The sequence below is a fragment of the Algoriphagus antarcticus genome, from assembly GCF_002150685.1.
GTDB classification, from domain to species: Bacteria; Bacteroidota; Bacteroidia; order Cytophagales; family Cyclobacteriaceae; genus Algoriphagus; species Algoriphagus antarcticus.
Window position 1 is genome coordinate 173,015 of record NZ_MSSW01000002.1, and the last position, 57,671, is coordinate 230,685.

General features: G+C 40.8%; 60 protein-coding genes. 17 read left to right on the forward strand and 43 right to left on the reverse strand.

Going from position 1 to position 57,671, the window contains the following annotated elements:
• Positions 1-36 precede the first annotated feature (36 nt).
• The 5 genes from BVH04_RS01895 to BVH04_RS25020 form a co-directional block, all read right to left on the reverse strand.
• Entirely contained in the window at positions 37-306 is a 270-nt protein-coding gene (locus BVH04_RS01895) for a hypothetical protein (RefSeq protein WP_086539636.1), read from the reverse strand.
• Between the two features lie 227 nt (positions 307-533).
• Positions 534-1,835: an alpha/beta hydrolase family protein gene (locus BVH04_RS01900; RefSeq protein WP_086539637.1), complete on the reverse strand. Its 1,302-nt coding sequence runs from the start codon at positions 1,833-1,835 to the stop codon at positions 534-536.
• Positions 1,836-1,988: 153 nt separating this feature from the next.
• The gene (locus BVH04_RS26545; RefSeq protein WP_086539638.1) at positions 1,989-2,228 is read right to left on the reverse strand and encodes a type II toxin-antitoxin system RelE/ParE family toxin; all 240 of its coding nucleotides are present in this window, start codon (positions 2,226-2,228) and stop codon (positions 1,989-1,991) included.
• A 42-nt stretch (positions 2,229-2,270) separates the two neighbouring features.
• Positions 2,271-2,507, reverse strand: a complete 237-nt coding sequence (locus BVH04_RS01910) for a hypothetical protein (protein ID WP_086539639.1) — start codon at positions 2,505-2,507, stop codon at positions 2,271-2,273.
• 239 nt (positions 2,508-2,746) lie between these two features.
• Positions 2,747-2,947, reverse strand: a complete 201-nt coding sequence (locus tag BVH04_RS25020; RefSeq protein ID WP_140160502.1) for a hypothetical protein — start codon at positions 2,945-2,947, stop codon at positions 2,747-2,749.
• A 75-nt stretch (positions 2,948-3,022) separates the two neighbouring features.
• Here BVH04_RS25020 and BVH04_RS01915 point away from each other — a divergent pair, with 75 nt between their 5' ends.
• Positions 3,023-4,105: an alpha-amylase family protein gene (locus BVH04_RS01915; RefSeq protein ID WP_086539640.1), complete on the forward strand. Its 1,083-nt coding sequence runs from the start codon at positions 3,023-3,025 to the stop codon at positions 4,103-4,105.
• A 90-nt stretch (positions 4,106-4,195) separates the two neighbouring features.
• On the opposite strand, the gene BVH04_RS01920 is transcribed toward BVH04_RS01915, so the two are convergent.
• Positions 4,196-5,098, reverse strand: a complete 903-nt coding sequence (locus BVH04_RS01920) for an NAD-dependent epimerase/dehydratase family protein (protein ID WP_086539641.1) — start codon at positions 5,096-5,098, stop codon at positions 4,196-4,198.
• Positions 5,099-5,281: 183 nt separating this feature from the next.
• On the opposite strand from BVH04_RS01920, the gene BVH04_RS01925 reads away from it, so the two are divergent.
• The 5 genes from BVH04_RS01925 (at position 5,282) to BVH04_RS01945 (ending at position 9,776) form a co-directional block, all read left to right on the forward strand.
• Positions 5,282-5,734, forward strand: coding sequence for a GNAT family N-acetyltransferase (locus tag BVH04_RS01925; protein ID WP_086539642.1), 453 nt, complete (start codon positions 5,282-5,284; stop codon positions 5,732-5,734).
• Positions 5,735-6,160: 426 nt separating this feature from the next.
• Positions 6,161-7,597, forward strand: coding sequence for a sodium:solute symporter family protein (locus tag BVH04_RS01930; protein ID WP_086539643.1), 1,437 nt, complete (start codon positions 6,161-6,163; stop codon positions 7,595-7,597).
• A complete protein-coding gene (locus tag BVH04_RS01935; RefSeq protein ID WP_086539644.1) occupies positions 7,594-8,034 on the forward strand; it encodes a GNAT family N-acetyltransferase in 441 nt (146 codons plus the stop codon). Before BVH04_RS01930 ends, BVH04_RS01935 begins: the two co-directional genes overlap by 4 nt.
• A gap of 1 nt (position 8,035) precedes the next feature.
• Positions 8,036-9,109, forward strand: coding sequence for an alanine racemase (locus BVH04_RS01940; RefSeq protein WP_086539645.1), 1,074 nt, complete (start codon positions 8,036-8,038; stop codon positions 9,107-9,109).
• Between the two features lie 73 nt (positions 9,110-9,182).
• Entirely contained in the window at positions 9,183-9,776 is a 594-nt protein-coding gene (locus BVH04_RS01945; protein ID WP_086539646.1) for a porin family protein, read from the forward strand.
• Positions 9,777-9,946: 170 nt separating this feature from the next.
• Here the strand turns inward: BVH04_RS01945 and BVH04_RS25350 are convergent, their stop codons facing one another.
• The 3 genes from BVH04_RS25350 to BVH04_RS01955 are packed head-to-tail and all read right to left on the reverse strand — an operon-like array spanning position 9,947 to position 12,489.
• Positions 9,947-10,099, reverse strand: coding sequence for a hypothetical protein (locus BVH04_RS25350; protein WP_169714340.1), 153 nt, complete (start codon positions 10,097-10,099; stop codon positions 9,947-9,949).
• Positions 10,100-10,105: 6 nt separating this feature from the next.
• A complete protein-coding gene (locus BVH04_RS01950) occupies positions 10,106-11,191 on the reverse strand; it encodes an SO2930 family diheme c-type cytochrome (RefSeq protein ID WP_240510799.1) in 1,086 nt (361 codons plus the stop codon).
• A 5-nt stretch (positions 11,192-11,196) separates the two neighbouring features.
• A complete protein-coding gene (locus BVH04_RS01955; RefSeq protein ID WP_086539648.1) occupies positions 11,197-12,489 on the reverse strand; it encodes a parallel beta-helix domain-containing protein in 1,293 nt (430 codons plus the stop codon).
• 179 nt (positions 12,490-12,668) lie between these two features.
• Here BVH04_RS01955 and BVH04_RS01960 point away from each other — a divergent pair, with 179 nt between their 5' ends.
• Positions 12,669-13,781: an endo-1,4-beta-xylanase gene (locus tag BVH04_RS01960; RefSeq protein ID WP_086539649.1), complete on the forward strand. Its 1,113-nt coding sequence runs from the start codon at positions 12,669-12,671 to the stop codon at positions 13,779-13,781.
• 14 nt (positions 13,782-13,795) lie between these two features.
• Here BVH04_RS01960 and BVH04_RS01965 read toward each other — a convergent pair whose 3' ends face one another.
• Positions 13,796-14,518, reverse strand: coding sequence for a 3-ketoacyl-ACP reductase (locus BVH04_RS01965; RefSeq protein WP_086539650.1), 723 nt, complete (start codon positions 14,516-14,518; stop codon positions 13,796-13,798).
• Positions 14,519-14,710: 192 nt separating this feature from the next.
• Between BVH04_RS01965 and BVH04_RS01970 the strand changes: the two genes are divergently transcribed.
• The 5 genes from BVH04_RS01970 to BVH04_RS01990 all read left to right on the forward strand — a co-directional run bounded on the left by BVH04_RS01970 (position 14,711) and on the right by BVH04_RS01990 (position 23,128).
• Positions 14,711-15,238, forward strand: a complete 528-nt coding sequence (locus BVH04_RS01970; RefSeq protein WP_086539651.1) for a sigma-70 family RNA polymerase sigma factor — start codon at positions 14,711-14,713, stop codon at positions 15,236-15,238.
• A gap of 118 nt (positions 15,239-15,356) precedes the next feature.
• Positions 15,357-16,334 carry a FecR family protein gene (locus BVH04_RS01975; RefSeq protein WP_086539652.1) on the forward strand — a complete coding sequence of 326 codons (978 nt, stop codon included), beginning with the start codon at positions 15,357-15,359 and terminating at the stop codon, positions 16,332-16,334.
• Positions 16,335-16,503: 169 nt separating this feature from the next.
• On the forward strand, positions 16,504-19,989 hold the full coding sequence (locus BVH04_RS01980; protein ID WP_086539653.1) for a SusC/RagA family TonB-linked outer membrane protein: 3,486 nt from the start codon (positions 16,504-16,506) through the stop codon (positions 19,987-19,989).
• A 128-nt stretch (positions 19,990-20,117) separates the two neighbouring features.
• Entirely contained in the window at positions 20,118-21,554 is a 1,437-nt protein-coding gene (locus tag BVH04_RS01985) for a SusD/RagB family nutrient-binding outer membrane lipoprotein (protein ID WP_086539654.1), read from the forward strand.
• Positions 21,551-23,128, forward strand: a complete 1,578-nt coding sequence (locus tag BVH04_RS01990) for a calcineurin-like phosphoesterase C-terminal domain-containing protein (RefSeq protein WP_086539706.1) — start codon at positions 21,551-21,553, stop codon at positions 23,126-23,128. The genes BVH04_RS01985 and BVH04_RS01990 overlap by 4 nt, the downstream gene beginning before the upstream one ends.
• Before the next feature lie 212 nt (positions 23,129-23,340).
• On the opposite strand, the gene bla is transcribed toward BVH04_RS01990, so the two are convergent.
• From bla to BVH04_RS02010, 4 genes are all read right to left on the reverse strand, one after another.
• On the reverse strand, positions 23,341-24,096 hold the full coding sequence (bla, locus tag BVH04_RS01995) for a subclass B1 metallo-beta-lactamase (protein ID WP_086539655.1): 756 nt from the start codon (positions 24,094-24,096) through the stop codon (positions 23,341-23,343).
• An 18-nt stretch (positions 24,097-24,114) separates the two neighbouring features.
• Positions 24,115-24,453, reverse strand: a complete 339-nt coding sequence (locus tag BVH04_RS02000; RefSeq protein ID WP_086539656.1) for a HepT-like ribonuclease domain-containing protein — start codon at positions 24,451-24,453, stop codon at positions 24,115-24,117.
• Entirely contained in the window at positions 24,443-24,751 is a 309-nt protein-coding gene (locus BVH04_RS02005) for a nucleotidyltransferase family protein (RefSeq protein ID WP_086539657.1), read from the reverse strand. The genes BVH04_RS02000 and BVH04_RS02005 overlap by 11 nt, the downstream gene beginning before the upstream one ends.
• A gap of 289 nt (positions 24,752-25,040) precedes the next feature.
• Positions 25,041-28,049, reverse strand: a complete 3,009-nt coding sequence (locus BVH04_RS02010) for a PVC-type heme-binding CxxCH protein (protein ID WP_086539658.1) — start codon at positions 28,047-28,049, stop codon at positions 25,041-25,043.
• Positions 28,050-28,684: 635 nt separating this feature from the next.
• Here BVH04_RS02010 and BVH04_RS02015 point away from each other — a divergent pair.
• Positions 28,685-29,221 carry a pyridoxamine 5'-phosphate oxidase family protein gene (locus BVH04_RS02015; RefSeq protein ID WP_086539659.1) on the forward strand — a complete coding sequence of 179 codons (537 nt, stop codon included), beginning with the start codon at positions 28,685-28,687 and terminating at the stop codon, positions 29,219-29,221.
• 256 nt (positions 29,222-29,477) lie between these two features.
• Here the strand turns inward: BVH04_RS02015 and BVH04_RS02020 are convergent, their stop codons facing one another.
• Positions 29,478-30,524, reverse strand: coding sequence for a PorP/SprF family type IX secretion system membrane protein (locus BVH04_RS02020; protein WP_086539660.1), 1,047 nt, complete (start codon positions 30,522-30,524; stop codon positions 29,478-29,480).
• Positions 30,525-30,606: 82 nt separating this feature from the next.
• Here BVH04_RS02020 and BVH04_RS02025 point away from each other — a divergent pair, with 82 nt between their 5' ends.
• From BVH04_RS02025 to BVH04_RS02045, 4 genes are all read left to right on the forward strand, one after another.
• Entirely contained in the window at positions 30,607-36,165 is a 5,559-nt protein-coding gene (locus BVH04_RS02025) for a T9SS type B sorting domain-containing protein (protein WP_086539661.1), read from the forward strand.
• Between the two features lies 1 nt (position 36,166).
• Positions 36,167-36,919, forward strand: coding sequence for a peroxide stress protein YaaA (gene yaaA, locus BVH04_RS02030; RefSeq protein WP_086539662.1), 753 nt, complete (start codon positions 36,167-36,169; stop codon positions 36,917-36,919).
• 880 nt (positions 36,920-37,799) lie between these two features.
• The gene (locus BVH04_RS02040; RefSeq protein WP_086539664.1) at positions 37,800-40,511 is read left to right on the forward strand and encodes a hypothetical protein; all 2,712 of its coding nucleotides are present in this window, start codon (positions 37,800-37,802) and stop codon (positions 40,509-40,511) included.
• Between the two features lie 114 nt (positions 40,512-40,625).
• Complete coding sequence (locus tag BVH04_RS02045) at positions 40,626-41,867, forward strand: MFS transporter (RefSeq protein ID WP_086539665.1); 1,242 nt, start codon at positions 40,626-40,628, stop codon at positions 41,865-41,867.
• Positions 41,868-42,044: 177 nt separating this feature from the next.
• On the opposite strand, the gene cysM is transcribed toward BVH04_RS02045, so the two are convergent.
• The 28 genes from cysM to rplP all read right to left on the reverse strand — a co-directional run bounded on the left by cysM (position 42,045) and on the right by rplP (position 57,668).
• Complete coding sequence (gene cysM, locus BVH04_RS02050) at positions 42,045-42,920, reverse strand: cysteine synthase CysM (RefSeq protein ID WP_086539666.1); 876 nt, start codon at positions 42,918-42,920, stop codon at positions 42,045-42,047.
• Positions 42,907-43,752 (reverse strand): serine O-acetyltransferase, encoded by an 846-nt coding sequence (locus BVH04_RS02055; protein ID WP_086539667.1) that lies wholly within the window; start codon positions 43,750-43,752, stop codon positions 42,907-42,909. The genes cysM and BVH04_RS02055 overlap by 14 nt, the downstream gene beginning before the upstream one ends.
• Positions 43,753-43,771: 19 nt before the next feature.
• On the reverse strand, positions 43,772-44,320 hold the full coding sequence (locus BVH04_RS02060; protein ID WP_086539668.1) for a hypothetical protein: 549 nt from the start codon (positions 44,318-44,320) through the stop codon (positions 43,772-43,774).
• Positions 44,301-44,588, reverse strand: coding sequence for an FtsB family cell division protein (locus BVH04_RS02065; RefSeq protein WP_086539669.1), 288 nt, complete (start codon positions 44,586-44,588; stop codon positions 44,301-44,303). Before BVH04_RS02065 ends, BVH04_RS02060 begins: the two co-directional genes overlap by 20 nt.
• Positions 44,589-44,692: 104 nt before the next feature.
• Positions 44,693-45,973: a phosphopyruvate hydratase gene (gene eno, locus BVH04_RS02070; protein ID WP_086539670.1), complete on the reverse strand. Its 1,281-nt coding sequence runs from the start codon at positions 45,971-45,973 to the stop codon at positions 44,693-44,695.
• Positions 45,974-45,995: 22 nt separating this feature from the next.
• Complete coding sequence (gene carA / locus BVH04_RS02075) at positions 45,996-47,093, reverse strand: glutamine-hydrolyzing carbamoyl-phosphate synthase small subunit (RefSeq protein ID WP_086539671.1); 1,098 nt, start codon at positions 47,091-47,093, stop codon at positions 45,996-45,998.
• Between the two features lie 119 nt (positions 47,094-47,212).
• Positions 47,213-47,773, reverse strand: coding sequence for a 50S ribosomal protein L17 (rplQ, locus tag BVH04_RS02080; protein WP_086539672.1), 561 nt, complete (start codon positions 47,771-47,773; stop codon positions 47,213-47,215).
• A 6-nt stretch (positions 47,774-47,779) separates the two neighbouring features.
• Positions 47,780-48,769, reverse strand: a complete 990-nt coding sequence (locus BVH04_RS02085) for a DNA-directed RNA polymerase subunit alpha (protein ID WP_086539673.1) — start codon at positions 48,767-48,769, stop codon at positions 47,780-47,782.
• A gap of 39 nt (positions 48,770-48,808) precedes the next feature.
• A complete protein-coding gene (rpsD, locus tag BVH04_RS02090; RefSeq protein ID WP_086539674.1) occupies positions 48,809-49,414 on the reverse strand; it encodes a 30S ribosomal protein S4 in 606 nt (201 codons plus the stop codon).
• Between the two features lie 18 nt (positions 49,415-49,432).
• The gene (gene rpsK / locus BVH04_RS02095) at positions 49,433-49,831 is read right to left on the reverse strand and encodes a 30S ribosomal protein S11 (RefSeq protein WP_057939435.1); all 399 of its coding nucleotides are present in this window, start codon (positions 49,829-49,831) and stop codon (positions 49,433-49,435) included.
• A 15-nt stretch (positions 49,832-49,846) separates the two neighbouring features.
• On the reverse strand, positions 49,847-50,224 hold the full coding sequence (gene rpsM, locus BVH04_RS02100; protein ID WP_086539675.1) for a 30S ribosomal protein S13: 378 nt from the start codon (positions 50,222-50,224) through the stop codon (positions 49,847-49,849).
• 3 nt (positions 50,225-50,227) lie between these two features.
• Positions 50,228-50,344 carry a 50S ribosomal protein L36 gene (gene rpmJ, locus BVH04_RS02105; RefSeq protein WP_075349342.1) on the reverse strand — a complete coding sequence of 39 codons (117 nt, stop codon included), beginning with the start codon at positions 50,342-50,344 and terminating at the stop codon, positions 50,228-50,230.
• Positions 50,345-50,351: 7 nt separating this feature from the next.
• The gene (gene infA / locus BVH04_RS02110) at positions 50,352-50,570 is read right to left on the reverse strand and encodes a translation initiation factor IF-1 (protein WP_057939437.1); all 219 of its coding nucleotides are present in this window, start codon (positions 50,568-50,570) and stop codon (positions 50,352-50,354) included.
• Between the two features lies 1 nt (position 50,571).
• Positions 50,572-51,345: a type I methionyl aminopeptidase gene (map, locus tag BVH04_RS02115; protein ID WP_086539676.1), complete on the reverse strand. Its 774-nt coding sequence runs from the start codon at positions 51,343-51,345 to the stop codon at positions 50,572-50,574.
• A 2-nt stretch (positions 51,346-51,347) separates the two neighbouring features.
• A complete protein-coding gene (gene secY / locus BVH04_RS02120; RefSeq protein ID WP_086539677.1) occupies positions 51,348-52,667 on the reverse strand; it encodes a preprotein translocase subunit SecY in 1,320 nt (439 codons plus the stop codon).
• Between the two features lie 4 nt (positions 52,668-52,671).
• Positions 52,672-53,118 (reverse strand): 50S ribosomal protein L15, encoded by a 447-nt coding sequence (gene rplO / locus BVH04_RS02125; protein ID WP_086539678.1) that lies wholly within the window; start codon positions 53,116-53,118, stop codon positions 52,672-52,674.
• 2 nt (positions 53,119-53,120) lie between these two features.
• A complete protein-coding gene (rpmD, locus tag BVH04_RS02130) occupies positions 53,121-53,300 on the reverse strand; it encodes a 50S ribosomal protein L30 (protein ID WP_057939441.1) in 180 nt (59 codons plus the stop codon).
• A 5-nt stretch (positions 53,301-53,305) separates the two neighbouring features.
• Positions 53,306-53,824 (reverse strand): 30S ribosomal protein S5, encoded by a 519-nt coding sequence (gene rpsE, locus BVH04_RS02135; protein WP_086539679.1) that lies wholly within the window; start codon positions 53,822-53,824, stop codon positions 53,306-53,308.
• 6 nt (positions 53,825-53,830) lie between these two features.
• Positions 53,831-54,181 (reverse strand): 50S ribosomal protein L18, encoded by a 351-nt coding sequence (rplR, locus tag BVH04_RS02140; RefSeq protein WP_086539680.1) that lies wholly within the window; start codon positions 54,179-54,181, stop codon positions 53,831-53,833.
• Between the two features lie 6 nt (positions 54,182-54,187).
• The gene (gene rplF / locus BVH04_RS02145) at positions 54,188-54,745 is read right to left on the reverse strand and encodes a 50S ribosomal protein L6 (protein ID WP_086539681.1); all 558 of its coding nucleotides are present in this window, start codon (positions 54,743-54,745) and stop codon (positions 54,188-54,190) included.
• A gap of 9 nt (positions 54,746-54,754) precedes the next feature.
• The gene (rpsH, locus tag BVH04_RS02150) at positions 54,755-55,150 is read right to left on the reverse strand and encodes a 30S ribosomal protein S8 (RefSeq protein ID WP_086539682.1); all 396 of its coding nucleotides are present in this window, start codon (positions 55,148-55,150) and stop codon (positions 54,755-54,757) included.
• Between the two features lie 82 nt (positions 55,151-55,232).
• Entirely contained in the window at positions 55,233-55,502 is a 270-nt protein-coding gene (gene rpsN, locus BVH04_RS02155; protein ID WP_086539683.1) for a 30S ribosomal protein S14, read from the reverse strand.
• Positions 55,503-55,504: 2 nt separating this feature from the next.
• Positions 55,505-56,065, reverse strand: a complete 561-nt coding sequence (gene rplE, locus BVH04_RS02160; RefSeq protein WP_086539684.1) for a 50S ribosomal protein L5 — start codon at positions 56,063-56,065, stop codon at positions 55,505-55,507.
• Positions 56,058-56,402 (reverse strand): 50S ribosomal protein L24, encoded by a 345-nt coding sequence (rplX, locus tag BVH04_RS02165; RefSeq protein ID WP_086539685.1) that lies wholly within the window; start codon positions 56,400-56,402, stop codon positions 56,058-56,060. Before rplX ends, rplE begins: the two co-directional genes overlap by 8 nt.
• Positions 56,403-56,404: 2 nt before the next feature.
• Entirely contained in the window at positions 56,405-56,773 is a 369-nt protein-coding gene (rplN, locus tag BVH04_RS02170; protein ID WP_086539686.1) for a 50S ribosomal protein L14, read from the reverse strand.
• A gap of 2 nt (positions 56,774-56,775) precedes the next feature.
• Positions 56,776-57,039 (reverse strand): 30S ribosomal protein S17, encoded by a 264-nt coding sequence (rpsQ, locus tag BVH04_RS02175; RefSeq protein WP_086539687.1) that lies wholly within the window; start codon positions 57,037-57,039, stop codon positions 56,776-56,778.
• Positions 57,040-57,057: 18 nt separating this feature from the next.
• Positions 57,058-57,240, reverse strand: a complete 183-nt coding sequence (gene rpmC, locus BVH04_RS02180) for a 50S ribosomal protein L29 (protein WP_086500279.1) — start codon at positions 57,238-57,240, stop codon at positions 57,058-57,060.
• A gap of 5 nt (positions 57,241-57,245) precedes the next feature.
• Entirely contained in the window at positions 57,246-57,668 is a 423-nt protein-coding gene (gene rplP / locus BVH04_RS02185) for a 50S ribosomal protein L16 (RefSeq protein WP_086539688.1), read from the reverse strand.
• Positions 57,669-57,671: the final 3 nt, after the last annotated feature.

Here is a 57,671-nt window from a genome sequence, read left to right on the forward strand (position 1 = left end):
CTAGTCCTCGGTTGGGTGAAAGGGAGAAAGTATTTTTCATTTGTAGAATATACCTGAGTAGAGTAAAAGAGCATAACTATACCAGCTAAGACTTATTTCTTCGTTGTCATTTCCAAATAAATGAATTGCATCGAGAAACATGGAGATATTCCCATTTTCGCAACCATTTGCGCCAAATGAAAATTTTGAAGATCGATTGATATTCTCCTTTTCATCTTCGTCTATTTTATCTTTTTTGAGAGCAGCGACCAATTCAAAGAATGTCTCTTTTGAATTTACTTTATCTAAGAGGTCGCTTAAATTCATTAAAGTGACTTACAACAGGCTGTCAATATTTTCAAGAAAGTTCGGTGTCTATTTTAGTACTCTCTTAATCTGCTGAAGGATATTCAGCGAATTAAGCATTCATTTCAATATCTCCCATAATCGTCAATGAATTAGAGTTTAAAACTTCTCTACTCTAGCATACATTCCTTCTAATGTCAAAGGCAATATCGAAAATGTATTTATTTGGCGTCAAATACTGCCCTTGATTAATTAGCCGATTCATGATCCATCTCCAATCCAACGGTAGTCCGAGGCTTAAAACCAGGCCATTCCTTCTTATCTGAATTTGCATTGACATCCAAATAAGCTTTGTAAGCTCCATTATCCTTGAGGTAAAAGCCTAGAAAGGCAGTGACAAAATGTTGGTTGATATTATTGATTCTACGCATATCCCATACAGAATCTGCATATCTCAAATACTCGTCAATATGTCTAGCTGAGTCTAGAGATTCTGCTGGCGCAGGGTTTGGCGCTGTGTTATGTCTGGCATCGATATAGGTAAGCAGGTATCGATCAGAATTGACGGCCCCTTCATAGATTGCCTTGGTGCCGTCTTCATATCCAGAGATATCATCCTTGCTTCCTGCCACAAAAAGGGAAGGAATTTTTATTCCAGCCAAGCCTTCTGCGTCCCAAACGCCACGCTGCATTCCCCAAGGAGCAAAAGCTACAATCACCTTGATTCTAGGATCGATGGATGCTTCAAATTCGGGGTTTCCCATGCTTCGTTTTAATAAAGCTTTGCTCCCACCGGTCATACCACCAAAGAGTTGAGCAGCTTGAGGGCTGTATCCTGCGCCTGCTACATTGACCGCACCATAGCCTCCCATTGAGTAACCAATCAATGCGGTGTTGTCAGAGTTTACTAAGTCGTTTAGGAAAGAGTCCTTTTGATTGCCAAGTCTTGCTATTTCATTGAGGACGAAAAGATCATCCAGTGATCGGTTGAGTAAGGTGCTTTGGAAGCCGGCAGCATCTCTAAAAGTTGCATCTGTGTGATCTATCGCCACTACCACATAGCCTTTTGAGGCAAGGTTCTCTGTCAGATAAGTCATCAAATACCTTGAACCTGTGTATCCGTGAGATACAATTACCAAAGGATAAGAATCTTCGGCGTAGGCAGGTTTTGCATTTCGAGTGGCTCTTCCCAGAAAAGTAAAGGGAATAATTGGCCTGGTTGGAGAACCATTTTGTCCCATTACTTCATCATAAGAAATCAATTCATTAGATCCAGCTTCTGCCGGGTACCACACTTCGATCTTCAGCGGTCTATTGTAAAGTGAGTCAGTGCCTTTACCATAGTTCAGGATGTCAAGCTGATTGGCATGGATTAAATCTAATGTTTGAACACCAACAGCATACTCGCCTCGTGCTGCCAATTCTGGTGCATCCGGCAAAAGATCTCCATATACAAAGGGTTTTGTGTTTGTTTGTCCAAAGCTGTGGGTGAAGGAGCTTAAAAAAAGAACAGCTGTAAAGGTGAATGCGAATGAGTATTTTTTGATCATGTTGGGGTTTGTTAATTTTGATGGTTCAATGTAGTAAATCCTCCCTGTCAAAGCTTTTTAGATTGAATATACTAGAATGTTGTGCAGGATAGACCACTCTTATTATCATTAATTGATTCTGGTCTTTGAGGGTGAAGAAAGAGGGATGGAGGATTACTTAATTTTTAAATTCTCCGGATCTTGTCTTGAATCCCAAATAGAATGAACAATGATATTGCTGCTTTTAATTTCGTATAAGAGAATAAAATTTCCGACTATTAGTCCCCTGATTTCTTCAAAATCCGTTTTAATTCCCATCTCAGGATGTTGATCTACTAGAGAAAGTTGATGTTTGAATTTGGAATAAAGTTTTTTTTGAATAGCTAGAGCTCTTGTTTCTGGCTTTGTAAAAATCCAGAATACTAAAAAGTTTGATTTTAGCCTTGTGGGACCAGATTACTTTTCGCTTTGCCATTTATCAAACTCATGATCCATTTCTTCTTGGTTGAGAAATAATCCTTGCTCAATCTGTTTTTTTGACTCAGCTATTTCAAACCGTTGTTCTGGAGTGAGGATCAACTTCTCAGATTGAGACTTTGAGTCGAGAATGGTTTTGATAGCTTTCAAAAAAGTCTCGTCATTTATCTCCAGAATCCTGTTTACTAAATAAGTCTTTAATTCTATTGCTGTCATTTGTCTTCTTTTAAATGATTAAACTTACAAAAATCTATCCTTATTTTTAAAGGCAGTCTAACATTGAGCCTTAGCTGAAAATATAAGAGTGAAGGTTTTCTTTGCCAAGTTATGGTTACGCTGGCCATTTTGGTGATTCAGATATTCCGGTCTTAGGAGTACAGCCCAAGAAAGAGGATGTCCCTGAATCGATGGCACATCACTCATGCTGGTCTACAAGTCTAGCCATCATTCCCCTTTCACATATTTCTGTCAATTATGCAGCCGTAGTCAAACACCAATTTCACATTCAGTTGTAGCCTACGCTTAGTCCAAGCAGGACGCCGGTTGGAATTCACGATATTCATCGGAGATAATTCCAGATGGATGATATAGAATAGGAGAGCACTTTGCCCCGAAAACTTTCGCAGACCAACTATCCCAAGGGCAATTTTAAACATAGTGAGGTTTAGTATCTTGGATCAAGTTTGTCTTCTTTTGCTAGATAACGTTTATCCCCAAAATCCTCTGACCCTATGCGAAATGTCCTCTTGCATCTTTTAATTCTCAGCCTTTTTTCTTGTAAATCTTCTCCTTCTCAAGAAGCTTCTGAAGAATTTATCAAAGGTGTATATGGCAATCCTGGAACGCTACTGAAAGCAGGGTATTCTTTTGATTCCCTAGGAATGAATGCCGTTTTTGTCAGGAGTGGTTCGCTCAACCGGGAGTTTTACGACAATTCTAAAAAGCAAGGAGTAAAGGTGTTTGTGGAGTTTGCCACCCTAAACGGAAAGGAATACCTGATAGATCATCCCGATGCATGGCCAATCAATGAAAAAGGGTTAAAATCACCTCCTGCGGATTGGTTTATGGGGATTTGCCCCACTCATCCAGGATTCAAAGCCTTTCGGGCTGATCAATTAAAAGAGATCCTGCGCGACTATGAGGTGGATGGAGTTTTTCTGGATTACGTGCATTGGCATGCCCAATTTGAAACCCCTGAGCCGCTTTTACCCGAGACCTGTTTTTGTAATCGGTGTACTGGAGCTTTCGAAGCAGCTATAGATACGGTGATTCCTGCTGAAACTATTGCACAACGAGCAGAATGGATTTTGAAAAATCTCGATCCACAGTGGAGAAAATGGCGAGTGGAGGTACTCAACGGCTGGGTAGAGGATATGGGGGAAATCCTCAAATCGCAACAGCCTGCGGCAAAATTAGGGGTGTTTCACTGTGCCTGGTATCCCTCTGATTTTGATTCTGCCTTATACAGAACTCTGGGCTTGGACCTTACTTCTTTAGCTGAGCGAGTGGATGTGCTGGCTCCCATGCTTTTCCATCACATGACAGGAAGGCCGACGAGCTGGGTAGGAGAGTATGTGTCTTGGATTGGGCAGACTCTCAAGGTAGAGGAAGGCGGGAAGTTGCAAATTTGGCCGATTGTCCAAGCCCATAATAAACCGGGGATCGTCAGTCCTGAAGAATTTCGAAAAGTGATGATCGAAGGTTCTAAGTTTCCTGCCTCAGGAATCATGATGTTTTCAGATCAGTCATTAGTCGAGGATCCCGAGAAAATCCGCGTGATGAAGGAGCTTTATTCCAAAGAAAGACCCAAGTAGGAGTTATTTTGGCTTTGGGTCTCGTCAGTCAATCGTGGAATGGTAGGAGTTAATTAAGCTCAGTACGAGGCTTGCCTTACCAATAACCAATCACTCCCCTTTCACATATTTTCTCCAATTATGCTGCTCATTAAACCCTAGCACTTCGCGGATTTTGCGGTTTGAAAATAAAGCTTCATGTTCCCCCAGTTCACTTGTAATTGGCACGCCAGGGAAGAATCGTTCCGCTAATTCTTTACTGGGTATAATCGCACCGTTGTGATCGTTTCCGGCATTGAAAACCTGATATCCCAAATCATCTTTTTTCAAACATAAATCCACAATCTGACCCAGGTCTCGTGCATCGATATAACAGAACGCATTCCTGCGGCGCACTTCGGGATGTTTGAAATAATGCGGAAACAGTTCATCGTATTCGTGAGGCTCAATCACATTTCCGATACGAAGTGCATAAATATCAAATCCTGACCGTCGCTGGAAACTGCGCGCCGTTTTCTCATTAACGACCTTCGATAATCCATAGCTATCCATGGGATCAACATCATAACCCTCTTCTAAAGGCAGCGTATGAGGATCGGTTTGGCCATCCGAAAAACAGATACCGTAGGTGGTCTCAGACGAAGCAATAATAATCTTCTTAATTCCAAGCTTAACAGCCGCTTCAATCACATTGTAGGTACCGATGGTGTTGACCCGAAATGTTTCATTGTCAGGATTGATTAAGATCCTGGGCACGGCAGCAAAATGTACTACAGCATCAAATTTTGGAACGCCATCACCTGCTTCCAATTCATCCAAGCCGGCATACGAACTCATGGCATTAAACATTTGCCCGGAATCCGTAATATCAGCGATCAGATTATCCACCCCTGGGTAATCCAACCGCTTGAGATCAACATTCATTACTTTATGTCCTCGGTCGAGAAGGTAGGATATCACGTGCTTTCCTGCTTTTCCCGATCCTCCTGTAAAAAATATTCGCTTTGTAGTCATGGATTCTTCTTATTTAAAACTGATTTTATTTTAGACAAACTAAATGGTATGCTGTGCATATTCTGTGTCTATATAATGATTAGCTGAATTACAAGCTATTTTCTCACCTTGATTCGCTTTTCAAAATATACAACTAAACCTATATCTTACTCCCACCATCATCGAATTTTTTATCTTCATCACATGATCACACTTACCCGTACCGATTCCTCCAATCCTGATTTTATAGCCTTGGTAAAATTGCTGGATGCCTATCTAGCCCAAAAAGACGGCAGAGACCATGACTATTATAATCAGTTCAATACCATTGATAAGCTGAAGAATGTAGTCGTTTGCTCAGAAAATGGAATTCCCATGGCATGCGGTGCGATCAAGGAATTTGATGCAGACTCAATGGAAGTGAAGCGGATGTTTACCAACCCAGAAGCTAGAGGAAAAGGTTTGGCTTCAAAGGTATTGACAGAACTGGAAGCTTGGACTGAGGAATTAGGCTATAAGAGTTGTGTGCTGGAAACAGGCAAAAGACAGGTGGAGGCGGTGGCACTTTATAAAAAGAAAGGCTATTCTATCATTCCGAATTATGGGCAATACATCCAAATAGAGAACAGTCTATGCTTTCAAAAAGACTTGAAATAGCCTACACTTAATTTAATTTATAATTGAATTCTGATGAATGCGAGTGCCAGAATCAGGTTTAGTAAAGTAGGAAAAAATCCCTCCCTAAATTGTGTGGCATAAGGTTTTTCCTGCTTTGAGAAGTAACTAGCAGGAGAGAAAAACCTCATTTTTAACCCACAATTCTTGACTTCAAGCACCTATACGCAATTGACGTAAACTCAAATAAGCTTTACTCTCTGCGAGCATTGCTCTTCACTGGTAAAGAATCATTTACTGTTTTGACCTAGCCTTAGTCTTGACCTTATTTAAGATTATTTTAACTTTCAATTGCACTGAATGATCAAAATTATCCTAAAAACCTAATAAAATTTTGAATATGAGGCTTATTGCGTAACTTTGAAAAATTATATTTCAAAACTGATTTGTTACAAATAAAAAGTGGATATGAGTTATTTAGATCTGGGGATCTTTGTGGCCTACATGCTGGCGATGCTGGGTGTGGGATTTTTTTATATGAGAAAGAACTCAGGTCAGGAGGATTACTACGTGGGTGGCCGGAACATTGGCCATTGGCATATCGGTCTTTCGGTCGTCGCAACTGACGTAGGTGGAGGCTTTTCTATTGGACTTGGTGGGCTCGGGTTTGTCATGGGCATGTCAGGTTCTTGGATGCTATTTACCGGACTTTTGGGTGCTTGGCTTGCGGCAGTGATTTTGATTCCAAGAGTAAAGTCTGATCCAGCTTTTGCCAAGTTTTTCACCTTTCCTCAGATCATAGGGCATCTATATAATTCCACTACAGCTAAAGTAGCTGCTGTGATTTGCTTCCTTGGGTACCTTGGTTTTACTTCTTCACAGCTATTAGCTGGCGCTAAGCTTGCTTCAGGTACTTTTGAAGAGTTGGATCTTTCTTACGCACTTTTGATCATGGGCGCTGTGGCGGTGGTATATACTGTAATGGGTGGGCTGAAGGCTGTGATCTACACGGATACGATTCAATGGATAGTTTTGATGGCAGGATTGATGTTCATCGGAATCCCAATTTCCTATAATTATGTAGGTGGCTGGGAAGGAATCCAAAGCACTTTGCCACAGGAGTTTTTCTCATTTTCCAATCTCACTTGGCAGAATCTTGCCAACTGGGGAATTACGATAATCCCAATCTGGTTTGTAGGGATGACGCTATATCAGCGGATTTTTGCTGCTCGGGACGTAAAGTCTGCCAAGAAGGCTTGGTTCATCGCGGGACTTTTCGAATGGCCCATCATGGCACTTTTAGGAGTTTCTTTGGGTTTACTATCCAGAGTAGCAGTGGAGCAAGGTGCATTGGAGGGTTTTACGACAGCGATGGATCCTGAGATGGGGCTTCCTGTTTTGCTAAGCCAGATCTTACCAGCCGGTATTTTGGGCTTGATGATGTCAGCTTATTTCTCAGCAGTTCTCTCTACGGCAGATTCTTGCTTGATGGCAGCTTCGGGAAATCTTACCACGGATATTCTGGGGAAGTATTACACTGAGAAATCTTTGAAAGAAGAGATGAGAATCTCTCAGTTACTGACATTGGTAATTGGAATTGTGGCAATTATTATTGCTTGGCAGATGACGGAAGTTTTGAGTATGATGCTATATTCCTATGCCTTTATGGTCTCAGGACTATTTGTACCAGTGATCGCAGGTTTGTTCTTTGGGCAGACAAGCGCCACAGCAGCTACTTCGTCCATGATCGCAGGAGGCTCTTTGACGGCTGGATTGATTATATCTGAGGTCTCGCTTCCATTTGGTTTGGATGCCAATTTATTTGGACTTACCCTCTCTTTGCTGACATTTTTGTCAGTGATTTATTATGAAAAAAATTACAGATCAAAGTTAAAATCTATATGATCAAATTAGAAACTCTAGCAACTATCGACAGCGCAACTTATTTACAAAAGAATGAGATTGCAGATTTCCTTTTCCTTCACCTTGGCCAATACGGCGACCCTAAGGATGATATAATGAAATGTCTGGATTATGCACTGGATCAAAGTATGCATGCAGGAGGTTTTGTAGTCATGGCTCGGGAGAACGGCAAAATACTCGGCGCACTTATCATGAATAAAACAGGTATGTCGGGCTATATTCCAGAGAATATCCTCGTTTATATCGCGGTAGATGCTGACCAAAGAGGAAAAGGTATCGGAGGTAAAATCATGGAAACTGCAATCAAAATGGCCAATGGTTCTATTGCCTTGCACGTGGAAGCAGATAATCCTGCCAAAAAACTATACGAACGAATCGGTTTCACCAACAAATACCTTGAAATGAGGTTGACGAAGTAACATGGCTTATTTGACATTAAATAGAGCTAAGCTCAAGGAGAATTTTGACTATCTCAAACAGACCTTTACCGCTAATGAAGTTTCGTGGGGAGTGGTATCAAAATTACTTTGTGGTGATAGACTTTTTCTTCAAGAACTAATCAATCTTGGAGTAGATGAAGTTCACGATAGTCGGATCAGTAATCTGGCCATGGTAAAGTCTCTTAATCCAGAAATCCAGACAGTTTATATAAAGCCTGTATCCAAAAGGAATGTAGGTAAAATGGTTCAGTTTGCTGATGTAAGTTTGAATAGCGAACTGGAAACTATCCGATGGATCAGCCAAGAAGCTGTGGAGCAGAGCAAAAATCACAAGATCATCATTATGGTCGAGACTGGCGACCTTCGTGAAGGAGTAATGGGAGATCAATTGGTGGAATTTTATTCCCAAATCTTCCAACTTCCCAATATCGATGTAATCGGTCTTGGCACTAATCTCAATTGTCTCAATGGCGTGATGCCTTCTTCTGATAAACTCATTCAACTTTCGCTTTACAAGCAAATCATTGAGTTAAAGTTCAATAAGGAGATTCCTTGGGTTTCCGCAGGGACCTCAGTGACCATACCTTTGATGCTGACTCAGCAGCTCCCTAAAGGAATTAATCATTTCAGAGTCGGAGAGACCTTGTATTTTGGCCTGGATTTATTTGAGGAAAAAGTGATTGAAGGCATGAACGATGATGTCTTTGAACTGCATGCTGAGATCATCGAAATGCAGGAAAAGCCACTTTTACCCGTTGGTAATCTGGCTGCTAACCCTCAAGGAGAAACTGCTGAAATCGACCAATCTCTCTATGGCAAAAGCTCCTTTCGAGCTATTATCGATATTGGATTGCTCGACGTGGATCCAAAATACTTGATTCCTGTTGATGGGGAATATGAAATCCTTGGAGGTAGTTCAGATATGTTGATCATTAACCTGGGTGAAAATCCTAATAACTATAAGGTGGGAGACACCCTAAATTTCCACATGAAATACATGGGTGCTTTGAGTTTATTGAGCTCAAACTACATTGAAAAAAAAGTTATAGATTAGAAATTTAGTCTTAGAGAAATCTTTTGGCATGGTCGTGGCAATATAGAGTTGTAAAACCAACTAGTATTTGACTATGAAAAAAGTATTGTTAATTCTTGCCCTTGGACTGGGAGCAGTTCAACTCTCTCAAGCACAATCATCAGAAAAGCCAGGAGGATTTGGTATCCGTGGTGGTGCCAGCTTATTCAATTTTGGTGGTGATGATGTTTCAGAAAATAGTTACACCAACAGAGTAGGCTTCCACGTAGGTGGTTACACCATGTTGTTTATGACTGATCGGTTGGCATTGGAACCGGGAGTTTACTACTCTGTGAAAGGAACTCAAAATGATGACTTCGCAGATAGCAGAGCTATTTTAAGCTATGTAGATGTTCCAGTTCTTTTGAGATTGTATCCGGTAGACGGGATCAATATATTCGCCGGGCCTCAGATTTCCTTCTTGGCAAGTTCCAAGTTTGAAGGAGATTTCTTTGGGAATACGGTTTCTTATGACTCAGATGCGATCAAAGAAACTGACTTTGCCATAGTGCTTGGTGTTGGATATAATCTTCCAAAAGGTTTCAACGTTCAGGCTTCTTATGATTACGGTTTCACTCCGATTTTCAAAGACAGTGACGCTGATGTATTCAATAGAGGCTTCAAATTGTCTGCTGGCTATACGTTCTAAGAGAAGATGTATTATTAATTATTATAGAAAAATGCCTCCGTCTAGATTGCGGAGGCATTTTTTTTAACCGAAATTTTACACAGAGAGCGCAGTTGAGTACACTAGAATAATATTCGACCAAGTGAATGTCTCGACTCGAAGTCCTCATTTTTATATTCTCTTACATGTAATTACTCTATTCTGCCAGTAAAAGTCACAGTGTTTTGTAGAATCTGGTAAACACTAGTATCTACGACACTTCGGGCACCTGTATTCCACTCGTCGGGCAGGGGGTCTTTCAAATCAAAGGAAGCTTGACTATTTGCATCACTAAGTATAACCATTTTCCCTTATTTCATACTGTTGATCCAATCTTTGATTAGCTGAACGCCCTCTTTATGGACAGTGGTTCTTCCAAGCTCAGGCATTGCAATTCCGACTTCTGTGGAATTCATTCGGTGGGTAAGAATAGATTCATCTGCTTTGCCAGGTACAATATCAAAGTCAAAGCTTCCAGCACCGTTTCCTGCTGCTACAGGGATTTTATTCACACCCAGTTTCAAAGGGTCTGTTTGGTCATAGGTGAGAAAAAGTCCTGAAGTACTCGCGGGTCCTTCTGCACTGTGACAATGAGAGCAATTGATGTCCAAATAAGCCATCGCTCTATCATCCAAAGGAAGATTTTTGTTTTCGTAATTGATCATAGCAGGATTAGCTTTCTCTTCCTCAAAACCTTCTAATTTGCCCAATTCAGTCCAATACGCTAACTGATTGGCTTTGCCAGATTGGTATTCTAGCTCATTATTTAAATGTTGAACTTTCACACCTATTGGAGCCAATATTTCAGATTTATTATGACAGGTTTTGCATTGATTTTTGTTGGGTACGATATAGTTGATTACCTGATCTTTTCCATCGTAATCAGTAAAAGAGACTTCAATTTCTCCACCTACAACTTTTAGAATCGCTTCAGTCTGACTCTCATTCCATATATAAGGAAAAGCTTCCCAGCCTTTTTCACTAGTGATCAAAAGTCTGGTTTCAATGATTCTTCTATTCTCTTTAGGCTTTCTGAAGTCCGCGGGATAATAGAAGTTCTTAATTAAAACTGTGCCCTCAGGAAAGTTAAGTTCATTGTTTGTCAAACTCGCTTTTTCTCCTTCTGGAAAGAAGATAAAACGACTTTTCAGCGCATAATCAGTGAAAAGCGAGGAAGCAGGTGTGTAGGGAATTAAGGCTTTTACAGGATTTAACGCTTTCAATTCTCCAGAAAAGAAACCATAAGTAGATAGCCTTTTGTAAGGAAAGCTCCCATCGGCAGACTCATCAACTAATGCGGCTTCATTTGTTTCAGTTTTGATAGATTCGTTTTTACAGGCAAAAGTGAAAATCACCAGTGCCAGTAATATATTAACTCCCCAGAAAATCTTGCTCATTTTCATTACATCTCAGCCAATGTGGTGACGTTTGTATTTACGCTTACAGTGCAGTTTTGGAACGGTGTAGCATCTGCAAAACCTTCAATATTATCCTCTCCGTTCATTAGAGAAAAGCGGGTAAAGAATAGATCTTCCATGCCTTTTTCTGATAAACAAATTCTCATCGGATTAGTAGTGATGTCTTTGCTGATAGACTCATCCCAGATTCCATCGTAGATAATATCCTGAGTTTTGGCTGTGCCATGTGCATTGTAAATGCTTACTAATTGTCCCAGTTCTCTACTCAAGTCAGGGAAACCTTTCGTACGGTCATATTCATTGTCGTGTACATAAACGTCTGTGGTGAAAGGCGACCAGTTGGGTGCTTCGCTCGGAAAGCCTGTGATCTGGTAACTGGCAATAGCCACACCTGTGGTTTTGTTGCGAAGGATACGATTGTTGTAGATCTCCACTTCTTTGGCAGCCAGAAGAATCACTCCTGAGCCTGGAGGAATCATCGTTACCGTATTGCCATTTGCACCTTCTCCCATTGCTGTTGCAAAGTTCTCGTGGTTATTCTCGATGATGTCATTGTCGTAGATTTTCGTGCCTTTACCGTCAGCTTTTGGCAATCCTGGCAGATTGAAAACCAAGATCCCGCCAGAGTTATTACGAGCTACGTTTCCGAATACTTCTGCATTATCACAGTTTTCAATTTCTATTCCAGCAACATTTCCGAAAGCAAGGGAATTTTTGACAATGATATTTTCAGATTGACCCACATAGATTCCTGCATCTCGCGAGTGAGAAGCAATGACCTCGTCGATCATCACATTCTTGCATTGTACAGGATAGATCGCGTAGGTTCCATTTTTTGACTTGTCGCCGTTAGTCCAAGTGACATTGATTCTGCGAAAAGTAATTCCATCGGTATGTTGTGCTTTCACTCCGTCTCCGGGAGCATCTTCGATTGTTAGATCCTGGATAGTAATGTTATTTCCAACAAGTTTAACACCTTCACCCCCGGTTTTTAGGCTTTTGAATGAAAGAACAGTGTGTTCCATCCCAGCACCTTTGATGATGATATTGGATTTATTGTCGAGTATTAGCTGTGTGCTGAGTTCGTAAAAGCCCGAAGGGATTTCAATTATAGATCCATCTTCCGCCATAATGAAATCTTCCACTATTTTGTCAGTTTCTTCCGCTGTAGCACGAGGAATTTTGGAGCTATCGAATGTTTGTTCATTCGAAGAACTGCTGCAGCTAAATCCAATAATCAAAAGTAGAAGTACGAGGGAATAACTTAGTCGTTTCATGGCCTTTGGGCGGGTTGAAAAATCCTATCAAATCTAAGTAGTTATGAAAACTAATGCCTTGACTTTTGTCAAATAATCAGTTTTTGATTAGTTAGTACATTATTTAGCAACTGGAATTGTCAAATATCCTCTCTTCCATTTTTTGCTAATTTGAAGCACCACTTAAAAGTGAAAGTCTTATGCTTAAAAACACCCTACTTCTTATTTGTCTAACCATTGTTTTTTCAGCTCAAAAACCTAATGAGGAAGGCTTGAAGGATCTTTTCACTGACAGTTTTTATATAGGAGTGGCTGTAAATGGTCAGCAGGTTTCGGGTAAAGTACCAGAGGAATTGGCTTTAATAGAAAGGCATTTCAATAGTTTAAGCCCTGAAAATGGGTTGAAATGGGAGAAGGTTCATCCCGAAATGGATCGTTACGATTTTGAGTTTGGAGATGCTTACGTGGCTTTGGGCGAAAAGCTTGGTGCTTTTACGATTGGTCATTGCTTAGTTTGGCATCAGCAGGTTCCAAATTGGGTCTTTGTGGATGAAGCTGGGCGATTGCTTGGCAAGGAGGCATTGCTTTCCAGAATGGAAGATCACATAGCCCAAGTCGCAGGGCGATACAAAGGAAAAATTGACGGTTGGGATGTGGTGAATGAGGCTTTCAATGAGGATGGATCCTATCGAGAGTCGAACTGGTACAAGGTCGCGGGCAAGGATTTTATCAAAGCGGCTTTTCGGAAAGCTCATGAAGTAGATCCAGCCGCTGAACTCTACTACAATGATTATAATGTGTGGAAAGCCTCAAAACGAGCTGGAATTTTGACTTTGGCTAAGGAGATGAAGGCTGAAGGGATTCAGATTGATGGGATCGGAATGCAAGGACATTATATGCTAGAGAGTCCTTCGCTTGAACAGATTGAGCAAGGGATAATTGAAATAGCTGAAGCGGGATTCCAAGTGATGATCACCGAACTCGATGTGGATGTGCTGCCCCGTCCAGGCAATACACAAGGAGCAGATTTAAATATCAATTTTGCCAACTCGCCTAAATACAATCCTTTTGCCAATGGAATTTCTCCAGAATCGGCGGCAAAATTATCACAGCGGTATACCGACCTTTTTCAGCTTTTCCAGAAACACAAAGATAAAATCAGTCGAGTGACTTTTTGGGGATTGCACGATGGGAGAAGTTGGTTGAATAACTTCCCCGTTCGTAGTCGCACCAACTACCCGTTACTTATAGATCGGGATTTGAAGGTGAAAGAAGATGTGTTTGCCAAGCTAAAGGCTATTTCAAAAGACTGAAAATGAATGTTCTATCAAGGATTGGTAGACCAAAGTCCAACGTCTTTTACCAATGCTCTTCTTGGCAATTTCAAGTGTGCTACCAACAACTCTGCAAAATCTTCCGGTTGCAATACTTTCTCAGGATTGCCATCTGTTAGGTTATTGTCCATAGCCAAGTCAGTAGCAATAGTGCTGGGACTCATACTGAATACACGGATATCTGATTTTCTGACTTCCTGCATTAGCGATTCGGTGAGGCCATTCAGACCAAATTTGGAAGCACTGTATGCGCTCGTCATGGCATTTCCTTTTTGGCCAGCCGTGGAAGATACATTCACAATATCTCCAGATTTGCGGTCCAACATACCCGGAAGAACTTCGTGGATCACATAGTAAACACCGAGCAAGTTGACTTTGATGATGTTTTCCCATTCGCTTACTTCCAGGTCGAGGAATTTCCCAAACTTCCCTGTTCCGGCATTATTCACTAGAATATCTGGTACCCCAGCTTCAGAAATTAAAGATGCTATTGCGATTTTGATGCTTGAGAAATCAGATTGATCTGCGACCGCGATAGCTACTTTCAGCGAGGAATTTATTCCAGCTACGATTTCTTTGACAGCAAGCAGATCTGATTCTGTTCTGGATAAAATAGCGAGATGAACTCCCTCATTGGCTAATGCCAGAGCGATGGCTTTGCCTAATCCTTTTCCTGCGCCAGTGATGAGCGCTACTTTTCCTTGTAGTGATTCCATTGTTGATTTTTTAAAAGTTACTAATTCTAATCCAATATCGAACGCTAGAGTTCATCCATTTAAACTCTAAGAAAGATTCATTTTACAAATGATTCTATACTCTTTCGCTAGTGTGTTAATAATATCTTAACCTCCTGAATTCCATTTTCGCTCTGATCAGGATTAAATTTGAGTTACACCCTGCTTAGGATCATGTCCCCTTTTCAAAATTCATCCCATTTCGAACAGATTTTCAAGGACAATTGGGAATTGATGTACCAAAGTGCTTACAGCAAAATAGGCGATCAATCTATTGTAGAGGATATTCTGCAAGAGATTTTTATTGATATCTGGCAAAGACGAGATTCACTGGAAATCAAATCAGGAATCAAGACTTATTTGTTCACAGCGGTAAAATACCAGGTAATGAAGCACTTTGATGAGTTGGCAAAATCCAGAGCCAACAGTAGCAATACTTTGCCTGAATCAACTTATGAAGAGGACGTTTTTGGGCTTGAAGAGCTTTACAAAGAAATTGAAGTTGCAGTAGAAATGCTTCCTCCACGTTCCCAGTTGGTTTTTCGGATGAGTAGATTGGAAGGTTATTCTACCGATGAGATAGCTGAAAAGCTAAAGATTTCTCCTCAGACAGTTAATAATCAACTTACCAAGTCACTTAAAATCATGCGTAGTGAGCTGAAGCATTTAGCTCCAGCTTTGATTATTTGCTTAATGTCCTAAATACTTCTTTGTTAAGGAGAGATTAATTTTTTCACACTCATATTTCATGATTACATAATCAAAATGAGCGGTAGTCAGGTGGTTGTTTTTGCACTTAATAAGTGAAAGATAACTACACATGAGATTACCTTCTGTCCTATCAGACATCCTTTCTAAAATCCTTCGGGGAAAAGCTTCTAAAGAAGAACTTCATCAATTCAACTCTTGGTACGCCAAGGAGGTCGAGTCTGAATGGCATATTCAAGATTATAAGAAGCGGAACAAAGAGCAGGTAGAGTCTGAAATGCTGCAGATTATTCGGAGAGCTACTCGTACTCAAATTCCAAATACTCCCCCTAAACAAAATTTTTCGGGTTGGAAAATAGCAGCATGTATTGCGATGCTAATCGGAATTGGACTTTTGGTATTGAATACTACGCCCTTTGCTACTTCTGAACGTGTGGAAACTACATTCCTGACTTTTGAAAATGCTAAAGGAATGATCAAAAAGGTGCGCCTTCCTGATGGATCGATGGTGAGTTTATTTCATGATACACATATTCAAGTGGATGAGAACTTCTCTGAAAATAGATTGGTCAGGCTTTCTGGTGAAGCATTTTTCGAAGTAAAACGCGATACACTACATCCTTTTCGGGTGGAGTCTGCAAATCTTACCACCGAAGTGTTAGGAACTTCTTTTCTGATCAAAAATCTAACAAATCAGCAGGAAGTAGTGGCTGTCAAGTCTGGATTGGTGAAAGTATCTGATCAAGTCGACTCTATTTACGTGCTTACCCCAAACCTTCGGCTAGCTTATTCCAATCAAGTTGGCGCTGTCTCCATCATACCTGAAAATGATCCGCTATTCGCTTGGACTGAGGATGTCATAGTATTTGACAAAACATCAATGACCGAGATGATCAAAATACTGGAAGATTGGTATGGAGTGAAGATCACAGATAATCTTGAAGCTTCCAACACCTGTCAGATTTCAGGGACATATGAGAAGCAAAGTCTGGAAAACTTACTGCAATTGATTCAATATTCTATCCCTATTACCTATCAAATAGACGCTAAAAATGCAACCCTAACCTTTAAAAATTGCCTTAAAAGATGAATGGATCCACGGCAACGAATCCATTCAGTTCGAGTAAAAAACGATTCAGACATTTTATCACACGAACACTTCAAATCTATGAAATCGAGCATGTCGCAGGAGACACACGGAGTGTCGATTAGCATGGATGCGAGATTCTATATGACCCCTAAAAACAAAATATAAACACATGAAAAAAAAGTTACCAACAGCCTTAAAAACCTTGGTTATGAGACTATTTACGGCTTGCCTACTCAGCTGCTGGATGCACTCAATGGTGTTTGCCAGTGGCGTCAATGCCCAAAAGCTGGAAGAGACTATAGTCTCGTTCAGCTCCAGCGAAATGGCTCTTTCAGAATCTTTTGCTCAGATCGAAAGACAGTCAGGATTTAAGTTTTCCTATGAAAAGGGATTGGATCTTGACACAAAAGTGAATTTCTCGAAGAGAAAAACAGATCTACAATCTATTCTGGAGGAGATTTCCGGCCAATCCAATCTGAAATTCAAACAGATCAATAAGACCATCGGAGTAAGTACTAAAAAGAAATTAACTATTCAGCCAGTGTTGGTGGAAAAGGCACGACTTTCGGGGATTGTAATTGATGAAGAAACCGGGGAAACGCTGCCAGGTGTCAACATTATAATCCAAGGGACTACGAAAGGAACCACAACTGATCTGGATGGAATGTTTGCGATTACTGTGGACGAAGGAGCCGTGTTGGTTTTCTCCTATGTAGGCTATGATAAGCAGGAAGTTCAAGCACAAAACCAGACAGACCTTACCATTCGATTAAGATTAGACAGTGATGTCTTGGGTGAAGTGGTAGTGACTGCTTTGGGTATCAAAAGGGAAGAGAAAGCACTGGGTTATGCTACGCAGAAGGTGGATTCCGAACAGTTACTTGATGCTAGGTCAAACAATTGGTCAGATGCTTTACGCGGAAAAGTTGCAGGTTTAAATGTGCTTTCTGCAGGTTCTGGGCCGATGAATTCCTCTCAGATCAGTCTAAGAGGTGATAATTCACTTAACCCAAATGGAAACTTTGCATTGATCGTGGTGGATGGAGTTCCTATGAATTCTGGCTTGACCTCCTCAGGAGTGAGTAATGCATACGGCGCAGGATCAGGAAATGATGTACCGGTGGATTTTGGAAATGGCATTGCCGATTTGAATCCAGATGATATCGAAAACATCACAGTTCTGAAAGGTGCCAGTGCAACTGCACTGTACGGTAGTCGCGCAGCAAATGGTGCTTTGATCGTGACTACCAAAAGTGGATCTAGAAAGAACAAAGGACTTGGAATTACGATCAATTCTAATTTCAGTTTTCAAAATGTACTTAAGTGGCCTGAAAGACAATACGAATATGGTCAGGGAACTGGTAAGTCCTTCAATTCAAACGGCGATCCCTATTATTCTTACGGTGCATCCGCAGATGGGTCAAGTACTGGCGGAACCAGTAGTGGCTTCGGGCCAAAGTTTGACGGACAATCCTATTTTCAATATGATCCTACGCTAGAAGGGCAGTCTTCTGAGCGTCAATTGTGGAGACCTTATGAAGATAACGTGACTGGATTTTGGGAGACTGGGTTCAACATGGTAAACAGTGTGGCAATCGAAGGAGGAAACGAAGGCGGGTCTTTGCGAGCTTCCGTTACCCAGACGAAGAATAATTGGATCATGCCAAATACAGGTTTCGAACGTTTGGTAACTTCTCTTTCTGCCTCTCAGCAAATCAGTAAGAAATTGAAGCTTAATGCAAAGGTGAATTACACCAATAAGAGATCGGATAACCTTCCGGCTACAGGTTATAATAATCAGTCAATCTCTTACTTCATGATATTCCAGAATCCAAGTATAGACTTGGAATGGTACAGGCCTATTTGGAAAGAGGGTCAGAAAAATGTAGAGCAGGTTCACCCATTCAGCTCTTTTATTGATAACCCTTATTTGATCGCTTATGAGATGACGAACTCTGTGAATAATAACACAGTATTTGGGAATCTGTCAGCTGATTACACCTTTAGCGATCATTTTGAATTGATGCTTCGGACCAGCTTGGCTATGAGTCAGGAAGAGCGTGAGCTGCAAAGACCATATAGTACTGCCAATTTCCAGAGAGGATACTACAAAGAGCAAAATATTACCAACTATGAGCAAAACTCAGATTTCTTATTCACTTACACAGGGAAATTAGCCGAGAAAATCTCCTTGAGAGCTAGCGTAGGTGGAAATCACATGTCAAGGAAATACCGCTTAATGTCCGCTTATGTCGATGGTTTGGTGATTCCGGGTGTATATAAACTCGCAAACGGCATCAACAATCCAGTGCTTTCCACCAATGATAACAACCGAGTGATCAACTCCCTTTATGGCTTGATGACATTTGACTTTGACGAGAAGGTATTCGTGGATATCACAGGAAGAAACGACTGGTCAAGTACGCTTCCTCTTCAAAATAACAGTTTCTTTTACCCATCTGTGAGCACCAGTTTTGTGCTGTCGGATATAGTTGCTTTGCCTAGTCCGATTTCCTTTGCGAAGCTAAGAGTATCAGGAGCCCAGGTAGGAAATGATACTGATCCTTACCGTACTTCTAAATATTACGGACAAAGTGAATTTCCAGGATCAGCCTCAGTACCATCTACACTTTATAATGTAGGATTCAAACCAGAAATCACGACCAGTTTTGAGACTGGATTGGAGATGATTTTCTTCAATAGACGATTGGGATTTGACCTCAATTTCTACATCTCTGAGACTAAAAATCAGATTCTTGAAGTGCCAGTGGATATCACTACAGGATATTCCAGCGCAGTTCTAAATGCAGGCAAGGTACAAAACCGTGGGATCGAGCTTGTGCTTAATGGCAGCGCTATCAAAACGAATAATTTCCAATGGAATTCATTCCTCACTTGGGCTAAAAATGAAAATGAAGTCATTTCCCTTCCTGATGAAGTGGACGGAAGCCAGGTAATCGGTTATGGAGGAAATGCTACAATTATCGCTAAAGTAGGCGGTACCACAGGAGATATCTACGGGTTTGGATTTGTGAGATCTCCACAGGGAAAAGTAGTATATGAGAGCAATGGCCTTCCAGCCAGACCAGCCGAGATCCAATACATAGGTAATGCCTATGCTAAGTGGAAAGGTGGATTCAATAATGAATTTGTCTATAAGAACCTTCGAATGAGCGTACTCTTTGATGGTCAATATGGAGGAATAGTCTATTCTCAAACGCACCACAAAATGACTGAGCAAGGGAAGCTAGCAAGTACCCTGGAAGGAAGAGAGACTGGAATGATAGTAGGGGACGGTGTTGTGGATAACGGAGACGGAACTTACTCCCCTAATACCACAGAGGTCAATATCGCAGATTATTATAGACAAGCTTATCGTAGAGCAAATGTGGAGTCAAACTCCTTCGATGCTTCATTTCTCAAATTACGTGAGATGAGGTTGGAATATGGAATTCCTGCAAAGTTCCTTCAGAAAACAAGCATACGTCAGGCTTCTATCGCACTCTATGGAAGAGACCTGGCGATGTGGACCAAGTTCCCAATGTTTGACCCGGAAACGGCCGCATTGAATGGAGGAACTTTACTTCCAGGAATAGAAATGGGCCAGTTGCCAAGTACCAGAAACATGGGAGTTAACCTTACCCTTAAGTTTTAATTGATGAATAGTATGAAATCGAGCAAATAGCGGGCAACACACAAACGGATGCTTATCAATCATGCGAGATTCTTCCGAATCAAGTTCGGGACAGGCTATCTGACCAATAAAAATCAAATTATAAACACATGAAAAAATATATAGCAACACTAATGTTAGGATCGTTGGTTTGGGCTTCGACTTCTTGCACCGATGATTTTGAAGAAATCAATACAGATCCAAACAGGATCGACCAGATTAGCCCGGGTACTTTGCTAAACCCTATTATCTATGGGATATCGAGCTTCGGGACAGATAGAGCAGATGGTTTTACCTTTCAGATCATGCAGGTGGCATTGCCTTTTCCAAGTGCCAATGGCGGTTATCACCGGTATGATATCTCAGAATCAGCAGGAAATTCTACTTGGAGCACCTACTACAGGTGGCTGATCAATATTAAAGAAATGGAAACCTCTGCTATAAATAATTCAGATGTGAACTATGAGGCCATCGCACTTACGCTGAGAGCTTTTAGCCTCAGTCAGTTGACAGATAGTTTTGGGGATATCCCGATGGTCGAAGCAAGCCGTGCGGAGGATGGAATCTTCCAACCGCAGTTTGATACACAAGAGGCTGTTTATACCCAGATTTTCCAGGATTTGGAGCGCGCCAATTCATTGTATGATGATACGCAGGCAATGATCTATGGAGACGATATTCTTTTTCATAATGATGTGAAAAAGTGGAGGAAGTTTACCAATTCACTTCACATGAGACTACTGTTGAGAATATCAAATAGACCAGAGATGAATTCCTTTGCGAAGCTTGCTACAATGATTACTAATTCGGAGCAATATCCTGTTTTTGGAAATACAGCAGAATCAGCTATTCTTCAGATTACAGGAGTGACGCCAAATCTTTCTCCGTGGGGAAGGGCGATAGATTTTACGACTTTCCGCTCCATGTCTGAGTTTTTTGCAGATAATCTAAATGCACTGGAAGATCCGAGAAGAGAGAAGTTCATGACCAGAGCCAGAGAAATGGACGGAACAACTTACATCGGATACAAAGGTATCCCAAGTGGATTTGATGGAAATGAAAACCAATTCCAGTTTATTCCGAGCAATCACAACAGAGTACTCGTGGAGGCTCCTATGATCTCCTTACTTTTGACTTATGCCGAAGTAGAATTTATCAAAGCAGAACTTGCTCAGCGCGCAGTGATAGACTCAGATGCTGGAGCACATTATGAAAATGGTGTAAAAGCAGCTATGATGCAATGGGAAGTAGAATTGACTGAAGGATATTTTGAAAATCCAAAAGCTGCTTATGATGGGACGCTTGAGCGTATTATGCTTCAAAAGTACCTGGGACTATATTTCAATGATTATCAGCAATGGTTTGAATACCGAAGAACTGGATTTCCTGTCCTTCCGAAGAATGAAGGAATGCTAAATAATCAGCAAGCTCCTGCACGATTCCAATATCCAGTGAGTGTGCAAATCAATAATCCAGAAAATTATAAGAATGCTGTAGCCAGAATGGGTGCAGATGATATCAATACAAAAGTATGGTGGGAACAATGAGCAAATTCATGAAAGCAATGCTGACAGGAGCCCTGATTTTTACAAGTTTATCCGTCTTTTCTCAGGAGTTAGCTAAGGGCTATGTTTATCATGATGCCAATGGCAATGGTAAAAAGCAACGTCGCGAAGCAGGTCTTCCCGGAGTTAGCGTTTCCAATGGGCAAGAGGTAGTTCAGACCGATGAAAAGGGTTATTATGAGATAGGTATGGAAGACGGGCAGTTGGTTTTTGTAATCAAACCAACAGGCTATTCAGTTTCTCTGGATTCATTGAACAAGCCACAGTTTTATTATATCCACAAGCCAAGTGGTTCTCCCAAGTTGAAATACGCAGGTTCCGCTCCAACAGGTGATTTGCCAGAGGAAATCAACTTTGCAATGACTGCTGTCGAGGAAAAAGATGATTTTACGGCGTTGATTTTCGGCGACCCCCAACCCTACACGTTGGAAGAAGTTGATTTCTTTGATCGTGGAATTGTCAGTGAGGTAGAAGGAATTCAGGACGTAGCTTTTGGTCTTTCTTTGGGAGACTTGGTGGGTGATGATCTGGATTTATTTACACCTTATGCCAAAGCTGTGGCGAAAGTCGGTTTACCATGGTACAATGTGATGGGAAATCACGATCAGAATTATGATGTCGAAAAGGATGAGTTTTCAGACGAAGCTTTCGAAGCTCATTTTGGGCCGAGTGCTTATGCATACAATGTGGGTAAAGTCCACTTTATCGTGATAGATGACATCCTTTGGCCAGATCCTAGAGATAAGCAAGGATATTGGGGTGGTTTACGTCCAGACCAATTGGACTTCCTTAGAAATAATTTGAAATTTGTGCCAAAGGATCACCTGATCGTGATTTCTATGCACATTCCGCTTTCTGAACAGGGGGATTCCTTCCGTGACGAAGACCGTCAGGAGATATTCGATCTATTGGCGGATTTCCCTAATACACTTTCTCTTTCTGCCCACACCCATTTGCAGAAGCAGGATTTGTTTTACAAAAAAGATGGCTGGAGGCAGGATAAGCCACATCATCATTACAATGTGGGCACTACTTCTGGGGACTGGTACAAAGGCATCTTGGATGAAAAAGGAATACCTGTATCGACGATGCGTGATGGTACACCAAAAGGCTATGCATTGATTCATTTCGAGGGAAATCAATATAAGATTTGCTATCAGGTAGCAGGTAAATCCAGTGAGTATCAGATGGAGATTTTTGCGCCAAAAGTTCTGGAAATGGACAAAAGAACCACGGCGGGCATCTTCGTAAACTTCTTTATGGGTGGAGAAGGAGATGAGGTGTTGATCAAATTTGACGAGGGAGAATGGAAAAGCGCGAGCAAAGTCGAGGACTATGACCCAGCGTATTTGATCGATTTGTTCCAATGGGATGTAACAGAAGAATTGATCGAAGGCCGCAGACCATCAAATCCAGCGCAGAGCAAACACCTCTGGAGAGGAGGAATTCCAACGGGATTGGAAGCAGGGGAGCATGTGATTCGCATTCAGGCTACTGACCGGTTTGGACAAGTCCATACTGGTGAAGAGACATTTAAAGTAGTTGAGAAAAAGTAAATTGTAGTTTGAAATACGAAAGCCCTTTCAGTTATCTGCAAGGGCTTTTTTTCGAATTAACCGCTGAGATTCACAGACGATTTAGCGGAGATCGCATCTAGAAATGATACTCAATCACGGGGATGAATTGAAAGATCTTCCCGCAATTTTGCACGCTTTTATATTGGAACCTCGTTTTCCTGCTTCTCCAGAGCTGGATTTTACTAAAGATTCTATAACTCACTTTGGTCCTGCTTTTCAAACAACTCAATCGTATAATCCAACAACTCCGTCCCACCAACTTTTCCATGTCCAGGAATGACTATGCTTATATCGGGAAATGTTGATTTTACTTTCAGTACGGTAGCTGACCAATCGGCGATATTTGCATCTTCGAGGTTGCCATTCCCAGCACCAATTTCTTTGATCATACAGCCGCCGAAGAGCACTTTATCGAAAGGTACATAAGCTACAAAGTTGTCTTTGGTATGTCCTTCTCCTAGGAATTGATTGATCACTTGTAGATTTCCAGCCTCCAGGGTTAACTTCTTTTTAAACCCATTTTCTGGAATAGGGTATCCAGCATTTTTGGCCAGAGATATAGTCTTAGCTGAAGCATAGGAGGGAATTCCTTTGTCGTGGAATTCATTCAATCCGCCCAAGCAATCCCAATGAAAATGTGTAGCGACAACACCCTTAACTTTTGTTTTCTGATCCTTCTCCAACCAGTCTATCAATTCCAGACTTGCTTCATCATTTGCTGGTGTGTCAAAAACCAGCGCTTCACCTTCATTGATTACAATCATCCCATTGCAAGCGACTTTACCAAAATCCTCTGTATTTAAATAGCTAATATGGACAAAGGTATTTGGGCTGATCTGCTCGATTTGGAGAGTCTCGGATTCGTAGATCGTAGTAATCTGCTGACTTTGGACTTTTAACACTGTTGTTAAAAATAGAAGGATTGTGCTTGCCAAATAGGGTTTCATCTGAAATACGGGATTGCTTTATTGATTTTTTAGCTTTTTAATTTCCTTCTGACGAATTGGAATATCTTTCTGGATGATTGCCAAAATTAATTCGTCTTCAACGGAGTCATATGCATGACTGATCATATTTCTTAACCCTATAATTTTTCTGATGGAGGATAGCTTAGTGTTTGGATCTTGTTCTGTAAGTTTTTTGACTGCTTCTCCAATAATTTCAAGATCATGTTCTACCGCTCTTTTGACAATAAAGTCTTTTTGATAAATGATGAAATTATTCTCTACCCGAAGTTTGATCTCATCTATTTCGCCTAAAATACTCTCAAGGTCAAGTATGTATTTCAGGGCTTTAGCATTCATAAAGGAATATTTTTGATTTATTTATCTCTTGAATGTGTACGGGATTTTTTAGAGATTTCTCAGAGACAAAATCAACAGGTCTTTCAAAAAGCTTTTCAAGATTCTCCAATAATTTAAAATAATTGTCAGCATAATCCAGTAATTCCATTGAGTTAGAAAAACTCACCAAAAAATCCGGGTCGCTAGAATTGTCAAATTCACCATTGGCTGCTGAACTAAAAAGAGCAAATGATTCAACCTTATGCTCTATGCACAAAATCGCGATTTGATTTAAGTTCTTTTTGATGAGTTGAATCATAACATTTCAAAGTTAAAGTTTTTACGCATTATCTCACTTGCAGACGTTTTAATCAAAACTCTTGTATCTAAGCATAGAAAGTTTAGACAAAATAAGCAGCTAGACTTTATAAAATAAACATTCCTGCATGAGTGTTACAGAGCGGGATCAAACAATAAGAATTGTATTTGGAGAGATTATCAAAAATCTCATCATCTGTGGTCTCCGTGGTTAAAAATGACTTTTAACAAAAATCCCAGCCTACTTTCATAAACTGGGATTTAAATCCATTTATTCATTTCTAGAAAAACTATTTCCTCAAAGTCTCCAGATAACTAACTAAGTCCACCAATTCGGTTTCTGAAAGCGGGAACTTAGGCATCAGAGATTCGTCAAGTTGAGTTACACTTTCTACATCTACCAGCTTGTAGATTTTTTGTTCGGCGGTTGCAACCAATTTCACCACTAGGTCATTCTCTGTTTTTGAATTGACAATGCATGTGAACTCAGTTCCATCTTTCAGCTTAACCAACTGTGTTTCGTAGCCAAACCCTATTCCTTCAGATGGATTAATGATCGCATTGAAAAGCCCTTCTTTGGAAAGCTTGTCTCCGATTTCAGATAGTCCAGGTCCAAAATCAATTCCTTTTTCACCTATTTTGTGGCAGGAAAGACAGTAATTATCAGATATAAGAAGACCTTTCGCTACATCTCCCTGCTGTGTAAGAAGCTTAGGTAAATCGATGGTTGACTTTGGAGTATCTTCGCCAAATTTATCATTTGCCTCCGCACGAATAGTACCGTTCCAGGAGGAAAGGAGAATTTTCTGAGCAATCGGAAGCATCTCTGCTGGGATTTCATCGGCTTTCGCAAGTTCCCATAGATAGGGTTCGGAATTATAGCCTTTCGCTGCTTCCATAGCAGCCGTTCTTGTTTCCATAGATTTGGATTCGTCTGTGTAAACTTCAGAAAGAAGTTTGGCCATATCTTCATTATCAATAGCACCAAATTTTTCGATTGAAGAAATCGCTTTTGCCTGATCTGAGTCAGCAAAAGTATTTTTGATAGCATTCATGCCGTACAGAGAAGCATAGCTATTAGCGGCCATTTGGGAGTGCTGATTATTGTCGGATTGATAGACAAGCTTTTCCAGTCTGTCTTTTTGATCAGTTAAACCATACTTACTGACTATATCCAAAAAGTCTCGGTCATCGGCGATGCTTCCTGCAGTCTGTTTGGCAAGTGCCAGTATCTCACGATCTGGAGATGCTGGGTCAAAATTGATTTGCCTTAAAATAATCAGTTGATCTTCTTCCGGAGCATTTGCCAATAGTGCTTTTAAAGTTTCGTTTTTGGAGGAAGGGGCTTGGAAATCAAGTGCCCGATAAAAAGCCTGATTTTCTCGGCCTGGCTGAGAAAGTATGATTTTGCCTAAAAGTTCAGCTGTATTTGACGCCCGTGATCTCCAAACTATATCTTTTGCATCCTGACTTTCCATCCAGCCAGAACCGCTGGCTTCCAGATATTTTGGTAAATAATCATCCCAAAACCCTTCCGCAGCAATTCCCAATGCTTCCAAATACCAGCGATCACCACTTTCATAGCTATCGACAAGCTTTAGCCAAACTTCTGGATTGGATTTGTATCTCAGAGCGAGCGCCACTTCTCTTCGAACCTGAGCAGATTCATCGCCAGCCATTTCCAGCAAGAAAGACACATCACTCATTTTGTTATTTCTATAGGCACGTATGGCAGCCATTCGGATATTCTCATCTGTGTCAGTTGCTGCAGTTTTGATGTAGTCGTTACCATTTGGCAGCTTAGTGAGTACCCAGAATGCTCTGGCTCTCATTCTACTTTCGCCTTCGGTATACAATTTCTCCAAAGCATCTTTCGCCTCCTCTCCTTTTTCTACCAATGCCATGAAAGCTTTGAAGTGAGTCGCACGATTTGGACTTTGAAGTAAATTAATCAAAGAAGGGACGCTGGAATAATCAGGTTTGGTGACAGTATAGTCTACATCCTTAGGCGCTAGTCTATATACTCTGCCCTTGTCCAGGTCTCCCATCGCATGACCGCCAACTCCCGGATCGTACCAATCTGAAATAAACAATGATCCATCAGGAGCTACTGTCACATCGGAAGGTCTGAACCAATTGTCTCTCGAATTCCCATCGAGTAGATTGATGATTTTAGCATCAAATCCAGCACCTGATGGAACAACTGGATAAGCTCTCACGATATTAGGACCTGCATCTGAGTGAATGATTTGATTTTGATACTCTTCAGGAAGTAATTTTCCCTCGTATACTAATATGCCTGTAGGTGAACCTGCATAAGTTTGAAGGAGGTTTGGAACTACGCCAGGATCATTCAGGTGCCAGTGTTGCTGATAAACTGAGTCCTCCATGTTTACTCTTCTCGCTCTCCAGTCTGCACCTGTAAATTCATCTTTGAAGCCATAGTTGCCGTAATCCATCACGTAATTGATCCGAGTGCTTCGGTTTCCATCATCATCGTTGTCAGATTGCCACATTCTACCGTAGCTATCTGTAGCTACTTCATAGTTATTTCTAAAATTCCAACCCAAAACTTCCACATCTGATCCGTCAGGATTCATGCGGAATACCATACCTTCTTTATAAGGTTGAGTCTTGTTGTTTACTTCTCTGCTCAATGGATCCAAAATCGGAGAACCGTCGGCATAATGTAATCCTTCACCTGCATTTCCATAGTTGAAGTACAATTTGCCATCTGGGGCGAAAGTAAAAGAGTGCATGCCATGATCATGCTGCTCTCCGCCTACACCTTCAAATAAGATCTCTTTTTTCTCTGGAACATCATCTCCATCCGCATCGGTAAATACATATACATATGGGCTGACTGATACATAAACCTTATCTCCGAAAACGGCTATCCCCAAGGCTGCATTGATATCATTTCCTTGATAAAATACCTTTGATTCATCAGCCACGCCATCTCCGTCTGTGTCTTCCATGATCAGGATTCTGTCACCTTCAGCTCTGGTAGGATTTCGGGGGTTCAAAGCGGTGCGATAATTATACGCCTCAGCAATCCACACTCGTCCACGATCGTCAATATCCATATTTGTGGGATTTGACATCATCGGCTCTGAGGCGAAAAGGGTGAGTTCAAGACGATCATCTGCTACGATGATTCCGTCTAGCGCATGTTCAGGGGTTCTTTTTTGCTCGTCGGTGAGTTTGGAATATTCTTCATCTGAGAGTTGAGCAGGTTTTTTTTCGCAGGAAAAAAGTAAAAATCCCAGCAGACTGAGAATTGTAAATTTCTTAAACATAGTATGAGAGGTTAATAGGGTTAGAAAATCAAGACATCAAATTAAGTAAAAGTCTGGGAAAGTGATGAGAATGTTGGATTTGAATACTTAGGGCAGCCAATATTTACCTAATTACAAATTAAGCTCATAAGATCTTCCACTATCCTGGGATGATTTTCCCTTCATAACCCTATTTTTAGAAAATGTATAAAGCTAAAGACATCAAGAGTTACTGGGATTTATAGGTTGATCTAGGATGAAATAGATATGGGTACAGATGATTTAGTAGATGGGACACATCAGAGCGAATCTTGAAATGTAAAATATGCTGATACTTATCCTAAAAAGATGGGGGAGAATTTAGGTGAGCTAGAATAATAATTTGATTTGGATCAGCTATTCACTTTTCTCAATTCAGGTTAGATAGGAATCAATTTCCCCGAATCAGGTAAAAATGTTATACTTTATTTATGGTCGTTATATTTTCAGTGATCAGAGAATAGTGCGCACAGACTCTTTACAATGCGTTTAAGCGTCGGTTTTTCAGTGAGTCAAAGAATTGTGTTTCAATAATTTTCATTAGGCAATCCGTTTGCAATAGTCCTGACGAACCCAAGTTTTGGGTTTTCCATTTGAAATAAAAAGCTGACTATACCATGAACTCAATAGATGACAATCAGGAAGAGAAAAACAGAGAAAATTTTGTGGGATCAAAGGCGGTTGAAAAAATCCGGGAACTGATCGATAAGTCAGGCTCTTGCTTCTTCGTCACTTCTACAAGCCTAAACAATTCTCATAAATCCCGTCCTATGTCTGTGCAGAAAACTGACGAAGCAGGAAACATCTGGTTTCTAAGTGCGAAGGACAGTATGAAGAATATGGAGCTTGCAGCAGATACAGATGTGACTCTTTATTTTCAAGGATCTTCCTATTCTGATTTCTTGGAGCTTAATGGACATGCAACCATCACTGATGACCGAGCAAAAATCGAAGAACTTTGGGATCCTACAGTGAAAGCATGGTTTACTGAGGGAAAGGATGATCCAAGGATTTCAGTAATTCAATTTATCCCTGACAGCGGATATTATTGGGACAATAAGCATGGTAATGCAGTAGCAGGAATTAAAGTGCTGATCAGTGCTATATCAGGAAAAACAATGGATGATTCCATTGAAGGAACTTTAAAAGTGTAGTTGGGGCACTCTAAAGTTCATTATGTGATCCGGGAAACTGGATCACATTTTTTTTTGGAATTTTTCAAACCGTGACGAGTTTAATTAGGTCACAGTTTTATATTTACTGATTCCCCTCCAAAACTTGAGATATCATTTTGGTGTGCGATGACACCGGCCAATGTGATAGTAATTCATTCTGGAATAAGGATTCAACAGAGTACCGACTAAGACTTAAAATCTGCGCCTGAGCTCATTTGCAAGAGAATATTCAAAATTAGAATTTAGGGCAAGGAAGCAGCGTATCTCTCCTTTGAGGTTTTCCTTGATTGTTATTCGGTATAGTCCATGATAAACTTAATTCATGAGCTCCGCCTGACTGAATCCCTAATTGAGAAACCGTGTAATCAAAGCTATAACCGACATTAAGACCACTTAGTAAATTGAAACCAACCATCATGACAATTGCGTCACGATTGCTTTGCTGCTCCACTCTTTTGTAAGGAAGTCCTCTATACCAAAGCCCGAATACGATTGGCTCTACATAAAAATAGGCTCCTACATCCAGTTGCTCAAAAGGCCCCTGTTTTTTGAAATTAATAGTCGGAGTGAAATAGCGCTCTTTTCGCATATGAGTAAAATCCCCTCTCATCGAACCTTGACCAAGAGAAATTCTATAGCCTGCATGTGCAGAAAACTTAACTGGCAATGGGCTGTCACCATTTATAAAAGACTGGTTCGGTTGATTCACGTGATGCGCTGATCCTCCGATCCAGAAATCCTCAGTGAAAAACAATCCTCCAAAAGAGAGCGAAAGCATATTGACTGGATCGCCCAAACCAGCAATATCCGCACCTGGGAATATAGGACCAAAAGGATCGTTTGGATTGATTTGATTGGCGAAAATCAAATTCTCATAGAAACCAATCTCTCTACGAATATAACTTGCCTGAAACCCCGGACGGAAATAGACATTTTCTCCCAATTTCAACTCATAAGAATACAATGCTGAAATGGTGGTGGAGCGAAGTTTAGATGCTCCTTCCGTATCCTGCATAACCATTACCCCTATCCCAGAGTTGTAATCATCCAGGTAGGTATCGTAATAAGCAGAATATGTCGTGAATTGTGCATCAATGCTAGGCCATTGATTTCTATAATTGAAACCAACTCTTCCAGTCAACTCTGATCCTGCAAAAGCTGGATTTAGGTAAAGGGGTGCCGCATAATATTGGCTATATTGCGGATCCTGTGCGTAGGCATTAGTTCCCAGAAATAGTCCAACAACACAAAGAAAAACAACGTAAACCAGAGACCGTAGCAAGTATTTGTTCGTTAATTTGAATATTCAGTAGGCTTCTTCAACGGTACAAAACGTATGTTGTTTTAGAAGCAGTTCGAAAATTATGAAAAGCAGCCCTAATTCCATAAGGTTATCCTACATTTTTACTATTGCCCTATTATTTACAACTTTTGTATTTAATGCTTTCGTCTATTCGCAGGGATTTAATGACAATGAGTGGATATTTGGCAATTGTGCTTCCGGTGAAAGTAGCTATTTGTCTTTTGGGAAAGGAGGCACACCGAATGTTCAAACTTTACCGTCAAACGTTTTATTAGGTAAAAACAACAGTGCGTTAGTGATAGATCCAATCACTGGACAGCCATTTTTTCAGACTAATGGGGAATTGGTATATGACTTTAGCCAAAATCCTATCCAAGGAGTCGGCTCAGGACTGAATGGAAATATCAATGGCGTCCAGCAAGTAGCTACAGGATTTTTGGAATACGATCCAAATGGCAATAAACTTTTTTACATCTTCTACCTTTCATTGGGCGGAGAGTTACAATATGCAGTGGTAGACATGAATGCTCCAGGACAAGCTTCTGGAAATGAAAGACCGCTGGGTGAAATCACTTCCAAGGACAACCCAATCGGAAATGGATCTGGAGCCTTAATAGTGGTAAAAAGTCCAGCATCACCATCCTATTTGATCAGCTTTGATAATGGAAATTTAATTTCAAGGAGTCTTGATTCTGGAGAAGGAAATTTCAGTAATACAGACACCCAAGCGATTTCTTCCACGCCAAAGAAAATTATCTTCAATGAAGAAACCAATCAATTAATTATTGTCCCTGATTCTGACCTTGAACCTATTTTGGTTTTAGACTTTGATACAAGTGGTGGCACATTTGGTGCTCCAGCGCCTATTGCTCAGTCTTCTGGGTCAGGGGAATATGGAGGAGCAGAATTCTCACCTGATGGGAATTACATCTTCTATTCCGCAGGAGACTCTTTGCTCCGTGTACCTATAGCTGATCTTTCTTCTACACCAGAAGTTATGCCTATAGTTGGCCCAGGTACCTCGCCTGTTGATATTTTTGCTATTTATGATATTAAAGTAGGTCCTGATGGAAGTCTCTATTATTTATATGAAGAAGTAGACGGCGGTCCACAATTAATAGGCAAAGTGACCAATCCAAATGAAGCAGATTTGACTTTGATAGAGATAGAAGAAGATCCATTTGCAGGAACTGATTTTTGCGGAACGGTATTTCCATCTTTTGCCCCAAATGCGGATATAGCTCCTACTGTTGACTTCACTTGGGCTCCAGACATGCCCTGTGCCAATAACCCAGTACAACTTACTTCGCAATTAACCCCAGAAAACTATAGACCGGTAAGCTTTGAATGGGCATTTGATCCACCACTTCTTGATTCGGCAGGCAATGAACTCCCTGCTGATTACTCTCAAGAGCATTTCCTTATTCCTGCAGACGCTGCTCAAGAAACTAGCGTGAACGTGACCCTTACTGTAACTTTCGCAGATATCACAACGCAGGTAGTCAATAACACGATTCCGCTTACTGAAAATAATCTTACGGCTAACTTCTCACCGCAAGACACCACACTCTGTGAAACTTGTATTGACATCGGACCACTGCTAACAGCTCAATCGGGTGAAGAAGATGGTGGAGGCGGCGGAGGTCAAGGAGGCGGCGGAGCTGGCGGTGGACAAGGCGGAGAGGACAACTATGAGTATTTCTGGTCAAATTATCGGGAAGAAGGCTGGGGAACGAGAAAAGATAATGAAGTATGTAAACCAGGGCTTTATTGGGCTTTAGTCCGTGAGCCGGGTTCCTCTTGCTATGCCTATGCAGAGATCCGTGTGAAAATGTGGGATGTAGAAGACCAGACTAATAACATCTGGTATTTTGGAGATGGCGCAGGGCTAGACTTCAATCCAGACCCAGATAACCCTGATGGCCCTACCCCAAGGCCAATATCCTCTCCACATCCACAAAATATTCCGGCTGGAACTACCACTATTTCCAGTCAAGACGGACAAGTGCTTTTCTTCACAGATGGACAATCGGTATGGGATCTCAATGGAGATTTGATGCAAAATGGGGACAATATTGGAGGAGACAATTCCAGTAGCCAAGGAGTGATCGCTGTGCCAGTGCCGGGAGAAGAAACGCTCTTCTATCTTTTCACATCACAGGTATCTGCAAATGGAAACAATGTATCAAAATATTCACTGGTCGATATCAAATCCGAAAATCCGACAGGAGTTGGGAATGTAGTTACCAAAGACAATTTCCTATTTAGCCCTTCTACCGAGCATACCGCAGCCTTAGATGCAGGCGACACGACTTGGGTTATGTATCATGAATTAGGCAACAATACCTTCAGAGCTTATCCCGTTTCCGCAAATGGCATTGGCCAACCAGTCCTCAGCTCAGTTGGAAGCAATCATGGATTCAATTCAGGTGTGGGAGCTATGAAATTCAATTCAGATGGAGACAAATTAGCCGTCACTATCACTGAAGGAGGATGTAATAAAGTTGAGATCTTTGATTTTGACAGCGATACCGGAGAAATGACTGAGTATGCTCGTATTGACTTGGGTTGTGATGGAGAAGTGTATGGGTTAGAATTTTCCGAAGATGGGGAGCGAGTACTTGTTTCTTATAGAAATGGAGGACCAGGAATAGAGGAATATATCATCAAAGCCACTGATACCGATGATCCGGATGCGGCTGTTTGCCCTACTTGCTTTGATGGAGCAGGCACTAGAGCGGAAATTGAAGCATGTATCGTCAGTACCAAAAATCTATTAAGTGATACTGCTGGAAAAGATCTTGGCGCTCTGCAGATTGGTCCAAATGGTCAGATCTATGTTGCCGTGGTCGGAGACAATAGAATTGGGCAGATCAACGTCGGATCTGGCTGTAATTCGGAAAGCACTTTTACTCAGGATGGGGTGGACGCAATGCCGGGAACATCCAATTTGGGACTGCCTTCATTTGTTCAAAATTCAGGTAGTTCTATACCAGAACCTAGTCTCGCTGCACCTGCAAGACTTTGTCTTGATCCTGCACTTGGCGCTGGGGCACTTCTCGAAGGAGGAGGAGAGCCAGATATTGACAGTTATTTCTGGACTATTACCAATAATGATGATGGCACTATCATCAGAAGTGATTACGGCGGACCTGGGGATGAATTCCAGAATTTGGATCAGATTTTTAATAATGTGGGCACTTACACAGTGGAACTTAGAGTGGATAGATGCGGTGACCCTGAGTATTTCCGCGCTAGTACAGAGATCTTGGTGGAAGCACCACCTGAATTGACTTTGGCAGATGACGCTACACTATGTGCCGGCAATCCAGTCACGCTTACGGCGATTGATGGGTACGATCCTGCTGAAGGTTTGTATGATTTCGAATGGACAAATGCTGCAGGTCAAGTCTTTGGTGATGAAAATTCTAACGAAATAACCGTTGATGAAGAAAGCATCTATACGGTAAATGTAACTTACAGACTTCCAGATGGACTGTCTGATGACGAGGCGTTACTTTATGAAACCTGTCCGGCAACTGCAGAAATCTTCGTAGGACCAGCTTTCGAATTTGATCTTGATCAGACAGCCACAGAAGTATGTTACGAGGAAACCTCGGTTACTTTTGCGCCAAATACACCAATAGCAGGAGAATGGTTCTATGAGCTAAATGGAGATCCAGCTAGAGTTGCCCTGGGAGAATTCTTTGAACTGGAACTTTTCATAAACACATTACCAGGCCCAGGGGATTACGAGATAATTTTTGTGACACAAGACCCAATTTTGGAAGGATGTGTCGTAGAGAAAAAATTGAGTTTGTTGGTGAATGAATTACCGCTTTTCACAGCACTTCAAACCACCCCAGCTACGGATTGCAACACGCCTGATGGATCATTTGAAATCACGATGCAAGCAGATGCCCAGACTGTGACAGTATCCGAAACAGGAGATTCATTTAGCAATGTGACTGCTGGAGACATTCTACCCGTTCAAAACATACTTCCAGGAGTGTACACCATAGAAGCAGAAAACAGTACAGGATGTTTTTACATAGGAACAGTGACCGTAGAGAATAGTAATCCTCCAGCTGGATTTGAATACACAGTTATTCCTACAGACGAAGTGTGCGACACTTCAGGAGTTCAAAATGGATTACTGACTATCAACTTTACCAATTCTCCTCAGTCCGGCTCTTATACCGTGACCAGACAGGGTGACGGTCAAACTTTCCAAGGTTCTTTCACTAATACCAACCAGTTTGACATAGCAGTTCCTTATGGTGATTATGCCATTGAGATTGAAGATCCGAGTGGATGTGCCATTCCAGATCCTACTATATATACTATTGCACAGAAATTTGAAGTGCTTTTTTCAGTCCCATCAGATTTAACTGCTTGTGAAAGCTTCACCTTCACCCCTACATCTCCTGATACATTGAGCTACACAGTGACTAACTCCTCAGGAACGGTCATTTTCCCTTCTACAAATGGAGAGTTCACTATCACTCAATCCGACACATACACTGTCAGAGGAGAAGATCCAACTGGAGTAAATTGCCCAAGAGAAGAAACAATTGTCGCAAACATCACTCAACCAATTGATTTCGAAATTTCTCCGCCAATCGTGGACTGTCAGGTTGGAGTTCAATACGAAGCCATTTTGAACAATGCTGATCCCGCTGATGTGATTTTCCTTTGGAAAGATGCTGCGGGGGTAATCGTGGGAAGAAGACAAACTTTTGTCCCAAGCAGCTCTGGAGACTATACTTTGGAAGTTCAGCCTGTAGCCGGGGGATTATGCTCCACCCCTTCGATTCCATTTACCGCAGAAGTCATTTCTCAAGGAGTAGATGTGAGCCTAGACATCGTGGCATTCTGTGTAGAACAGACGAGCACGACCATCACAGTACTGGCAGATATGGAGAATGTGGTAGATTACGAGTGGTATTCAGTAGTGGGTGGAACCCGAACCAGAATCCCAGCATTTAATGGCTTACCTATTATCGAAGTATCCCAAGAAGGCACTTACGAAGTATTGCTCAGAAGTAGCGTAGGATGTGAGCTTGGCCGTGCAAATGGTGTGGTTTCCAAATCGACCATCATTCCTCCAGTAGTTCCTGCTGGATTTACAATCTGCGCTATAGAAGGAGTCACGCAGTCTATTAACCCTGGGAATTATGACAATTATTCTTGGAAGTTAAATGGTGTGGAGGTTTCGCAAGATCCCATATTTACTCCGGCTGAAGGAGGCGTTTACGAACTTACTGTCTCGGATAATTTTGGTTGTGAATACCTTACGAGCATAGATGTGGTGGAGGATTGCTCCTTGAAAATAGTGTTCCCAAATGGAGTGATTTTGAATGATCCCAATATGAACTTCATCCTGTATGCAAATGAATACATCGACGATGTGGAAGTCTATATTTACAATCGATGGGGAGAATTGATCTTCTATTGCGAGCACGAAAACATTGAACCGGGACAACCATTTTGTCCTTGGGATGGGAGATATCGTGGAGAATTTGTTATTAACGGAACATATGCCGTAGTAGTGAAGTTTACCAGTGAAGATCAGAACAAAACCAAAAAATTAACCAAAGCGATTACAGTAATTCAATAGCATGCTTATCCTCATCTCACCAGCAAAAACGCTGGACTATAGCACCCCAACTTACCAAGAGTTCACCCTACCTGATTTCCAAGCTGACACTCGCTCCCTAGTGAGAATTATGAAAAAGAAATCAGCCAAAGAAATAGGCGAGATGATGCATATTTCAGATAATTTGGCTGTGTTGAATGAGGAGCGTTTTAAGACTTTTAAGAAAGATTTCACTAGGGAAAATTCAAAGCAGGCAATCTTGGCCTTCAAAGGCGATGTATATATCAAAATCAATGTGGATGAGTATTCAAAGGAAGATTTTGATTTCGCTCAGGACCATCTTAGAATTCTTTCCGGTTTATATGGTTTGCTAAAACCTTTAGATTTGATCCAACCTTATCGCCTAGAAATGGGGATTGGACTGGATAATAAAAAAGGTAAAAATCTATATGAATTTTGGGACAAGAAAATCACAAAAGCCATTAATGAGGCAGCAAATGGTCAGGCAATAATAAATCTTGCCTCCCAGGAATACTTCAAGGCAGTTAATTTACAGACTTTAAAAAGCCCACTCATCAACATAGACTTCAAAGAATACAAGGATGACAGCTATAAAATCATCGGGTTCTTTGCCAAGCAAGCAAGAGGATTGATGAGTAATTTTGCTATCAAAAATAGAATCACTGATCCCGAAGAATTAAAGACTTTCAATGACGGTGGGTATGAGTATTCTGAGACAATGAGTACTACTAGTGAGTGGGTTTTTGTGAGGTGATTTCCTCTCAAACTACTTTATATTTGACCCTTTCTTTATGGCTAAAGTTTTTTTTGAATTTATAAACTTACCTAAGAGCTATAACTATTGATTTTAAACTAACCAAGTTGCCCAGCTCATTCCAAAGGTATAGCGTTCACTATAGTTTCACTTTTGGCATTTGAGTAATAATACTACTCTGAAGCATTAACTATAAAAGAAGAAGGTGATTAGAGTACGCAGGTGCACTACTGGATTAAGATGATATATGTGCATTTTAGAAAAATTGTGATAAGCACCACCGATCCCATCGTCTTTGATCCTGCTCTATAAAGGTCAGACCGCGTAAATGGAAATATGGTTTTTGATGATAAAATTTATGATGACGGGGCCAGATCAAGTAAATTATTCCTGGAAGAATGCCGCTGATGGCATACTTAGCACTGGTAAGAAAATATTCCTCTCTACTCATTAAAAGACACTTTTGCGCAGGAGGTTAAACCTAAAAACCTTGAAGATTATTTCCCCCAAAGCAATTTGTATTAAACACATCATTTGCAATGCGGATCTATTTAAAATTTGTTTATCCACAATTGCACAAGCAACCAAATTGAATTTTCCACACCTCGACTTCGCTCTCCTTACACAACACTACCCCGGCGGCCGAGCGAAGTCGAGGCCAGTTGGTATAGCAATCATAACTGACAATAAAGCGGATAATCATAATTTAAAAGCTTGAAAAGAACATTTCAAAATCCGAATTTGGCTCTTTACTAAAAAAAGAAAACTTCCAGTTGCAGAAGTTTGAATTGAATTGGAATATTTTTCCATTCAAACGGCTCAACACTAATTCATTGACGACAGGTATTGCTATCTTTGCGAGGAACCAACTTTGATTTAATTGAAACCTCACTATCAATATATTATAAGGATAATTTTGGTTTGGACTATCCTTATTTTGAATCTGCTGTTTACGCTGGGTGGAGAAGTAAAAGGAAAAAGCGAAAACGAAACTACCTATTCAATAATGGCAGCCTTGGGAATCATAGGGGATGCCAATTTATGCATGGTTAATGGTTTTGTAATTGGTACCTATAGCGCAGGAGGAACCTCCGAAGATGTTTACGAGTGGAAAATCACAAATTCACAAGGGCAGGAAATATTAAATAGAAGTGGTGGGGAGCAATATGAAACCATTCAGTTTTTATTCAATGAGATGGGTGATTACACTATCTCTTTAAAAATAAGAAGGGGTACTAACGCTAACTTTTACCAAGAAAATTTAGCTGTTAAAATACAAAGTGGACCTACCCTGATTTTGAAACCAGATTACTTACTTTGTGGAGATGCACCCGTCCTACTATATGCCTTGGACCCTGCATCACCTAGCTTTTCAGATTTCTCTATTATTTGGAAAGACATTAGCGGAAATGTACTTGGGACTGAAAATGAATTACTTACTAATTCTGCGGGCTATTACTTCGTGGAATTGTTCATTACAAATCCTGATAGCACACAGGCATGCACGGTCATTGGGACTACTTTTGTAGGGCCGCCGGTCGATTTTCAAATTAATAAAAGTGCTGAAAAGATCTGTGAAGGAAATAGCATAATATTCGCACCAGACACCCCAATAAGCGGAGAGTGGTTTATTCAAAAAAGTACAGCCGCAACTAGATCCAGCTTGGGAAAGGCATTTGAGATTGAATTAAATTCTAATGAACTAGATGGCCCTGGTTTATATGAGGTTTTTTTTAGCGTTGACTATGCCGACTATCCAAATTGCGCATCAGAAAGAAAAACTTCATTCGAACTTTTGGCTTTTCAACAAGTTGACACACAAGTTTTAGTCTTGCCAGACGACTGTGATTCTGAAAATGGTAGTTTTCAGATAACCAGCAACTCTAATCTAACTTCAATAGAAATTCCTGAACTTGGTATTTCTGAAAGCCCTGTTTTAGCAGGAGAAGTATTTACTTACTCAAATCTAAAAGCAAAGATCTATTCAATCATTGCTACCCAAAACGGGTGTAAAGTCACCAAATTTGTACAACTGCAAGCTAAGAACCCTCCTGTATCACCGATCCCAACACTAACAAATTATCCAGAAACTTGCTCTTCGGATGCCGTGAGTAAAGGAAAAATTGAAGTTGATTTTGGTCAACCGATAGTAAATGGAGAATATCGCTTATTTTCTGTTACAAGGGGAGCTATTACAAATTCAGGTACTTTTCCACCGAGTGGATCATTAGAGCTAGACCTTTCATCAGACAACTACCTTCTTGAGTTAGTGATTGACGGATGTACTTATCCTATCGAATCTTTCAACATTGCCAAACAGCTACAAGTACAATTCAGCATTCCAACTAATTTTCAAATCTGCGAAAGTTTCGATTTTATTCCGGAAACAACCGACGATTTACTTTTTACATTAACTTATCCAGACGGAAGTATACAAGCATTAGGTTCTGGCGATGCGTTTGTACTTAACGCGGGAGGTAATTATTTGCTTAAAGCCGAAGCAAATGATCCATTATCTCCCTTGTGTCCTCAAGTAAAGACTTTCAATGTAACACTATCCAAAACCATCTCCTTCAAGCCTACTAAAGTAGAAGCCGGATGCGTCGCTCCAATTAGATATATTCCAAATATAGAAGGAATTACACCTAACGAAACGACGATTAGATGGCTTAATTCGGCGGGTGAAGTTGTAGGTCGTGGTCTTGAATTTTACCCCATGTCAGTAGGCTTTTATTCCTTGATTGTTCAACCTAGAGCTAGTGGATTTTGTGATATTACCCCTGTCGAATTTGAAGTAGTGGTTCCAGTAACTTCAGTTCCAATGGAACTTGAAGCTACTAAAATTTGCCCTGAACCGGCAAAAGCAATTATTATATTGACTACAGATGAAGAGGAGGTTTTGACTACGGAATGGAATTTTTACGATTTGAATGATCAACGCATAGAGCTTTCTGAATTCAACAATCTTACGGAGGTAGAAGTGAATCAGGCTGGAACTTATGAAGCTGTTGCTTTTAATAAATTTGGTTGTGAGATAGGAAGAAATTTAATTTCGGTGGAGGAAAGTAATTCCGTAACTCCTGATCTGAATAAAAGCTACCCTATATGCTCAAAGAAAAATTCAATTCCACCAATCGATCCAGGAGAATATGAGAAATATGAATGGTTTTTTGAAGAGGAGTTAATATATACCCAGCGAATTTATAGCCCTGATCAGGTTGGAGACTACAAATTAGTAGTTACCACAGTAGATGGTTGTGAATTTGAAGAGACTTTCATAACCGATGATGTCTGTGACTACCAGGTAGTTTATCCGAATGCAATGATCTTAGGTGATCCTGAGAGGAATTTTGGAGTAGTAATGAATGAAGACATTACCGAAGCAGAACTTTATATTTCAAATCGTCAAGGCGAGTTGATCCACCACGCTTCCATTATTGATATTCCATTGGAAGTACCGGTTCTCACCTGGGATGGAAAAGCCCATGGAAAATACGTGCCAACTGGGACATACGTGGTCGTAATTGTACTTCGAAATCCACTATTTGGTGTCGAAGAAAAGGAGATTGTATCTCTGCTCGTATTGGATTAATGCCATAATTCAGAAGAATATTTTTTATTAACGGGAAAGTCGAATGCAATAATTTTCCTACTTTTCAACTTTTACAATCGATCGTTCACAACCCAAAATTCAAAAACCTATCTTATGACCCAAACCATCAACAAAAGTGCACTGTTCAACGCTAGTTGTTTTGCGCTCATTACAACAGCATTTACCTTCTCTATTCGGGCAGGCATACTACCTCAGCTCGCAACAGAATTTGACTTAACGAATGAGCAGCTAGGCTTTATCAACTCCATGTGGTTTCTTGGATTCCCCATCTCAATGATCCTAGGAGGCCTTTTCTATCACAAAGTTGGTCCCGCCAATATTATGCGGATTGCATTTGTGGCGCATACCTTGGGAATCCTAATGACCATTTATGCAGGCGGGTATACGACCTTGCTGATTTCTACTTTATTCATCGGGTTTGGAAATGGCTGTACGGAAGCGGCCTGTAATCCAATGATCGCCGATATGTATAACGGTGTGAAGATGAATAAAATGTTAAACAGATTTCACATGTGGTTTCCAGGTGGAATACTAGTTGGCTCACTTTTATCTAAGTTTATGACTGATGCAGGTGGAATTTTAGCCAATTGGGAGACCCAAATGTGGATTTTGATGGTGCCTACAGTAATCTATGCCGTCCTGTTTTTTGGCAAAGCGTTTCCAAGACCAAAAATTGAAGGTGTCACATCAATCACTGAGAATTTAAAAGCAATGGTCAGCCCAGTCTTCCTTTTCCTTTTTCTATGCATGTCTTTGACCGCTATTTCAGAATTTGGACCTAATCAGTGGGTGAATGTAATATTGGTAAGTAGTGGTGCAGACCCTATGTTAATTTTAGCATTAACCTTTGGAGTGATGGCTGCAGGAAGATTCTTTGCCGGTCCAGTTGTCGCTACTTTAGGCCAGACCGGTGTACTGCTGAGTGGAGCTATTTTAGCAGCTATAGGAATTTATATGTTTAGTGTTGTTACAGGTTCAACTGCTTATCTGGCAGCAATTATATTTGGTCTGGGTGTTTGTTATTTTTGGCCAGTAATGATTGGTGCCACTGCGCAAAGAGCCCCTCTGACCGGCGCATTAGGCATGTCGATTATAGGTGGTGTAGGGATGTTTGCCAACTCGATTTTCAACCCGATAACTGGAATCTGGATCGATAATGCTACAGCACAAAATGAAAGTGCCGGATTGACTGGTGCCGCCTTAGAGCTGGCCACAGGTCAGGACACACTGCAGAAAATGATGTATTTCCCCATCATCCTGATTGTCCTCTTTACGATCTTCTTCTTCTGGCAAAAGAATTCGAAATCTGTTGAGGCAGTACCCACCATGCATTAAGCACAAATCTAAAAAGCAGCCATGAGGCTGCTTTTTTTTACTTTATGACAGGATAAAGATTTGCTAAAATCACGTTCTGCATACGTTCTACTCCTAATTGAGAATAAATTTCTTCAATAGGACTTCACCAACTATTTTTTAGTACTACGGTTAAGGGAGTGCAGAAGCGTATCTAAATCAACCAAAAAGGTCGGAGCTTAAATACCGATCTCCTCTGTCGCAGGTGATGCAAACAATGATGCCTTCCTTCAGGGTTTTGGAGAGTTCTATTGCAGCATGCAAAGCTCCGCCACTGCTCATACCTGCAAGTATACCTTCCTCTCTGGCCATTCTGCGTGTCATCTCAGTAGCCTGCTCCTCGCTCACATCGATGATTTGATCCACCCTACTTGGATCGAATATCTTGGGTAAAAACTCAGGAGACCATCTGCGGATACCCGGGATACTAGATCCATCTGTTGGCTGAGTTCCTACTATTTGAATTTCAGGGTTTCTTTCTTTCAAGTATTTGGAAACGCCCATAATTGTTCCTGTAGTTCCCATCGCAGATACAAAATGTGTAACCTCTCCTCCCGTATCTTCCCATATTTCTGGACCAGTGGTCTTGTAATGGGCGAGATAATTATCCGCATTCCCAAATTGATCAAGCATGAAGTAGCCTTCTTTATTCATCTGGTCAGCCAGCGTTCTGGAATATTCGATAGTCTTCGCTGCGGGTGTTAAAATCACATTTGCACCGTATGCCTCCATTGAGATGACTCGCTCTTTGGTGGAATTGTCAGGCATGATCAAGGTCATATCCAAACCTAGAACTTTAGCAACCATAGCCAAAGCGATTCCAGTATTCCCACTCGTTGCCTCTACCAGTTTATCTCCTGATTTGATTTCGCCACGATCCATGGCACTTCTGAGCATATTATATGCCGCCCTGTCTTTTACACTTCCTCCTGGATTCTGACCCTCCAGTTTACAAAAAATCTTAACCTTTGGATTTACCGGAATGTGATCCAGTTGTATTAAAGGGGTGTTTCCTATGAGGTCAAATAGCTTCATCTTGATCGTTTTTGAAAACATACATGTCCGTCACAGCAGATTCCGCATGATACATTTGTGTTTGATAATAGACTTTACTTCGTGCAGCGACACTTTTGGTGAGCCATACATTTCCGCCGATCACACTGCCTTTACCTATAACTGTACTCCCTCCTAAAATCGTGGCTCCTGAATATATTACCACATCGTCTTCTATTGTCGGGTGTCTTTTACTATCTGCATCGGCTTTATCCACACTTAATGCTCCTAATGTCACTCCTTGATATATCTTCACGTGATTGCCGATAATAGTCGTTTCTCCAATCACCACGCCAGTCCCATGATCTATACAGAAATTCTGACCAATCGTAGCTCCTGGATGAATATCAATACCAGTGCGACTATGAGCATACTCAGTAATCATTCTTGGAATCAATTTTACACCTAGCACATGTAGCGAATGTGCAATTCTATAGGCTGATATAGCATAGAATCCAGGATAGCTTCTCAAGATCTCTGTTCTTGATTTTGCAGCTGGATCACCCGCAAACATCGCGTCTACATCCTGATTGATCCAATCGAATACTTGTTCAAGGTTAAGAAAAAAAGCATGCGCAATTTTAGTTCCTTTACCACTATGAAGTTGTGGGTTTTTTTCCAGAATGGAAGAAAGATCAAGTTCAAATTGAATCAAGGAAGCTTCAATCTGTGCTTTATCCTTTATTCTCTCTACAGTATGTTCTGGGAAAAGTAATCCTAATACATCTTCGAAAAACTGCTGAATTACTTTAGGAGAAGGGCAATCTGAGCAATCTTGATGTGCTTTGTATAGTTTTGAAACAAAAGAATCCATGAAAATGTATTAGAAGTATTTAGAGCACAAAACCCACACGGATCACGTATGGTTCACCATAGGGAGAACGAAGATTGTCGTGCAATACATTATAAAGAAAAGTAAAATTAGCTCCCCCTCTGGAACCAAATGGAGCAAAATAGCCTCCGCCGAGGAATAATGCATTTGACCAAATCCTTTCGAATCGCTCTGATAAACGATTATAATTATCAAAATTGATCGTTTCGTATTCAGCATGAAGAAATATATTAGGGAAGATATTATATCTACTAAACAGCCTGCCTCCATAAGAGGAAGTCTCGCCGCCTATAAATCGTCTATCATTGAAATATTGGTAGGTAATCCCTACTCCAGATGAAAATTTAGGGGTAATCATGACACCAACGAGTGGAGAAAAGTCTAGCAGAGTAACCGTTCCAAATTGCATCCCAAAATTACCTCCATAGTACAATCGGTCTTTGAATGCAACTGAGTCTGAATAAATTTCTCTTTGAGCAAACGAAGAAGTCTGGATCAGAGCAAAAGAAAGAAAAAATAAAAGCAGGTATTTACTTCTTAACAATGACATAGAGGTCTTCAGTATTTTTTTTCATTAAGTACTTTTCACGGGCGAACTTCTCTAAGAGTTCTGGATTACTCATCAATTCCTCTCTTTCAGCTTTTATTTTTTCTCTACGCTCTATATAAAACTCTTTTTGATCTTCAAGTTGTCCAAGCTTACTACTCAATTTCACCTGGTTGACCACATTATTAGAGTCAATAAAAATCATCCATGCTATAAAAAAGACAAGACCCAGAAAATAAAAACTTTTGGTGTATTTAAGGTATTTGCTCATATGATAGGATTGTGATTGCGTATCAAGGTACAAAAATGGTGCAAAAAAAAGACAGCTCGCCAAGGCAAGCTGTCTTTATAATTATAACTTTTGAAAGGCTGTTGTTAGAACTTGCCGCTGAAAACAGCTGAGTCACCTAATTGCTCTTCGATTCTAAGCAATTGATTGTATTTGGCCATACGGTCTGAACGAGACGCAGAACCAGTTTTGATCTGTCCACAGTTCAACGCTACTGCAAGATCCGCGATAGTTGAATCTTCAGTTTCACCGGATCTGTGTGACATTACTGCTGTGAAACCCGCTTTGTGAGCTAGGTTGACCGCATTGATGGTTTCTGTCAACGTACCGATTTGGTTTACTTTGATTAAGATAGAATTCGCAGATTTCTCTTCAATTCCTCTCTGAAGGAATTTCACATTAGTAACGAAAAGATCATCACCTACCAACTGGATTTTATCACCGATTTTTGCAGTGAGCATAGCCCAACCTTCCCAATCTTCCTCAGCACATCCATCTTCGATAGAATCGATTGGATATTTCTCAGTAAGCTCAGCCAAGTAAGCCACTTGCTCTTCTCTGCTTCTTGCTACTCCAGTTGCACCTTCAAATTTCGTGTAATCGTATTTTCCATCTACAAAAAACTCAGATGCAGCACAATCCAATGCGATAGTCACATCATCACCAGCTTTGTAGCCAGCCTTAGCAATTGCATCCAAAATGCTTCCAAGCGCTTCTTCTGTTCCTCCAGAGAAATTAGGTGCAAATCCACCTTCATCACCTACTGCAGTACTCAGACCTTTGTCATGAAGAATTTTCTTAAGGTTGTGAAAAATCTCCGTTCCCATTCTCATTGCTTCAGAGAATGTAGGAGCGCCCACTGGACGGATCATAAACTCTTGAAATGCGATAGGTGCATCAGAGTGGGAACCACCGTTGATGATATTCATCATAGGTACAGGCAAAGTATTGGCATTTACTCCGCCAACGTATCTGTAAAGCGGTTGATTTGACTCCATCGCCGCTGCTTTAGCTACAGCCAAAGAAACACCGAGGATAGCATTTGCACCTAGTACACCCTTGTTTGGCGTACCATCTAGTTCAATCATGATCTGATCAATCATGTTTTGCTCGAACACGTCAAAGCCAACAAGTTCAGAAGCAATTATATCATTCACATTGGCAACAGCTTTCAATACGCCTTTGCCCATATAGGCATTCTTGTCGCCATCACGAAGCTCTACTGCCTCGTTGATACCTGTAGATGCGCCACTTGGCACAGCAGCACGTCCAAAAGCTCCATTTTCAGTGTAAACATCTACTTCAATTGTAGGATTTCCTCTAGAATCGAGGATTTGTCTTGCATGAATTGATTGAATCAACGTCATAGTTTTAAAAGGTTTAAGGGTATTAATTTTTATTGATTAAAGAAAGAAAATCATCAAACAGGTAGCGGGAATCATGAGGTCCTGGAGATGATTCAGGATGGTATTGCACCGAAAAAGCAGGCTTATTTTTGAGACGGATTCCAGCGACTGTGTTATCATTCAAGTGAACATGAGTGATTTCTACATCAGGATTTTGCTCCGTATCCTCACGGGTAATATTGAATCCATGATTTTGAGAGGTAATCTCACTCTTTCCTGTCATTAGATTTTTAATCGGATGATTTAATCCTCTATGTCCATGATGCATTTTGTAAGTACTGATGCCGCAAGACTCTGCAAGAAGCTGATGTCCAAGACAAATCCCGAACAGAGGTTTTCCAGTTTCTAAGATGTCCTTGGTAGTCTTCACCGCATATTCCATTACAGCAGGATCACCTGGGCCATTGGAGAGAAAATAAGCATTTGGTCCCCATTCTTCCATTTCAGCAAGCGTAGCCTTAGCAGGAAAAACTTTGCAATAAACACCTCTGTCAGCCAGATTCCTCAAGATATTCTTCTTGATACCAAAATCCATGCAAGCCACTTTAATAGATGCGCTTTCATCCCCAAAGAAATATGGTTCCTGAGTACAGACCGTAGAAGAAAGCTCAAGGCCATCCATATCCGGTACTTTGTCAAGCTCAGCTTGCAAGCCGACCAAATCATCTTCAAATTTAGAGCTGATGATTGCATTCATGGCTCCTTTAGAGCGGAGATGCTTTACCAGTTTTCGTGTATCTATATCTGCTATCCCAGTGATACCATTCTTCACGAGGTAATCCTGCAAAGAACCTGAAGCATCAAGACGCGAATAAACGTCTGAAAAGGTATTGACTACAATGCCACCTATCGTCGGGTGATCAGATTCCACTTCTTCATCGATTACACCATAATTTCCGATGTGTGAAGTAGTGGTTACAATAATTTGTCCAGTATAGGATGGATCGGTGTAGATCTCCTGATAACCTGTCATTCCGGTGTTGAAGCAAATCTCACCACCATTTGTCCCAGGATTACCAATTAAGGAACCGTGAAAGACAGTTCCATCTGCCAAGAGTAAAGTTGCTTTTTGTTTGATCATTTTGCTAAGTAATTGCCCAAAGTTAAATATTTATTGGGAAGGAAGATAAATGAAAAGGGTATAAAAAAAGGATTGAACAAATGTCCAATCCTTTCAATATCGTGAAGTAACTAATCAACTTATTTGTTATCAGTTTCTTCTTCCGCAGAATCTGCAGATGCCTCAGGAGCCTTAGACTCTTCGGCAGCTTTTGCAGGAGCTTCTTCTTTAGCTGGAGTAACCTCTGCTTTTGCAGTGTCTTCAGATTCTGTCGCTTTCCCAGTGCCTCTACGAGATCTTCTGGTAGTTTTCTTGGCTGGTTTAGAATCTTTCAACATCAATTCGTTAAAATCAACCAACTCGATGATACACATTTCAGCGTTATCACCTAGTCTAAAACCAGTTTTGATAATTCTGGTATATCCGCCTGGACGAGTAGCTACTTTAGAGATTACTTCACCGAATAGTTCGATGATAGCTTCCTTATTTTTCAAATAAGCGAAAGCCATACGTCTATTATGTGTAGTATCTTCTTTAGCTCTTGTCACTAGTGGCTCCAAGTACTTCTTCAATTCTTTTGCCTTGGCAAGCGTGGTTGAGATACGCTTGTGAAGAATCAGCGAAGTTGCCATATTAGAAAGCATTGCTTTTCTATGAGCGGCCTTCCTTCCAAGGTGGTTAAATTTCTTACCGTGTCTCATTATTATTTATTCTTCATCAAGTTTATACTTAGAAATATCCATCCCGAAGGTCAGATTTTTTTCCTGGATGAGTTGCTCTAGCTCAGCTAGGGATTTTTTACCGAAGTTTCTGAATTTCATCATATCAGAAATTTCAAGCTTGGCAAGATCACCCAAGGACTTCACATCAGCAGCTTTCAGACAGTTGAATGCTCTAACCGATAGGTCAAGGTCACTCAGAGAAGTCTTTAGAAGCTTTCTCATATGCAAGAATTCTTCGTCGATTGGCTCAGGCTCCGCTATTCCAGTTGAATCCAAAACCATAGTCTGGTCAGAGAACAACATAAAGTGTTGGATAAGGATTTTGGCAGATTCTTGAAGTGCTTTCTCTGGGTGGATAGAGCCGTCAGTGGAAACTTCCATGATCAATTTTTCGAAGTCAGTCTTTTGTTCTACTCGCGTATTTTCAACACTGTATTTCACATTCTTAATTGGTGTGAAAACTGCATCGATGGCGATAGTACCGAATATTTGCTCTTTTGGTTTGGATTCTTCAGCTGGTAAGTAGCCTCTCCCCTTTTCCATCGTCAATTCGATCTCAAAGTTTTTGGTCTCGTCGATGTGACAAATGACTAACTCTGGGTTCAAGATTTCGAAAGAAGAAGTGAACTTGGCAATGTCCCCTGCAGTGAAAACAGATTGATTTTTAATTTCAACAGTGATTTTTCCATCAAATGCATCGTGCACCTTTTTGAATCTAACCTGTTTAAGGTTCAAAATAATATCTGTAACGTCTTCAACTACACCTTCGATGGTCGAAAACTCATGCACTACACCAGGAATCTTGATAGCAGTGATGGCATAACCTTCCAAGGAAGAAAGCAAAATTCTTCTCAGGGCGTTACCAATTGTAACTCCATAGCCTTTTTCGAGTGGTTTGAATGTGAATAAGCCATGAAAATCATCGGCTTTTTCCATTACCACTTTCTCGGGCATTTGAAATGCTAGTATGGACATATATCTCGTTCTTTTTTAAAAGCTGAAAATATTAAAATATTACTTAGAGTAAAGTTCGACAATGAGTTGCTCCTTGATATTCTCAGGAATATCATCTCTGCCTGGAACACTGACGAATTTGCCGGTCAATGATGTGCCATCCCACTCTAACCAGGAATATTTATTAGCACCTCTACCTGCTAAGCTATTGGTGATTGCTTCTAGAGACTTAGATCTTTCTCTTACAGAAACTACATCACCTGGCTTAAGTGTAAACGAAGGAATGTTAACTACCTCACCGTTTACAAGCACATGCTTGTGAGAAACTAGCTGTCTAGCGCCTCTTCTGGTAGGGGAGATTCCCATTCTATATACCGAGTTGTCCAATCTTGCTTCTAGAAGCTGAAGAAGGTTTTCACCGGTGATTCCAGTTTTCCTGGAAGCAATATCAAACATCTTAGCAAACTGTCTTTCCAATACTCCGTAGATGTATTTTGCTTTTTGCTTCTCAGCAAGCTGGATTGCATATTCAGACTGCTTTTTTCTTCTACCTCTACCATGTTGACCAGGAGGGTAGTTTTTCTTTGCAAGTGCTTTGCTATGTCCTTCTATAGCTTCGCCAAATTTTCTGGCAATCTTTGCTTTAGGACCTCTATATCTAGCCATTGTATTACAATTTTATGATTAAACTCTTCTACGCTTAGGTGGACGACATCCGTTGTGCGGCATTGGAGTCACATCGATGATCGTAGTTACATCCAATCCTACATTTTGCAATGTTCTGATCGCTGATTCACGACCTGATCCCGGGCCTTTTACAAATACTTCGATTTTTCTCAAACCTAAGTCATATGCTACCTGTCCACAATTCTGTGCGGCCATCTGTGCTGCGTAAGGAGTATTTTTCTTTGAACCTCTGAACCCCATTTTACCGGCAGAGGCCCAAGATATTACTTGACCTGCATTGTTGGTAAGAGAGATAATGATGTTGTTGAAGGATGCTCTAATGTGAGCTTGACCTACAGCTTCTACCTTTACTACTCTTTTTTTACCTTTTGCTTTATCGTTTCTTTTCTGAGCCATAATCTAAATCAGGTTTTATTTAGTTGCTTTTTTCTTGTTAGCAACTGTTTTTCTCTTACCCTTCCTTGTTCTGGCGTTGTTCTTGGTATGTTGACCACGAACTGGAAGTCCTTTTCTGTGTCTCAAACCTCTATAGCAACCGATATCTTGTAGTCGCTTGATGTTCAATTGGATCTCTGACTTTAATACACCTTCGGTTCTGAACTCTTCAGCGATAATGTTACGGATAGCGGTTGACTCATCGTCATCCCACTCACCTGATTTTTTATCGAAAGAGATACCGGCCTTGGTCAGGATAGCTTTGGCTGCAGATCTACCTATTCCGAAGATATAGGTAAGTCCGATTACGCCACGCTTATTGTCTGGTATGTCTACACCTGCAATTCTAGCCATAATTTAACCTTGTCTTTGTTTAAACTTAGGATTCTTCTTATTGATGACATACAAAACTCCTTTTCTACGGATTAACTTGCAGTCAACACTTCTTTTTTTGATGGATGTTTTTACTTTCATCTCAGTCTTATTTATATCGATATACAATTCTGCCTTTACTCAAATCATAGGGAGACAGTTCCAATTTAACTCGATCACCAGGAAGGATCTTTATGTAATTCATCCTCATCTTACCAGATATATGGGCTATCAGCTGATGCCCATTCTCCAGTTCCACTTTGAACATCGCATTAGACAATGCTTCCTTGATCGTACCGTCTTGCTCTATTGATGTTTGCTTGGCCATATTAGAATTTAAAATTCTCTTCTATGTATTTATGAGAGGTTAGTACCTCTGTTCTATCTTCAAATATCGCTACTGTGTGCTCATAATGTGCCGAAGGCTTTCTATCCGCTGTGCGTATAGTCCATCCGTCTCGCTCTTGGACAATATTGCGTGTTCCAAGGTTAATCATGGGCTCAATGGCGATCACCATTCCATCTTTCAGCAAAGGACCGCTTCCTTTCTTTCCATAATTGGGAACTTCAGGTGCTTCATGGAGATTTTTACCTAATCCATGTCCGACAAGCTCTCTAACTACAGTGTAGCCTTTGGCTTCTACAAACTTCTGAATCGCATTACCCACGTCACCGATTCTTTTCCCAAAGACAGCTTGCTCAATTCCAATGTATAGTGAATCCTTAGTGGCTTTTAATAATGCTTTTACATCAGGGGAGACCTCACCAATAGGGTACGTATAAGCGGAATCGCTATGAAAACCTTGGTGAAAGACTCCACAATCTACTGAGATTATATCGCCATCTTTCAATTCATATTCACTGGGAAAACCATGTACTACTACTTCATTCACAGAAATACATAGTGAGGCAGGAAATCCATTGTAGCCCTTAAATGAAGGAACTCCATTATGATCCCTGATATACTCCTCAGCAATTTTGTCTAAAAAAGAGGTCTTTACCCCTTCCTTGATATGCTTCGCTACTTCCCCGTGGGCTTTTGCTAGTATATCGGCACTTGCTTTTATTAACTTAACTTCCTCAGAAGTCTTGTAATTAATCATCTTTAGGCGACTTGGTAATTAGAAGGATTATTCTTCACATTACCGCTTTTCATCATGCCTTCGTAGTGTCTCATCAACAAGTAGCTTTCAATCTGTCTCAGTGTATCCATGATCACCCCCACCATAATAAGTAGGGAAGTTCCGCCATAGAACTGAGCAAATTCACCACCAACACCTGATATAATCGCAAGAGCAGGAAGTATAGCTACCGCAGCTAAGAGAATCGATCCCGGAAGAGTAATCTTGGAAATAATTCCGTCGATAAATTCCGAAGTAGGAGCTCCTGGTTTAATGCCCGGAACAAATCCTCCGTTTCTCTTCATATCTTCAGCTATCTGCTCAGGGTTAACTGTAATAGCAGTATAGAAGAATGTGAATAGAATGATCATTGCAGCAAATAGAAGATTGTACTGCCAAGATGTGAAATCACTGAACGTAGCTCCAATGTAATTGGCGATGTCATTCTCTGATGCCCAAATTTGAGCGATCAATGCTGGAACGAACATTAGCGATTGAGCAAAGATAATTGGCATAACTCCAGAAGCATTCACCTTAATAGGTATATACTGTCTTTGACCGCCATAAACTTTACCCCCTACTACTTGCTTAGCATATTGAACAGGAATTCTTCTTGTCGCTTCAGTCAAGGCAATCACCCCAACTACTACGAAGAATAATACAGCGGCTTCAATAAGAAGAAGCAACATACCTGAAGTACCTTTCTCTAAACCTTCGGCTATTAAAGCGCCAGGGAATCTGGAAATGATACCGATCATAATTAGCATAGAGATACCATTACCTATGCCTTTCTCGGTGATCTTCTCTCCAAGCCACATACAAAACATGGTACCTGCGGAAAGTAAAACCAAAGAACTAAACATAAACAAGGTAGAGCTAATCATCACTGCTCCAGTAGGAATAATGGTAGCGGAAACATAACCAATACCTTGTGCTATTGTGATCAGGATAGTCAAAACTCGAGTGATCTGGTTGATTCTTTTTCTTCCTGACTCACCCTCTTTTTGCATTTTCTGAAAATATGGTACTCCAACAGTTAATAACTGCAACACAATCGATGCAGAAATATAAGGCATAATGCCTAAACCGAAGATAGATGCATTACTGAACGCTCCACCAAGGAAGGTATCGATCAATCCAAAGATTCCTTCTGGAGCTTCACCTAAAAGAGAAGGATCAACACCAGGAAGAACTATGAACGACCCCAATCTGAATATGATCAGAAAACCGATCGTATTCATGATTCTAACTCTAAGGTCTTCGATAGAGAAAATGTTCTTAACTGTCGAAATAAACTTTTTCATTAAATTAAATTGTGTTTACCGTTCCACCTGCATTCTCAATAGCTGCTACTGCAGTTGCCGAAAATTTATGAGCAGATACGTCTAATTTGGACTTCAATTCACCTCCACCGAGGATTTTGATTTTGTCATTCTTGGAAGCAATACCATGAGAAACCATAGCTTCCATGTTTACTACTTCAAGATTGTATTGCTCAGCAAGGCCTTGCAATGTATCCAAATTTACTGGTTTGAACTCAACTCTATTCAAGCTTTTAAATCCAAATTTGGGAACTCTTCTCTGAAGAGGCATTTGACCACCTTCAAAACCTAATTTAGACTTATAACCTGACCTTGATTTAGCTCCTTTGTGGCCTCTTGTAGAAGTTCCACCTCTACCTGAACCTGTACCTCTACCAATTCTCTTACGATTTTTGGTGGATCCTTCAGCTGGTGTTAATGTGTGCAGTTTCATAATTAAGCTTCCTCCACTTTTACAAGGTGATTAACTTTATTTACCATACCGGCAATCTGAGGCGTATTCTCTACGGTCACTGATTTGCTGATACGACCTAGACCTAGAGCAGTAATAGTTGCTTTTTGATCTTTTGGTCTATCGATGGTACTTTTTGTTTGCGTGATTTTGATCTTAGCCATGATGATTATCCGTTAAATACTTTAGACATTTTAACGCCTCTCTGCTGCGAAACAGCGATAGCATCTCTTAGCTGAACCAAGGCTTCAATAGTAGCTTTTACCACGTTATGTGGATTGGATGAACCTTTGGATTTGGCCAATACGTCTGTAACGCCAGCACTCTCCAAAACCGCTCGCATGGCGCCACCAGCGATAACGCCGGTACCTGGTGCTGCTGGTTTGATCAAAACAAATCCTCCACCGAATTTACCAATTTGCTCGTGAGGGATAGTACCCTTCAAAATTGGCACTTTCACCAAGTTCTTTTTAGCATCTTCGATACCCTTAGTTATTGCATCCGTTACTTCATTGGCTTTGCCTAATCCGTAACCCACAACACCTTGGCCATCGCCTACTACAACAATTGCTGAAAAAGAAAATCTTCTACCACCTTTTACCACTTTGGCAACTCGGTTGATAGCTACTACTTTTTCCTTTAAATCTGTATCTGTAGCCCTGATAGGCTTTCTTCTTAGTTGAGACATAGCTTATTAAAATTTAAGGCCTCCTTCTCTGGCACCATCTGCCAAAGCCTTCACATTCCCATGATACAAGTAGCCATTTCTGTCAAATACTACGGAATTTACTCCGTTTGCAACAGCTCTTTCAGCAAGTTTTTTACCTACTTCTTTGGATACTGATACATTGGCGTTAGCCTTTTCTCCCAATTCTTTGGAAGAAGCTTGTGCCACAGTCTGACCTTTAAGGTCATCGATAAGCTGAGCGTAAATGCCAGTATTGCTTTTGAACACTGACAAACGAGGTCTGGAATCAGTACCAGAAATCTTTCTTCTGATACCCTGCTTGATTCTAAGTCTTCTGGAAGTCTTATTAAATGCCATAACCTATTATTTTTTAGCGGCAGTTTTACCAGCCTTACGTCTAACTTGTTCACCAACGAAGCGCACACCTTTTCCTTTGTAAGGTTCGACCTTACGAAGTGATCTGATTTTTGCAGCAACTTGTCCAATCAATTCTTTATCTATCGATTCTAAGGTAATGATTGGATTCTTACCTTTTGCAGTCTCAGCTTTAATAGCTACTTCATCAGGAAGCAACATAAAGATGTTGTGAGAGTAACCAAGATTCAATTCAAGAATCTGCCCTTGGTTAGACGCCTTGTAACCTACACCCACAAGCTCCAAGTCCTTCTTATATCCTTCTGATACACCTATCACCATGTTGTTGATAAGTGATCTATAAAGACCATGAATAGACTTGTGTCTTTTGGAATCTGTAGGTCTAGTGACAACGATCTCGTTGTCTTCTACTTTCACTGTAATATCAGGATTCACATCCTGAACCAGTGTACCCTTTGGACCTTTAACAGTTACAGTTCCATGAGCTGTAACGTCTACAGTAACACCGCCAGGTATATTTATTGGTTTTTTACCTATTCTAGACATGATAGTAAATTAGTATACGTAGCAAAGAACTTCTCCACCAACACCTTCCGTACGGGCTTCTTTGTCTGTCATCACACCTTTAGAGGTGGATACGATTGCTATCCCAAGACCATTGATTACTCTTGGAAGCTCTGTATGTTTCACATATTTTCTCAAACCCGGCGTACTAACTCTTTTCAAGCTTACAATTGCATTTTGCTTTGTAACAGGATTGAATTTCAGAGCAATTTTGATAGATCCCTGAGGACCGTTTTCTTCAAACTTGTAATTCTGAATGTATCCTTTTTCGTGCAACACTTTTGTAATCTCTTTCTTGATGTTAGAAGCAGGCATTTCTACGATTCGGTGAGATGCCTTAATGGCATTTCTCAACCTAGTCAGATAATCAGCTATTGGATCAGTCATTGTATTTTATAGTCTAGCTACACCCGTTTTGGGCGTGCAAAGTTACGAATTGATTTTTAGAATAAAAACTACTGTCGTTATTTTACCAGCTGGACTTAGTGACTCCAGGGATCTTGCCCGCTGAGGCCATTTCTCTGAAGGTTACCCTGTTGATACCGAACTTTCTCATGTAGCCTTTAGGGCGACCGGTAAGCTTACATCTGTTATGCAGTCTTACTGGAGATGCGTTCTTAGGCAATTTGTCAAGAGCTTCATAATCACCTGCTGCTTTCAGCGCGGCTCTTTTATCAGCATACTTGGCTACCAGACGCTCTCTTTTTCTCTCACGAGCTTTGATTGACTCTTTTGCCATGACTATTCTTCTTTAGTTTTTTTAACGAAAGGCATTCCGAAAGCCTTAAACAATTCTAAACTTTCTTCATCTGTTTTAGCAGAAGTCACGAAAGTGATGTCCATACCGGAGATTCTGTTGACTTTCTCAATGCTGATCTCAGGGAAGATAATTTGCTCTTGCACACCTAGTGTGTAATTACCTCTTCCGTCAAAACCTTTATCAGAAATACCTTTAAAATCTCTTACACGTGGAAGTGCAATAGTAATTAGACGATCAAGGAATTCATACATCGTTTGACCTCTCAAAGTAACTTTAGCTCCGATAGGCATTCCTTCTCTCAACTTGAAGTTGGAAACAGAAGTCTTTGCAATAGTCGAAACGGCTCTCTGACCAGTGATCAAAGAAAGCTCTTCTACACCTTGGTCAACCAATTTCTTATCAGCTACAGCTGCACCTATACCTTTATTGAGAACAATTTTCTCCAACTTAGGTACTTGCATTACTGAAGAGTATTGAAATTTCTCTTTCAATGCTGGGACGATCTCGTCCACATATTTTTGCTTGATTCTTGGATTAGCCATTGATTACCTCCCCAGTTTTCTTAGAGTATCTTACTAATTTACCATTTTCACCTGCTTTGCGACCTGTTCTAGTGGCTTCACCAGTTTTAGGATCTACAAGCTTCAGGTTACTAATGTGCATTGAAGCTTCTTTCTTGTCGATGCCGCCTTGTGGCTTAGCTGCAGTAGGCTTCACGTGTTTGGTGATCATATTAAGACCCTCAACGATTGCTCTGCTTTTCAGCTTATCTACGGAAAGAACTTTTCCTGTTTTGCCTTTATCATCACCTGCGATCACTTTTACAGTGTCACCAGTTTTGATGTGGAGCTTTGTTTGTTTGTTCACTTTTCTTTCCATGATTACAATACTTCAGGAGCCAATGAAACGATTTTCATAAACTGCTTATCTCTCAACTCTCTAGCCACTGGGCCGAAGATACGCGTGCCTCTTGGCTCGTCGTTGTTGTTCAATAGCACAGCTGCATTATCCTCGAATCGAATATAAGAACCGTCTTTTCTTCTTATTTCTTTACGAGTACGCACGATTACCGCTCTTGACACGGTACCTTTTTTCATGCTGCTGGAAGACAAAGCTGATTTCACTGTCACAACGACTTTGTCGCCGATAGAAGCATATCTCTTCTTTGTTCCTCCCAATACGCGGATTACCAGTACCTCTTTGGCACCAGAGTTATCCGCTACGCTTAGTCTAGATTCTTGCTGGATCATAATTACTTAGCCCTTTCAATAATTTCAACAACTCTCCAACGCTTGTTCTTACTCAGCGGACGAGTTTCGCTTATTTTTACAAGGTCACCTGGGTTACACTCGTTTGTCTCGTCATGAGCCATAAATTTGGTTGTTTTGGTAACAAACTTACCGTAGATAGCATGCTTTACGCGACGCTCAATTACTACAGTAATGGACTTATCCATCTTGTTACTTACCACCTTACCAACTTTTTCTTTTCGAAGATTTCTCTCTATCGTAGCCATATTCTTTTTGTTAGCTAGTTATTTGGCAGCCAATGCAGTCTTTAATCTTGCGATAAAGCGCTTGGTCTCGCGGATTCTGTTAGGATTCTCTATAGGAGATATCGAGTGCGCAAACCTAAGTTTGGTTAGATTCTCCTGCTCAGCGACAAGTCGCTCGGCGATTTCACTGTTTGAGAGTGAATTGATCTCTGTATTTTTCATAGTGCTTATAATTCAGCGTAATCTCTACGAACAACAAATCTGGTACTTACAGGCAACTTTTGCTGTGCAAGTCTCAACGCCTCCTTAGCTGTTTCCAGGCTTACGCCTGTAGCTTCGAAAAGGATCGTTCCAGGCTTGATAACGGCCACCCAATACTCGGGAGCACCTTTACCTTTACCCATACGAACCTCTGCGGGCTTTTTAGTGATAGGCTTATCAGGGAAAATTCTGATCCAAACCTGTCCTTCTCTTTTCATTGCTCTCGTCATTGCGATACGAGCTGCCTCGATCTGACGGGATGTGATCCATCCTGGCTCAAGGGACTTGACGCCAAAGTTGCCAAAAGAAAGCGTGTGCCCTCTTTGTGCAATGCCTTTGACACGCCCCTTTTGCATTTTCCTATATTTAGTTCTTTTTGGCTGTAACATGAG

Excerpts from the sequence above, each read along its gene's own strand:
- BVH04_RS01895 (WP_086539636.1), bottom strand. The coding sequence starts at position 306 with ATGAATTTAAGCGACCTCTTAGATAAAGTAAATTCAAAAGAGACATTC.
- BVH04_RS01900 (WP_086539637.1), bottom strand. The coding sequence starts at position 1,835 with ATGATCAAAAAATACTCATTCGCATTCACCTTTACAGCTGTTCTTTTT.
- BVH04_RS01910 (WP_086539639.1), bottom strand. The coding sequence starts at position 2,507 with ATGACAGCAATAGAATTAAAGACTTATTTAGTAAACAGGATTCTGGAG.
- BVH04_RS25020 (WP_140160502.1), bottom strand. The coding sequence starts at position 2,947 with ATGTTTAAAATTGCCCTTGGGATAGTTGGTCTGCGAAAGTTTTCGGGG.
- BVH04_RS01915 (WP_086539640.1), top strand. The coding sequence starts at position 3,023 with ATGCGAAATGTCCTCTTGCATCTTTTAATTCTCAGCCTTTTTTCTTGT.
- BVH04_RS01920 (WP_086539641.1), bottom strand. The coding sequence starts at position 5,098 with ATGACTACAAAGCGAATATTTTTTACAGGAGGATCGGGAAAAGCAGGA.
- BVH04_RS01925 (WP_086539642.1), top strand. The coding sequence starts at position 5,282 with ATGATCACACTTACCCGTACCGATTCCTCCAATCCTGATTTTATAGCC.
- BVH04_RS01930 (WP_086539643.1), top strand. The coding sequence starts at position 6,161 with ATGAGTTATTTAGATCTGGGGATCTTTGTGGCCTACATGCTGGCGATG.
- BVH04_RS01935 (WP_086539644.1), top strand. The coding sequence starts at position 7,594 with ATGATCAAATTAGAAACTCTAGCAACTATCGACAGCGCAACTTATTTA.
- BVH04_RS01940 (WP_086539645.1), top strand. The coding sequence starts at position 8,036 with ATGGCTTATTTGACATTAAATAGAGCTAAGCTCAAGGAGAATTTTGAC.
- BVH04_RS01945 (WP_086539646.1), top strand. The coding sequence starts at position 9,183 with ATGAAAAAAGTATTGTTAATTCTTGCCCTTGGACTGGGAGCAGTTCAA.
- BVH04_RS25350 (WP_169714340.1), bottom strand. The coding sequence starts at position 10,099 with ATGGTTATACTTAGTGATGCAAATAGTCAAGCTTCCTTTGATTTGAAA.
- BVH04_RS01950 (WP_240510799.1), bottom strand. The coding sequence starts at position 11,191 with ATGAGCAAGATTTTCTGGGGAGTTAATATATTACTGGCACTGGTGATT.
- BVH04_RS01955 (WP_086539648.1), bottom strand. The coding sequence starts at position 12,489 with ATGAAACGACTAAGTTATTCCCTCGTACTTCTACTTTTGATTATTGGA.
- BVH04_RS01960 (WP_086539649.1), top strand. The coding sequence starts at position 12,669 with ATGCTTAAAAACACCCTACTTCTTATTTGTCTAACCATTGTTTTTTCA.
- BVH04_RS01965 (WP_086539650.1), bottom strand. The coding sequence starts at position 14,518 with ATGGAATCACTACAAGGAAAAGTAGCGCTCATCACTGGCGCAGGAAAA.
- BVH04_RS01970 (WP_086539651.1), top strand. The coding sequence starts at position 14,711 with ATGTCCCCTTTTCAAAATTCATCCCATTTCGAACAGATTTTCAAGGAC.
- BVH04_RS01975 (WP_086539652.1), top strand. The coding sequence starts at position 15,357 with ATGAGATTACCTTCTGTCCTATCAGACATCCTTTCTAAAATCCTTCGG.
- BVH04_RS01980 (WP_086539653.1), top strand. The coding sequence starts at position 16,504 with ATGAAAAAAAAGTTACCAACAGCCTTAAAAACCTTGGTTATGAGACTA.
- BVH04_RS01985 (WP_086539654.1), top strand. The coding sequence starts at position 20,118 with ATGAAAAAATATATAGCAACACTAATGTTAGGATCGTTGGTTTGGGCT.
- BVH04_RS01990 (WP_086539706.1), top strand. The coding sequence starts at position 21,551 with ATGAGCAAATTCATGAAAGCAATGCTGACAGGAGCCCTGATTTTTACA.
- bla (WP_086539655.1), bottom strand. The coding sequence starts at position 24,096 with ATGAAACCCTATTTGGCAAGCACAATCCTTCTATTTTTAACAACAGTG.
- BVH04_RS02000 (WP_086539656.1), bottom strand. The coding sequence starts at position 24,453 with ATGAATGCTAAAGCCCTGAAATACATACTTGACCTTGAGAGTATTTTA.
- BVH04_RS02005 (WP_086539657.1), bottom strand. The coding sequence starts at position 24,751 with ATGATTCAACTCATCAAAAAGAACTTAAATCAAATCGCGATTTTGTGC.
- BVH04_RS02010 (WP_086539658.1), bottom strand. The coding sequence starts at position 28,049 with ATGTTTAAGAAATTTACAATTCTCAGTCTGCTGGGATTTTTACTTTTT.
- BVH04_RS02015 (WP_086539659.1), top strand. The coding sequence starts at position 28,685 with ATGAACTCAATAGATGACAATCAGGAAGAGAAAAACAGAGAAAATTTT.
- BVH04_RS02025 (WP_086539661.1), top strand. The coding sequence starts at position 30,607 with ATGAAAAGCAGCCCTAATTCCATAAGGTTATCCTACATTTTTACTATT.
- yaaA (WP_086539662.1), top strand. The coding sequence starts at position 36,167 with ATGCTTATCCTCATCTCACCAGCAAAAACGCTGGACTATAGCACCCCA.
- BVH04_RS02045 (WP_086539665.1), top strand. The coding sequence starts at position 40,626 with ATGACCCAAACCATCAACAAAAGTGCACTGTTCAACGCTAGTTGTTTT.
- cysM (WP_086539666.1), bottom strand. The coding sequence starts at position 42,920 with ATGAAGCTATTTGACCTCATAGGAAACACCCCTTTAATACAACTGGAT.
- BVH04_RS02055 (WP_086539667.1), bottom strand. The coding sequence starts at position 43,752 with ATGGATTCTTTTGTTTCAAAACTATACAAAGCACATCAAGATTGCTCA.
- BVH04_RS02060 (WP_086539668.1), bottom strand. The coding sequence starts at position 44,320 with ATGTCATTGTTAAGAAGTAAATACCTGCTTTTATTTTTTCTTTCTTTT.
- BVH04_RS02065 (WP_086539669.1), bottom strand. The coding sequence starts at position 44,588 with ATGAGCAAATACCTTAAATACACCAAAAGTTTTTATTTTCTGGGTCTT.
- eno (WP_086539670.1), bottom strand. The coding sequence starts at position 45,973 with ATGACGTTGATTCAATCAATTCATGCAAGACAAATCCTCGATTCTAGA.
- carA (WP_086539671.1), bottom strand. The coding sequence starts at position 47,093 with ATGATCAAACAAAAAGCAACTTTACTCTTGGCAGATGGAACTGTCTTT.
- rplQ (WP_086539672.1), bottom strand. The coding sequence starts at position 47,773 with ATGAGACACGGTAAGAAATTTAACCACCTTGGAAGGAAGGCCGCTCAT.
- BVH04_RS02085 (WP_086539673.1), bottom strand. The coding sequence starts at position 48,769 with ATGTCCATACTAGCATTTCAAATGCCCGAGAAAGTGGTAATGGAAAAA.
- rpsD (WP_086539674.1), bottom strand. The coding sequence starts at position 49,414 with ATGGCTAGATATAGAGGTCCTAAAGCAAAGATTGCCAGAAAATTTGGC.
- rpsK (WP_057939435.1), bottom strand. The coding sequence starts at position 49,831 with ATGGCTCAGAAAAGAAACGATAAAGCAAAAGGTAAAAAAAGAGTAGTA.
- rpsM (WP_086539675.1), bottom strand. The coding sequence starts at position 50,224 with ATGGCTAGAATTGCAGGTGTAGACATACCAGACAATAAGCGTGGCGTA.
- rpmJ (WP_075349342.1), bottom strand. The coding sequence starts at position 50,344 with ATGAAAGTAAAAACATCCATCAAAAAAAGAAGTGTTGACTGCAAGTTA.
- infA (WP_057939437.1), bottom strand. The coding sequence starts at position 50,570 with ATGGCCAAGCAAACATCAATAGAGCAAGACGGTACGATCAAGGAAGCA.
- map (WP_086539676.1), bottom strand. The coding sequence starts at position 51,345 with ATGATTAATTACAAGACTTCTGAGGAAGTTAAGTTAATAAAAGCAAGT.
- secY (WP_086539677.1), bottom strand. The coding sequence starts at position 52,667 with ATGAAAAAGTTTATTTCGACAGTTAAGAACATTTTCTCTATCGAAGAC.
- rplO (WP_086539678.1), bottom strand. The coding sequence starts at position 53,118 with ATGAAACTGCACACATTAACACCAGCTGAAGGATCCACCAAAAATCGT.
- rpmD (WP_057939441.1), bottom strand. The coding sequence starts at position 53,300 with ATGGCTAAGATCAAAATCACGCAAACAAAAAGTACCATCGATAGACCA.
- rpsE (WP_086539679.1), bottom strand. The coding sequence starts at position 53,824 with ATGTCTCAACTAAGAAGAAAGCCTATCAGGGCTACAGATACAGATTTA.
- rplR (WP_086539680.1), bottom strand. The coding sequence starts at position 54,181 with ATGGCATTTAATAAGACTTCCAGAAGACTTAGAATCAAGCAGGGTATC.
- rplF (WP_086539681.1), bottom strand. The coding sequence starts at position 54,745 with ATGTCTAGAATAGGTAAAAAACCAATAAATATACCTGGCGGTGTTACT.
- rpsH (WP_086539682.1), bottom strand. The coding sequence starts at position 55,150 with ATGACTGATCCAATAGCTGATTATCTGACTAGGTTGAGAAATGCCATT.
- rpsN (WP_086539683.1), bottom strand. The coding sequence starts at position 55,502 with ATGGCAAAAGAGTCAATCAAAGCTCGTGAGAGAAAAAGAGAGCGTCTG.
- rplE (WP_086539684.1), bottom strand. The coding sequence starts at position 56,065 with ATGGCTAATCCAAGAATCAAGCAAAAATATGTGGACGAGATCGTCCCA.
- rplX (WP_086539685.1), bottom strand. The coding sequence starts at position 56,402 with ATGGAAAGAAAAGTGAACAAACAAACAAAGCTCCACATCAAAACTGGT.
- rplN (WP_086539686.1), bottom strand. The coding sequence starts at position 56,773 with ATGATCCAGCAAGAATCTAGACTAAGCGTAGCGGATAACTCTGGTGCC.
- rpsQ (WP_086539687.1), bottom strand. The coding sequence starts at position 57,039 with ATGGCTACGATAGAGAGAAATCTTCGAAAAGAAAAAGTTGGTAAGGTG.
- rpmC (WP_086500279.1), bottom strand. The coding sequence starts at position 57,240 with ATGAAAAATACAGAGATCAATTCACTCTCAAACAGTGAAATCGCCGAG.
- rplP (WP_086539688.1), bottom strand. The coding sequence starts at position 57,668 with ATGTTACAGCCAAAAAGAACTAAATATAGGAAAATGCAAAAGGGGCGT.